This window comes from Mesorhizobium sp. B2-3-6 (genome assembly GCF_006442305.1).
Lineage (GTDB): Bacteria > Pseudomonadota > Alphaproteobacteria > Rhizobiales > Rhizobiaceae > Mesorhizobium.
In genome coordinates this window covers 1-57,201 of record NZ_VFVW01000016.1, presented here as the reverse complement: position 1 = coordinate 57,201, position 57,201 = coordinate 1, and the positions used below count along the sequence as shown (strand labels likewise).

At 63.9% G+C, this 57,201-nt stretch carries 50 protein-coding genes and 1 pseudogene (1 of these 51 only partly in view); 23 read left to right on the top strand and 28 right to left on the bottom strand.

Features of this window, described 5'->3' with window-relative positions:
• The 14 genes from FJ953_RS29765 to puuE form a co-directional block, all read right to left on the bottom strand.
• A protein-coding gene (locus FJ953_RS29765) for a S8 family serine peptidase (RefSeq protein WP_140512792.1) crosses the window boundary here: on the bottom strand, positions 1-839 show its 5' portion. It extends 583 nt beyond the left edge of the window; only the first 839 of its 1,422 coding nucleotides appear in the window; the start codon lies at positions 837-839; its stop codon lies beyond the left edge, outside the window.
• A complete protein-coding gene (locus tag FJ953_RS29760) occupies positions 829-1,497 on the bottom strand; it encodes an anti-sigma factor (RefSeq protein WP_140512794.1) in 669 nt (222 codons plus the stop codon). Before FJ953_RS29760 ends, FJ953_RS29765 begins: the two co-directional genes overlap by 11 nt.
• The gene (locus FJ953_RS29755; RefSeq protein WP_140512795.1) at positions 1,494-2,060 is read right to left on the bottom strand and encodes a sigma-70 family RNA polymerase sigma factor; all 567 of its coding nucleotides are present in this window, start codon (positions 2,058-2,060) and stop codon (positions 1,494-1,496) included. Before FJ953_RS29755 ends, FJ953_RS29760 begins: the two co-directional genes overlap by 4 nt.
• Before the next feature lie 126 nt (positions 2,061-2,186).
• Complete coding sequence (locus tag FJ953_RS29750) at positions 2,187-3,026, bottom strand: alkaline phosphatase family protein (protein WP_140625641.1); 840 nt, start codon at positions 3,024-3,026, stop codon at positions 2,187-2,189.
• 81 nt (positions 3,027-3,107) lie between these two features.
• Positions 3,108-4,691 (bottom strand): ABC transporter substrate-binding protein, encoded by a 1,584-nt coding sequence (locus FJ953_RS29745; protein WP_140558767.1) that lies wholly within the window; start codon positions 4,689-4,691, stop codon positions 3,108-3,110.
• Between the two features lie 114 nt (positions 4,692-4,805).
• Positions 4,806-6,461: an ABC transporter ATP-binding protein gene (locus FJ953_RS29740; RefSeq protein ID WP_140625640.1), complete on the bottom strand. Its 1,656-nt coding sequence runs from the start codon at positions 6,459-6,461 to the stop codon at positions 4,806-4,808.
• Entirely contained in the window at positions 6,461-7,285 is an 825-nt protein-coding gene (locus tag FJ953_RS29735) for an ABC transporter permease (protein ID WP_140501190.1), read from the bottom strand. Before FJ953_RS29735 ends, FJ953_RS29740 begins: the two co-directional genes overlap by 1 nt.
• Positions 7,286-7,296: 11 nt before the next feature.
• A complete protein-coding gene (locus tag FJ953_RS29730) occupies positions 7,297-8,256 on the bottom strand; it encodes an ABC transporter permease (RefSeq protein ID WP_140512803.1) in 960 nt (319 codons plus the stop codon).
• Between the two features lie 15 nt (positions 8,257-8,271).
• Entirely contained in the window at positions 8,272-9,858 is a 1,587-nt protein-coding gene (locus FJ953_RS29725) for an ABC transporter substrate-binding protein (RefSeq protein WP_140512805.1), read from the bottom strand.
• A 153-nt stretch (positions 9,859-10,011) separates the two neighbouring features.
• On the bottom strand, positions 10,012-11,997 hold the full coding sequence (locus FJ953_RS29720) for a CocE/NonD family hydrolase (protein WP_140625639.1): 1,986 nt from the start codon (positions 11,995-11,997) through the stop codon (positions 10,012-10,014).
• Between the two features lie 92 nt (positions 11,998-12,089).
• Positions 12,090-12,683, bottom strand: a complete 594-nt coding sequence (locus FJ953_RS29715) for a nucleoside deaminase (RefSeq protein WP_140501182.1) — start codon at positions 12,681-12,683, stop codon at positions 12,090-12,092.
• The gene (locus FJ953_RS29710) at positions 12,683-13,186 is read right to left on the bottom strand and encodes an ureidoglycolate lyase (RefSeq protein WP_140512809.1); all 504 of its coding nucleotides are present in this window, start codon (positions 13,184-13,186) and stop codon (positions 12,683-12,685) included. The genes FJ953_RS29715 and FJ953_RS29710 overlap by 1 nt, the downstream gene beginning before the upstream one ends.
• Positions 13,183-14,046, bottom strand: coding sequence for a bifunctional allantoicase/(S)-ureidoglycine aminohydrolase (locus FJ953_RS29705; RefSeq protein WP_140501178.1), 864 nt, complete (start codon positions 14,044-14,046; stop codon positions 13,183-13,185). Before FJ953_RS29705 ends, FJ953_RS29710 begins: the two co-directional genes overlap by 4 nt.
• Before the next feature lie 10 nt (positions 14,047-14,056).
• On the bottom strand, positions 14,057-15,481 hold the full coding sequence (gene puuE / locus FJ953_RS29700) for an allantoinase PuuE (RefSeq protein ID WP_140580621.1): 1,425 nt from the start codon (positions 15,479-15,481) through the stop codon (positions 14,057-14,059).
• Positions 15,482-15,681: 200 nt separating this feature from the next.
• Between puuE and uraH the strand changes: the two genes are divergently transcribed.
• From uraH to xdhC, 4 genes are all read left to right on the top strand, one after another.
• Positions 15,682-16,056, top strand: coding sequence for a hydroxyisourate hydrolase (gene uraH, locus FJ953_RS29695; protein ID WP_140501174.1), 375 nt, complete (start codon positions 15,682-15,684; stop codon positions 16,054-16,056).
• A gap of 3 nt (positions 16,057-16,059) precedes the next feature.
• Positions 16,060-17,541: a xanthine dehydrogenase small subunit gene (xdhA, locus tag FJ953_RS29690; protein WP_140625638.1), complete on the top strand. Its 1,482-nt coding sequence runs from the start codon at positions 16,060-16,062 to the stop codon at positions 17,539-17,541.
• Positions 17,541-19,886, top strand: coding sequence for a xanthine dehydrogenase molybdopterin binding subunit (xdhB, locus tag FJ953_RS29685; RefSeq protein ID WP_140567895.1), 2,346 nt, complete (start codon positions 17,541-17,543; stop codon positions 19,884-19,886). The genes xdhA and xdhB overlap by 1 nt, the downstream gene beginning before the upstream one ends.
• Positions 19,887-19,948: 62 nt before the next feature.
• Positions 19,949-20,956, top strand: coding sequence for a xanthine dehydrogenase accessory protein XdhC (gene xdhC, locus FJ953_RS29680; protein WP_140625637.1), 1,008 nt, complete (start codon positions 19,949-19,951; stop codon positions 20,954-20,956).
• Positions 20,957-20,969: 13 nt separating this feature from the next.
• On the opposite strand, the gene FJ953_RS29675 is transcribed toward xdhC, so the two are convergent.
• The 3 genes from FJ953_RS29675 to FJ953_RS29665 form a co-directional block, all read right to left on the bottom strand.
• Positions 20,970-22,226 (bottom strand): LLM class flavin-dependent oxidoreductase, encoded by a 1,257-nt coding sequence (locus FJ953_RS29675; protein WP_140625636.1) that lies wholly within the window; start codon positions 22,224-22,226, stop codon positions 20,970-20,972.
• The gene (locus FJ953_RS29670; protein ID WP_140558762.1) at positions 22,223-23,206 is read right to left on the bottom strand and encodes an LLM class flavin-dependent oxidoreductase; all 984 of its coding nucleotides are present in this window, start codon (positions 23,204-23,206) and stop codon (positions 22,223-22,225) included. The genes FJ953_RS29675 and FJ953_RS29670 overlap by 4 nt, the downstream gene beginning before the upstream one ends.
• A 108-nt stretch (positions 23,207-23,314) precedes the next feature.
• The gene (locus FJ953_RS29665) at positions 23,315-24,235 is read right to left on the bottom strand and encodes a LysR family transcriptional regulator (protein ID WP_140558761.1); all 921 of its coding nucleotides are present in this window, start codon (positions 24,233-24,235) and stop codon (positions 23,315-23,317) included.
• 138 nt (positions 24,236-24,373) lie between these two features.
• Between FJ953_RS29665 and FJ953_RS29660 the strand changes: the two genes are divergently transcribed.
• The 4 genes from FJ953_RS29660 (at position 24,374) to FJ953_RS29645 (ending at position 28,953) form a co-directional block, all read left to right on the top strand.
• A complete protein-coding gene (locus FJ953_RS29660) occupies positions 24,374-25,591 on the top strand; it encodes a urate hydroxylase PuuD (protein WP_140501161.1) in 1,218 nt (405 codons plus the stop codon).
• Positions 25,592-25,593: 2 nt separating this feature from the next.
• On the top strand, positions 25,594-26,907 hold the full coding sequence (guaD, locus tag FJ953_RS29655) for a guanine deaminase (RefSeq protein WP_140525601.1): 1,314 nt from the start codon (positions 25,594-25,596) through the stop codon (positions 26,905-26,907).
• A gap of 89 nt (positions 26,908-26,996) precedes the next feature.
• Entirely contained in the window at positions 26,997-27,503 is a 507-nt protein-coding gene (locus FJ953_RS29650; protein WP_140580611.1) for a heme-degrading domain-containing protein, read from the top strand.
• 184 nt (positions 27,504-27,687) lie between these two features.
• On the top strand, positions 27,688-28,953 hold the full coding sequence (locus FJ953_RS29645) for a glycerate kinase (RefSeq protein WP_140525599.1): 1,266 nt from the start codon (positions 27,688-27,690) through the stop codon (positions 28,951-28,953).
• 9 nt (positions 28,954-28,962) lie between these two features.
• Here FJ953_RS29645 and FJ953_RS29640 read toward each other — a convergent pair whose 3' ends face one another.
• The 5 genes from FJ953_RS29640 to FJ953_RS29620 all read right to left on the bottom strand — a co-directional run bounded on the left by FJ953_RS29640 (position 28,963) and on the right by FJ953_RS29620 (position 34,790).
• Positions 28,963-29,700, bottom strand: a complete 738-nt coding sequence (locus FJ953_RS29640; protein ID WP_224647248.1) for a UdgX family uracil-DNA binding protein — start codon at positions 29,698-29,700, stop codon at positions 28,963-28,965.
• Entirely contained in the window at positions 29,697-31,082 is a 1,386-nt protein-coding gene (locus FJ953_RS29635) for a glutamine synthetase family protein (RefSeq protein WP_140525625.1), read from the bottom strand. Before FJ953_RS29635 ends, FJ953_RS29640 begins: the two co-directional genes overlap by 4 nt.
• A gap of 47 nt (positions 31,083-31,129) precedes the next feature.
• On the bottom strand, positions 31,130-32,503 hold the full coding sequence (locus FJ953_RS29630) for an aspartate aminotransferase family protein (protein WP_140558757.1): 1,374 nt from the start codon (positions 32,501-32,503) through the stop codon (positions 31,130-31,132).
• A gap of 98 nt (positions 32,504-32,601) precedes the next feature.
• Positions 32,602-33,576, bottom strand: coding sequence for a WD40 repeat domain-containing protein (locus FJ953_RS29625; protein WP_140525596.1), 975 nt, complete (start codon positions 33,574-33,576; stop codon positions 32,602-32,604).
• A gap of 128 nt (positions 33,577-33,704) precedes the next feature.
• Entirely contained in the window at positions 33,705-34,790 is a 1,086-nt protein-coding gene (locus tag FJ953_RS29620; protein WP_140625635.1) for a GTP-binding protein, read from the bottom strand.
• A 414-nt stretch (positions 34,791-35,204) separates the two neighbouring features.
• Between FJ953_RS29620 and FJ953_RS29615 the strand changes: the two genes are divergently transcribed.
• Positions 35,205-35,675, top strand: a complete 471-nt coding sequence (locus FJ953_RS29615) for a MarR family transcriptional regulator (RefSeq protein ID WP_140525594.1) — start codon at positions 35,205-35,207, stop codon at positions 35,673-35,675.
• Between the two features lie 16 nt (positions 35,676-35,691).
• Here the strand turns inward: FJ953_RS29615 and FJ953_RS29610 are convergent, their stop codons facing one another.
• Complete coding sequence (locus FJ953_RS29610; RefSeq protein WP_140525593.1) at positions 35,692-36,561, bottom strand: AraC family transcriptional regulator; 870 nt, start codon at positions 36,559-36,561, stop codon at positions 35,692-35,694.
• 49 nt (positions 36,562-36,610) lie between these two features.
• On the opposite strand from FJ953_RS29610, the gene FJ953_RS29605 reads away from it, so the two are divergent.
• The 5 genes from FJ953_RS29605 to FJ953_RS29585 all read left to right on the top strand — a co-directional run bounded on the left by FJ953_RS29605 (position 36,611) and on the right by FJ953_RS29585 (position 40,637).
• A complete protein-coding gene (locus tag FJ953_RS29605; protein ID WP_140525592.1) occupies positions 36,611-37,018 on the top strand; it encodes a DUF2000 family protein in 408 nt (135 codons plus the stop codon).
• Between the two features lie 173 nt (positions 37,019-37,191).
• Positions 37,192-38,076, top strand: a complete 885-nt coding sequence (locus tag FJ953_RS29600) for a DMT family transporter (protein ID WP_181165295.1) — start codon at positions 37,192-37,194, stop codon at positions 38,074-38,076.
• Positions 38,077-38,143: 67 nt separating this feature from the next.
• A complete protein-coding gene (locus FJ953_RS29595; RefSeq protein WP_140501249.1) occupies positions 38,144-39,166 on the top strand; it encodes a LacI family DNA-binding transcriptional regulator in 1,023 nt (340 codons plus the stop codon).
• Positions 39,163-40,146, top strand: a complete 984-nt coding sequence (locus FJ953_RS29590; protein ID WP_140625634.1) for a 2-hydroxyacid dehydrogenase — start codon at positions 39,163-39,165, stop codon at positions 40,144-40,146. Before FJ953_RS29595 ends, FJ953_RS29590 begins: the two co-directional genes overlap by 4 nt.
• A gap of 86 nt (positions 40,147-40,232) precedes the next feature.
• On the top strand, positions 40,233-40,637 hold the full coding sequence (locus FJ953_RS29585) for a hypothetical protein (protein WP_140512842.1): 405 nt from the start codon (positions 40,233-40,235) through the stop codon (positions 40,635-40,637).
• Here the strand turns inward: FJ953_RS29585 and FJ953_RS29580 are convergent, their stop codons facing one another.
• Positions 40,638-41,411 (bottom strand): gamma-glutamyl-gamma-aminobutyrate hydrolase family protein, encoded by a 774-nt coding sequence (locus tag FJ953_RS29580; RefSeq protein ID WP_140513543.1) that lies wholly within the window; start codon positions 41,409-41,411, stop codon positions 40,638-40,640.
• Positions 41,412-41,673: 262 nt separating this feature from the next.
• Between FJ953_RS29580 and FJ953_RS29575 the strand changes: the two genes are divergently transcribed.
• A complete protein-coding gene (locus tag FJ953_RS29575; protein ID WP_140501135.1) occupies positions 41,674-42,783 on the top strand; it encodes a TRAP transporter substrate-binding protein in 1,110 nt (369 codons plus the stop codon).
• A gap of 147 nt (positions 42,784-42,930) precedes the next feature.
• Here the strand turns inward: FJ953_RS29575 and FJ953_RS29570 are convergent, their stop codons facing one another.
• The 4 genes from FJ953_RS29570 to FJ953_RS29555 form a co-directional block, all read right to left on the bottom strand.
• A complete protein-coding gene (locus tag FJ953_RS29570; protein ID WP_140512844.1) occupies positions 42,931-43,959 on the bottom strand; it encodes a zinc-dependent alcohol dehydrogenase family protein in 1,029 nt (342 codons plus the stop codon).
• Positions 43,960-43,978: 19 nt separating this feature from the next.
• On the bottom strand, positions 43,979-45,772 hold the full coding sequence (locus FJ953_RS29565) for a TRAP transporter large permease subunit (RefSeq protein ID WP_140625643.1): 1,794 nt from the start codon (positions 45,770-45,772) through the stop codon (positions 43,979-43,981).
• Positions 45,772-46,356, bottom strand: a complete 585-nt coding sequence (locus FJ953_RS29560) for a TRAP transporter small permease subunit (protein ID WP_140625633.1) — start codon at positions 46,354-46,356, stop codon at positions 45,772-45,774. Before FJ953_RS29560 ends, FJ953_RS29565 begins: the two co-directional genes overlap by 1 nt.
• Positions 46,357-46,647: 291 nt before the next feature.
• Positions 46,648-47,553 carry a branched-chain amino acid ABC transporter permease gene (locus FJ953_RS29555; protein WP_140501129.1) on the bottom strand — a complete coding sequence of 302 codons (906 nt, stop codon included), beginning with the start codon at positions 47,551-47,553 and terminating at the stop codon, positions 46,648-46,650.
• Between the two features lie 151 nt (positions 47,554-47,704).
• Here FJ953_RS29555 and FJ953_RS29550 point away from each other — a divergent pair, with 151 nt between their 5' ends.
• The 8 genes and pseudogenes from FJ953_RS29550 to FJ953_RS29515 form a co-directional block, all read left to right on the top strand.
• Positions 47,705-48,319, top strand: a complete 615-nt coding sequence (locus FJ953_RS29550) for a CGNR zinc finger domain-containing protein (protein ID WP_140567812.1) — start codon at positions 47,705-47,707, stop codon at positions 48,317-48,319.
• A complete protein-coding gene (locus FJ953_RS29545; RefSeq protein WP_140558751.1) occupies positions 48,294-48,845 on the top strand; it encodes a hypothetical protein in 552 nt (183 codons plus the stop codon). The genes FJ953_RS29550 and FJ953_RS29545 overlap by 26 nt, the downstream gene beginning before the upstream one ends.
• A gap of 220 nt (positions 48,846-49,065) precedes the next feature.
• Positions 49,066-52,542: an indolepyruvate ferredoxin oxidoreductase family protein gene (locus FJ953_RS29540; protein WP_140625632.1), complete on the top strand. Its 3,477-nt coding sequence runs from the start codon at positions 49,066-49,068 to the stop codon at positions 52,540-52,542.
• Positions 52,543-52,678: 136 nt separating this feature from the next.
• Complete coding sequence (locus FJ953_RS29535; RefSeq protein ID WP_140580591.1) at positions 52,679-54,994, top strand: EAL domain-containing protein; 2,316 nt, start codon at positions 52,679-52,681, stop codon at positions 54,992-54,994.
• A 339-nt stretch (positions 54,995-55,333) separates the two neighbouring features.
• Complete coding sequence (locus FJ953_RS29530) at positions 55,334-56,101, top strand: hypothetical protein (protein WP_140501119.1); 768 nt, start codon at positions 55,334-55,336, stop codon at positions 56,099-56,101.
• Positions 56,102-56,215: 114 nt separating this feature from the next.
• On the top strand, positions 56,216-56,365 hold the full coding sequence (locus tag FJ953_RS29525; RefSeq protein WP_140501117.1) for a DUF3096 domain-containing protein: 150 nt from the start codon (positions 56,216-56,218) through the stop codon (positions 56,363-56,365).
• Positions 56,366-56,578: 213 nt separating this feature from the next.
• Positions 56,579-56,803, top strand: a complete 225-nt coding sequence (locus FJ953_RS29520; protein ID WP_140501115.1) for an aa3-type cytochrome c oxidase subunit IV — start codon at positions 56,579-56,581, stop codon at positions 56,801-56,803.
• A gap of 87 nt (positions 56,804-56,890) precedes the next feature.
• Positions 56,891-57,201: pseudogene (locus FJ953_RS29515) on the top strand (NAD(P)(+) transhydrogenase (Re/Si-specific) subunit alpha); the annotation flags it as partial.

The window sequence follows — 57,201 nt, the reverse complement described above, 5'->3', positions numbered from 1 at the left end:
TTGAGCGCGCCGACGCCGGCGATCAGCCCATCGACCGAAGTGCCGTGGTCGCGCTTTTCGACCGGCACGTCGGGCATGGCGTCGAACTGGCCGGCGATGACCCCGGCCAGCGTCGGATTGGTGTCGTCGATGCCGGTATCGATTACCGCGACGCGGACGTTCTCGCCGCTCGCCTGGCTGGGTTCGAGCGCGATGCGCTCGAACGCATAGTTGACGATGCCCGCCGCCTGCTGAAGCGAATAGATATGGTTGGGCTCACGCCGCTGCGTGCGGCTGTCGGCGGCAAGCTGCGCCAGCACCACGCCGACGGGGCGGCGGTCGGGAATGCCGAAGCGCACAAGCGTGGTGCCGAGCAAAAATGATTGCCGCTGCGAGCGCACATCGAGGCCGAAGGAAGCGGCGATCTGCTGCACGGCGCCCGCATCGCCATCGACGGTCACCAGCACCTCGTCGGGCACGAAATCGCCGGCCACGGCGCGTGGCGGCTGAACGGCGATGAGATCGCTTGGCGAGACGATCGGCCCGCCCGAAGGCGGTCCGGCCTGCGTGCCGGCGGGCGGCGCCGCCGGGTCCGGCCGTGGCGTCGGCACCGGTGCCGCGGGAGCGGCCGCATTGGGGAACAGGTCGACGATCAGGGCGGGAAGAAACACGGCACCGGCCGCGCTGCCGCTGTCGCCGCCGTCCTTGCCACAGTCGGCGCCTGCCGCATCGGTGCCGTCGCGGCAGTCGATCTTTCGGTCGGCATTGGCGTCGTTGCCCTGCGCCGACGCAGGCCCGATGGCGATCATCATCGCCGCCGCAAGGATTGCCGCAAATCGAATGACCGCCTCAGCCGCCATCGGCCGGTTTCCTTCCCTCGATCACGGTGTCGGTGAAAGGCTGGGCGGCAACAAGGCCGAGTTGCCTGGTGTAGTCGGCCGCGTTGGCGGCCGGAATGCCGAGCCGGAACACGCCCTCGGCGGTCGGTCCGTCCAGGATCTTCAGTCCGCTGCTGCCGAGAAAGGCGGCGATGTCGGACATTTTCGCGTCGGGCCTGAACTTGACCAGGGCGAACGGCATCTTCGCCATCTCGTCCTGCGCGCCCGCGATCTCGAAATTGCCGCCCTTGCCGCCGGGCTGCACGAACGACTGCACCATGACCAGCGCCAGCAGAGCCGCGGCCGCCGCCCAGGCGACGCCGACCGGCAGCGCGATGAAGCGGCTCCAGGCCTGCGCCAGCCAGGACGAACCGGCGGCGGCGCGCGCCGGGCCGGCCTCGGCATCGAGCGTCCTGGAAAAGCGGCTCAGCGCATCGGCCGGCGGACGGATCGCCTCATTGGCGGCCGCGGTGCTGGAGAATTCAGCCTCCGCCTCGCCAAGAGCGGCCATCGCCGCTGGATCGCTGGCCAGCCATTCCTCGACGGCCTCCAGTTCCGAGCCTTCCAGCGAACCGTTCAGGTAGAACGGCAGCAACGTTTCCATTTCGTCGCGGCGCGACATCTTTTCAGCGGCGCTCATGGCCACCCCCTGTCGTAACCGGCGGCCTTGAGGGCTTCGCCGAGTTTCTTGCGGGCATAAAACATGCGGGTCTTGACGGTCGCGACCGGGATGTCGAGCACCTCGCCGATCTCGGTCACCGATTGCCCCTGATAATAGGCGAGATCGATGACCACGCGATGCTCGCGTGGCAAGGCATCGATGAAGCGGCGCAAGGCAGTGCTCTTGTCCTCCTTCATGGCAACGATCTCGGGCGTATCGGCGCCGTCGGGCACCGCGGCTGCGGCCTCGTCGTCGATCCAGTCTTCCTTTTTCTTGCGCAACAGGGACAGCGCCTTGAAGCGGGCGATGCCGAGCAGCCATGTCGAGACTTCGGAACGTCCCTCGAAACCCGGCGCCTGGCGCCACAGTTCGAGGAACACCTCGTTCGCGATGTCGTCAGCCATCATTTCCGATCCCGTCTGGCGCGCCACGAAGCGGTATATCCGCGCGTGGTGGCGCATGAACAGGAGCCGCACGGCGGCCCGGTCGCCCTTCGCGACCCGCTCGACAAGCGCGCGATCGGTCTCCATCGCGCCGGTCATGACCGATCGAGCCGCCTGGCTCCTGCCTGCTCTGTCGCTGATCGGCTCAAAAAGGTTCATCCTCCGCCAAGGAATTTGCGGAGGCTAACCGAAGAAGATGAGCCTTGCCAGTGGGTGAAGGGGAAGCTAGCTCAGGAAGGGCTTCGCCTTCATCGTCTCGGGTATCGCCACCCCCAGCCGGCTTAGAACCGTTGGCGCCAGCTGCAATTGGTCGAGCAGCGTGTCGGCATCTGGTCCGTTGCCGCCGCCGAAATAATACATCGCGAAATCCTGCATCTCGTCATCGCGGCCGCCATGGTGGCCGCGGTCGGTCTGGCCGTGATCGGCGGTGACGATCACTTCATAGCCGGCGTCGCGCCAGCGCGGCAGGAAAGCGGCCAGCATGCCGTCCATCGCGTAGCAGGCATGGTCCATCTCGTGACAGTCATGGCCGAAACGGTGGCCCATCGAGTCCAGCGTGCAAGTGTGCAGGATGCCGTAGTCGATGCCGTGGCGGCTGCTCAGCATGGTCAGCGTGGCGAACAGGTCGACGTCGCTCGGCGTCATCTGGTTGCGCGCGTTGTAGCCGGTCATGGTGTGGAAGCGGCCATGCGTGATCGGCCCGCCCGGCTCGTCATACTCCATGTCCTCGACGAGGTCGAACGGGTAGGAACGGAAGAACTCCGACCAGTAGGAGTGGGTGACCGCGCCGGTTATTCCCCCGGCCCTGGTGACCTCCGAGAAGATGTCGGGCTGGCTGACGCGGAAGCGGTTCTCGTTGGAAAGAATGCCATGCGCCTGCGGCGGCACCCCGGTGTGGATCGAAGCATAACAGCAGGCCGAGGTCGACGGCAGCACCGAGCGCATCCTCCATACCCGCGCTTCGCCCGACTGCACCCAGCCTTCGAGGTTGCCCATCAGCCGGCGCCAGTTCCGGTAAGGCACGCCGTCGAGGATGATCAGCAACAGTTTGGTCTTGAGCGCCACGAGCTGCTCCATGCGATTGTCGGGGGAACGAGCACGCCGCGTGTCGCACGGACACGCGGCGCTTTCGGCGGGAACTTGATGTCAGGCGTTCAGCCAGCATTCGGCGAGCGCGTAGCCGTCCATCATCTCGCCGATCGGGCTCTTGGCGAAGCCGCCGATCTTGTTGGTGGCGGCGTCGATGAACTGGTTGAAGAAAGGCACGATCAATCCGCCTTCGTCGCGCATCAGCACGGCCATGTCGTGATAGATCGCCTTGCGCTTGTCCTGGTCGAGCTCGCCGCGCGCTGCAAACAGCATCTTGTCGAACTCGGGCCGCTTGAAACGCGTGTCGTTCCAGTCGGCGTTCGACACATAGCCGGTGGAATACATCTGGTCCTGCGTGGCACGCCCGCCCCAGTAAGACAGCGAGAAAGGCTGCTTGTTCCAGACCTCCGACCAATAGCCGTCGCCAGGCTCGCGCTTGATCTCGATCTTGATGCCTGCCTTGGCGGCGCTCTGCTGATAGAGCTGTGCCGCATCGACGGCCCCGGGGAAGGCGACGTCGGAGGTGCGCAGCAGGATCGAGCCGCTGTGGCCCGACTTCTTGTAGAGCGCTGCAGCCTTTTCCGGGTCGAACTTGCGCTGTTCGATGGCCGAAAACAGCGGATAGGCCTCGTTGATCGGGAAGTCATTGCCGACCGAACCATAGCCGCGCAGGATCTTTTCCAGCATCTCGTCGCGGTCCATGGCGAGCTTGAGCGCCATCCTGAGATCGCCGTTGTCGAAGGGCGCGGTGTCGCAGAACATGTTGAACGGGTAATAGCCCTTGCCCGAAACGTTCTCGATGCTGACGCCGGGGATGCGCTTGACGAGATCGACCACCTTCGGCTCGACGCGATTGATCATGTGCACCTGGCCGCCTTGCAGGGCCGCCAGCCGCGCCGTCGCATCGTTGATGACGACGATCTCGACCTGGTCGGCATGGCCCGCCTTGTCGCCTTGCCAGTAATTGGCGAAGCGCTCGCCGCCATGGCGCACGCCGGGCTGGTTGACGGTCACCTTATAGGGGCCGGCGCTGATGCCCGCGTTCGGATCGTCCTTGCCGCCATTGGGCTGGATGACGAGATGATAGTCGGCCATCAGATAGGGGAAGTCGGCATCGGCGTCGGCAAGCGTGACGACGACCTCCTTGCCGTTGGCCTTGATGCCCTTGATGTTCTTGAGAATGCCGAGTGCGCCCGACTTCGATTTCTCGTCGGCGTGGCGCTCGATGGTGGCCGCGACATCCTCCGCGCCGACCGTCTTGCCATTGTGGAACTCGATGCCATCGCGGATCTTGATCGTCCAGGTCTTGGCATCCGGGGAAGCGCCGATGTCCTCGGCGATCAGGTTGACCAACCTGTTGTCGGGGGTGAGGCGGACCAGATATTCGCCCCACTGCTTGCCGAAGCTGAAGGTGACCTGGCTGAGGTTCAGCGCCGGATCGAGGCTGTTGGTCGATTCGCCGCCCTGCAAGCCGGCCTTGAGAATGCCGCCCTTGACCGGCGTCTGCGCGAAGGCTTTCCCGGCCAGCGTCGTTGCCAGCGCCGCCGACATGCCCAGCGCCGCGGTGCGCCCGAGAAAGTCACGCCGCGATATCCGGCCTTGGCCGGCGAGTTCAGCGAGATGGTCGAGTTCAGTCTTCATGTCCTACCCCTTTTTGAAACAACCGCACACAGGCGATGCCGTCCGAAGGACGTCTGGCCCTCCAGTGTTGCATCCGGATGACGTTCGTCATCTCCTTGACTGGCGAACCGCTGGCTAGTTCCCGGCGCTCGCCATGCGTCGCCCCTTGATCGCCTTTTCCAGCCAGCCGATCTCCATTTCCGGAACCGAGGACAGCAGGAGGTCGGTATAGGCATCGAAAGGCGGTGTGAGCACCTTGCTTTTGGAACCGTAACGGACCACCTCGCCGCGATACATCACCGCGATCGAATCGGCGATCGACCTTACCGTCGCAAGGTCGTGGGTAATGAAGAGATATGCGACCTTCTCGTGCTGCTGCAGGTTCAACAAAAGCTTGAGAATGCCGTTGGCCACCAGCGGGTCGAGCGCCGAGGTCACCTCGTCGCAGATGATCAGCTTCGGTTTGGCGGCGAGCGAGCGGGCGATGCAGACGCGCTGCTTCTGGCCGCCCGACAGCTCCGCCGGATAGCGGTCGAGGAAGCCTTTGCCCATCTCGATCTCGTCGAGCAATTCGGCGACGCGCCGGTCGCGCTCACGTCCCCGCATGCCGAAATAGAACTCCAGCGGCCGGCCGATGATGGTGCCGACGGTCTGGCGCGGGTTCATGGCCACGTCGGCCATCTGGTAAATCATCTGCAGCTGCCGCAGATCCTCCTTCGGCCGGTCGGCAAGCCGGTTGGCAAGCGGGCGCCCGTCGAAGGTCACCGTGCCCTGTTCGGGCGGCAGGAGCCCTGTGATGGCGCGCGCCAGCGTCGACTTGCCGGAGCCGGACTCGCCGACCACCGCCAGCGTCTGGCCGGGATAGATATCGACGGAGACGTTCTTCAGCACCTTGACATGACCGCCGCCATAAGCGGCGGTGACGTTCTTCACGGACAGGAATGGCGAGACGCCGGGTTTCTGCTCGGCGTGTTCGATCTCGTGCACTGACACCAAAGCGTTGGTGTACTCCTGGCGCGGTTCCTTGATGATCTGGCGGGTGCCGCCCCATTCGACCAGACGGCCGTGGCGCAGCACCATGATCTCGTCCGAAACCTGGGCGACGACGGCGAGGTCGTGGGTGATATAGAGCGCGGCCACATGCGTGTCGCGGATGGCGTCCTTGATCGCCGACAGCACGTCGATCTGCGTCGTCACGTCGAGCGCCGTCGTCGGCTCGTCGAAGACGATCAGGTCCGGTTCCGAGCACAGCGCCATCGCCGTCATCACACGCTGCAGCTGGCCTCCGGAGACCTGGTGCGGGAAACGCTCGCCGATGGTTTCGGGATTGGGCAGACTCAGCTTCCTGAACAGCGCGACGGCGCGTTTCTCGGCCTCCGCGCGCGTCGCCCTGCCGTGCAGGAGGGTGGCTTCGACAACCTGGTCCATCAGCCTGTGCGCCGGGTTGAACGCCGCTGCCGCCGACTGCGCGACATAGCAGACCTCGCGGCCGCGCAGCCTGCGGAAACCTTCCTTGCCGCCCTTGAGGATGTCGCGGCCGTTGAGGAGCACCTCGCCGCCGGTGATGCGCACGCCGCCGCGCCCATAACCCATCGAAGACAGGCCGATGGTCGACTTGCCGGCACCGGATTCGCCGATCAGGCCGAGCACCTTGCCCTTTTCCAGGGTCAGCGAGACGTCGTGGACGAGCGTGATGGTCTTTGGCGCTTCGCCCGGTGGGTAGACCATGGCCTCGATGCGCAGGTTGCGGATATCGAGGAGCGGGCTGGATTTCGCTTTGCTGTCGGCCATCATCCGCGTCCTCCTTTCAGGCTTGTCGTGCGGTTGAGCACCCAGTCGGCGACGAGATTGACCGAGATCGCAAGCGCCGCGATCGCGGCCGCCGGTATGAGCGCCGCGGCAATGCCGAAGACGATGCCGTCCTTGTTTTCCTTGACCATGCCGCCCCAGTCGGCATCCGGCGGCTGTACGCCGAGGCCAAGAAAGGAGAGCGTCGACAGGAACAGCACGGCATAGATGAAGCGCAGGCCGAGTTCCGAGACCAGCGGCGACAGCGCATTGGGCAGGATCTCGCGGAAGATGATCCAGGTGCTGCCTTCGCCGCGCAGCTTGGCGGCTTCGACATAATCCATGACGTTGATGTCGACGGCCACCGCGCGCGACAGGCGGTAGACGCGGGTCGAGTCAAGAATGCCCATCACCAGGATCAGCGTCACCAGGTTTGTCGGCAGCACCGAGAGCACAACAAGGCCCATGATCAGCGTCGGGATCGACATCAGGAGATCGACGAGGCGCGACAGCAGCGTGTCGAACCAGCCGCCGAACACCGCCGCCGAAAAGCCGAGAATGGCGCCAAGCGAGAAGGACAACGCCGTGGCGAGCACTGCGATGAACAGGGTGATGCGCGCACCATAGATCATGCGCGACAGCAGATCGCGGCCAAGGTTGTCGGTGCCCAGCCAATGCGCGGCCGACATCGGCTCCCAGACGTCGCCGACGATCTCGCCATTGCCGTGCGGCGCAAGCCACGGCGCGAAGATGGCCGCCAGCACGAACAGGGCCGTCAGCACCAGGCCGACCAGCGCGGGCACGGGGATGCGTTTGATGTCGAGCATGCCCGCCCTCTTCATTTGGGATGCCTCAGGCGCGGATTGGCGACGATTGCCGCTATGTCAGCGATGATGTTGAGGCCGATATAGACGGCGGCGAAGATCAGTCCGACCGCCTGCACCACCGGCACGTCGCGCTTGGTGACGTGATCGACCAGATACTGCCCCATGCCGGGATAGACGAAGATCACTTCGACCACGACCACGCCGACGATCAGATAGGCGAGGTTGAGCATGACGACGTTGATGATCGGCGCGATGGCGTTCGGGAAGGCATGTTTGCGGATGACCGCGAAAGCCGAGAGCCCCTTGAGCTCGGCGGTCTCCACATAGGCCGATTGCATGACGTTTAGGATCGCAGCGCGCGTCATGCGCATCATATGGGCAAGCACCACCAGCGTCAGCGCCGCCGCCGGCAGCGCGATCGCCTGCATGCGTTCACCGAAAGGCATGCCGTCATAGACGGTCGAGATGGCGGGGAACCACTGATGCTGAACCGCGAAGTAGAAGACCAGCAAGTAGCCGATGAAGAATTCCGGGAAGGAGGTCGAGGCGAGCGCCAGTCCCGAGATCAGCTTGTCGACCCAGCCGTTGCGGTAGCGCACCGCGATCAGGCCAAGCGTTATGGCCAGTGGAATGGCCACGATCGCCGCCCAGAAGGCGAGGAAAAGCGTGTTCCACAGCCGGCCCTTGATCGATGTTGCGATATCCTGTCCGCTCGACATGGCGGTCCCGAGATCGCCGGTCAAAACGCCGCCGAGCCAGCGGAAATACCTGATATAGGCCGGATCGTTGAGCCCAAGCTGCTCACGCAGATTGGCGAGCGATTCCGGTGTCGCCGACTGCCCTAGGATGGCTTGCGCGACGTCGCCGGGCAGGATCTGTGTGCCGGCGAAGATCAGGACCGAGACGGCCAACAAAAGGAGGATGCCCAGCGCGACGCGCTGGGCCACCAGTTTCACGATGGGTGAGGACATCTGGGCAAGGCCGGCTCAGGCTTCGAGCCAGCACTTTGCCAGGGCATAGCCATTCATCAACTCCTGGTGCGGATCGTCCACCCAGCCGCCCACCTTGGCGCCGGTGGCGTCGATGAACTGGTTGAACATCGGCAGGATCAGGCCGCCTTCGTCGCGCACCATGACGGCCATGTCGTGATACATCGCCTTGCGCTTGGCCTCGTCCAGCTCGGCGCGCGCCGCCAGCACCATCTTGTCGAAATCCGGGCGCTTGAAACGCGTGTCGTTCCAGTCGGCGGTCGACAGGTAGGCGGTCGAGTACATCTGGTCCTGGGTCGAGCGTCCGCCCCAATAGGAGGCGCAGAAGGGCTGCTTGTTCCAGACCTCGTTCCAGTAGCCGTCGCCCGGCTCGCGCTTGAGCTCGATCTGGATGCCGGCCTTGGCCGCGCTCTGCTGGAAAAGCTGGGACGCGTCGACGGCGCCGGGAAAGGCGACGTCGGAGGTCCTGAGCAGCACCGCGCCGTCATGCCCCGACTTCTTGTAGTGGAACTTGGCCTTGTCCGGATCGTATGTGCGCTGCTCGATCTCGGTGAACAGCGGGTAGGCGGCATTGATCGGGAAATCATTGCCGAGCGAACCGTAACCGCGCAGCACCTTCTTCAGCATTTCTTCGCGGTCGATCGCCAGCTTCAGCGCCATCCTGAGGTCGTTGTTGTCGAACGGCGCCGTATTGCAGTGCATGATGAAGACGTAGTGGCCCGGTCCCGCATGGTTGCGGATGGTGACGCCCGGCACGCGTTTGATCAGGTCGACGATCTTCGGCTCGACGCGGTTGACCATGTTGACCTGGCCGCCCTGCAGGGCGGCCGTACGGGCCGTAGCGTCGTTGATGACGATGATCTCGATCTGGTCGGCATGGCCCATCTTGTCGCCCTGCCAGTAATTGGCGAAGCGCTCGCCGCCATGGCGCACGCCGGGCTCGTTGGTGGTGACCTTGTAAGGGCCCGCCGAGATGCCGGCATCGGCCTTGTCCTTGCCGCCATTGGGCTGGACGATCAGGTGGTAGTCGCTGAGCAGGTAGGGCAGATCGGCATTGGCCTCCTTCAGCGTCAGCACCACTTCCTTGCCGCTGGCCTTGATGCTTTCGATGCCTTTCATGTAGCCGAGCGCGCCGGACTTCGACTTCTCGTCCGAATGACGCTCGAGCGTGGCGGCGACGTCTTCGGCGGTCACCGTCTTGCCATTGTGGAATTCGACGCCGTCGCGGATCTTCAGTGTCCAGACCTTGGCATCGTCGGACGAGCCGATCTCCTCGGCGATGCGGTTCTCGAGCTTGCCCTCTGGGGAAAGCTCGACGATCAGTTCGCCCCACATCTTGCCGAAGGCGAACGGCACCTGCGTCATGAACAGGGCTGGATCCAGGCTGTTGGTGGACTCGCCGCCAACCAGGCCTGCCTTGAGCGTGCCGCCCTTGACCGGGCCGGCTGCGCGCGCCGCGCTCGAAAGCAGTGAGTTGGCGAAGGTCGCGGTGACGCCGAGCGCTGCCGCCCGGCCGAGAAAATCCCGACGGCTGAGCTTGCCTGAGGCGACGCGTCGGCTAAGGAATTCCAGTTCGTTTGACATTTTGAGTTCCTCACTCTGTTGGTTCGACCTTAGTGGTCGTTTTCTTGTTTCTTGTGAGGGGAATAATGACCGCAAGGGAAAGCGGTAAGCAAGACCGAATGCGACATGCCGTGGCGTAAATGGCACGTCGCAATTGGACCAATGCCTTGCCGCTCAAACAAGCGAGCGCGGAACCGCCTGTTCAAAATCGCGTTCGAAGACGAGTTTTTCGCCTTCGTAAGCTTCAATTCGGGCGCTTACGATGAAGTTTTTGGCGTCCGAGCGTATTTCGGCCGATGTTTCGGTGCGCACCGACCATCCGCTTCGCGACAGGGTTTGCGTCCAATGCGTCCGTCCCCCAGCCGACAACGGATCGTCCGGATGGATCGTCCAGGTCTCGCGGGCGATGCTGCCGTTCGCCAGGCCATGTGCAAGATCGCGCACCTCGCCGAAATCGTCTTCTATGGAAAGCGTGACGATGCCGGTCTTCTCGTCGCGGTCGACGCGGCGTTCCGAATTGGCCGGGCGGATCGTCTCGGTTGCCCAGGGGGAAGCAGCCTCCGGCGCGGCGAACGTGACCTCGTCGCCCGTCGCCAGCGGGCGCAGCGGCAGCTTCAGCGTCGCCGCCGACAGGCTCAGGCGGACCGGCTCCGGCGAGGGCCAGATCATGGGCCAATAGGCGTTCGAGACGGCTATGCGCAAATGGTGGCCGGCCGGCACGCGATAGGCGCACTGGTCGAGCACGACGCGTGCCGAAACGCTCTCGCCGGGGACAAGCGCTTGCGGGAATTCGTGCGAGAGGCGATGCGTCAGGTTGAGCACGCCATAGGAGATCAGTTCGGAGGCGCCATCGGGATGCACGTCGCAAAGCCGCACCGCGATGTTGGCCTGCGGGCGGTCGCAGGATAACCGGACGTCGACTTCCGGTGCGCCGACGACGTCGATCGCCTCGGCGAGTTCCGGCTGGTCGAAACACACCGACAGCGCGTCGTCGGGACGCTGGTCGCCCGGCAATTCCGGGCCGAAGGTGAACGGGAAATACTCACCGCCGGCCAGCCCACAGCTTTGCGGCGAAGCGACGGTGGCGGATTTACCGCCCGCCGGGATCAGGTCGATCGTTTGCGTCTTGATGTCGGGCGAAGGCCACTGCCGCTCCGCCACCCAGCGGCCCGGCCGTTCCGGATGCCAGCGCGCCGGCCGCACGCTGTCCATCACATAGGCGCGGTAGGCCGGGTCGGCCTCGACGCCGGTCTCGACGCCCTTTAGCCAGCGGTCCCACCAGCGTAGCGCTTCCTGCAGGAAGCCGATTGCCGGCTGGGGCCCGGCATAATGCGGGTATTTGTGGATCCAGGGGCCGACGATGCCTTTGACCGGCGCCTCGATGTTGGCGACGAGATGCGAGATGGTGTTGCGGTAGCCGTCATGCCAGCCGCCGATCGACAGCACCGCGGCCTTGACGGCGGAGAAATCCTCGCAGATCGAGCCGCGTTTCCAGTAGGCGTCGCGGTGCTGGTGGCCAAGCCAGAGCGGCAAAAGGAACGACTGGTTCTCCAGTCGGCTGAGCCACAGGTCGCGCCATCTGTTGTCGCCCGCCAGCAGCGGGTCCGGCGGCCGTGACGAATAGGACAGCATTGTCGAGGCCCAGCCGAAATTTTCCAGCAGCAGGCAGCCGCCCTTGTAGTGGATGTCGTCGGCATAGCGATCAACGGTCGAGCACAGGCTGATGACCGCCTTGAGCGCCGGCGGCTGCATGGCTGCCACCTGCAGGCAGTTGAAGCCGCCCCAGGAAATACCCATCATGCCGACATTGCCGTTGCACCAGGGTTGAGCCGCCGCCCAGGCGATGACGTCGCAGGCGTCCTGCAACTCCTGCTCGGAATATTCGTCGTCCATCAGCCCTTCGGAATCGCCATTGCCGCGCATGTCGACACGGATCGAGGCATAGCCGTGGCCGGCGAAATAGGGATGCGTCAGCTGGTCGCGAAAGATGGTGCCGTCGCGCTTGCGGTAGGGCAGGTGCTCGAGGATGACAGGCACCGGATCGTCGCCGGCATCTTCCGGCATCCACACCCGCGCCGACAGCCGGCAGCCATCCGGCATAACGATGCCCATATCAGGGAATTCGACGACCTTGCGGGGAAACTCGGTGACGGTTTTCATGGCGCGCATAACGCCTCGCGGCGCGGCAAGTTTCAATCGCCATTCGCGACTGGAGCAGTGGAATATGCGACCTGTGCCGCTGCTTGGTGCCCTCAGTTCAGCGGAATGTCGTTCTCGGCCTTGTTGGCCTGGTAGTCGCCAGAGAGCGCTTCATAAAGTGCTGCAATCTTGCCGATGCGCGCCTCCAGCCGCCCGCGTTCCGCCTCGGGCAGCGCCCGCACCAGCCTGCGGATCGAAAAGCTCTTCCAATAGGCGTTCTCGGCATTGTAACCGCCGGGATCGAGGGTGAAGACCTCTTTCAGGATTTTCAGATCGTGCGGGATGGCAAAACTGTCGCGCGAATCCTCGTGGCTGAACAGATAGTAGAAATTGTCGAAACCGGTCCAGGTGATCGCCGACAGGCAGAGCGAACAGGGCTCGTGCGTGGCCAGGAAGATGGCCTCCTTGGTGTCGACACGTTCGGCTTTGGGCATTTCGTAGAAGCGTTTCAGGCAGTGCACTTCGCCATGCCAGAGCGGGTTTTCGATCTCGTTGTTGGTTTCGGCCAGCACCAGCGAGCGGTCGCCTTTCTTCAGGATCGCCGCGCCGAACAGCTTGTTGCCATGGGCGACGCCTTCCTGCGTCTTCGGCACGATGTCGTGCTCGATGACGTCGAGCAGGCGGTCGATCAGCGAAATGTCGGTCATCAAAGGATCTCGTCGGGGAGATGAATCTCGTAGGCGTGCGAAAAATGGAATTCTTCGAGATTGGAGCCGTCGCCGCCACGGTCGACGATCAGGAAATCCTGGGGCTCACCCAATGGCGTCAGTACGCCGTGCCATAGATTGCGTGAATAATTGATGCCTTGCCCTGGCTTGGTGATGAAGGCATGCGGCTCGGCCGGACCGTCCTTGCCGTCATGACAGACGACGACCAGGAACGGTCGTGGCGACAGCGGGATAAAGGCCTGGCTGCCGAGCGGGTGACGCTCGACCATGGTCAGCGCCAGCGGCAATTCGTAAGGCGTGCCGCGCACCATCGAGATCAGCACGCGCGCATTCGGCCCCACGGCCTCGGCGGTCGCCAGATCATGGTAGCGCTCGGCCTTGCCGCCATTGATCGGGTAGTGGTTGTCGCCGCCCATGTCGATGACATCGCCGAACGGGGCAAAGCCCTCGCGGGTCAGCGGCCGCGCGACGATGCGGGTCACGGCGCACGCCCTGCGATCCCGGCACTGCCGAGCTTGGCGTGCCGGTTGACGTCCTTGTAGAGCAGATAGCGGAATTTTCCCGGTCCGCCGGCATAGCAGGCCTGCGGACAGAAGGCGCGCAGCCACATATAGTCGCCGGCCTCCACCTCGACCCAGTCCTGGTTGAGCCGGTAGACGGCCTTGCCTTCCAGGACATAGAGCCCGTGCTCCATGACATGGGTCTCGGCAAAGGGAATGACCGCGCCCGGTTCGAGGGTGACGATGGTCATGTGCATGTCATGGCGCATGTCGGCCGGATCGACGAAGCGCGTCGTCGCCCAACGGCCGTCGGTACCGGGCATCGGCGTCGGCCCGATGTCCTGCTCGTTGGTGAAGAAGGCTTGCGGGACCTCGAGGCCGCTGACGGACTCATAAGCCTTGCGTATCCAGTGAAAGCGGACAGCCGCATTGCTTTCGTTGCGAACAGTCCAGCCGCTCGACGGCGGCAGGAAGGCGAAGCCGCCCGGCCGCAAGACATGTCTTTCGCCGGCAAGCAGGACGGTCAGTTCGCCTTCGACCACGAACAAGGCGCCCTCGGCGCCGGCATCGGGTTCCGGCCGGTCGCTGCCACCGCCGGGCGCGATCTCGACGATGTACTGCGAAAACGTCTCGGCAAAGCCCGACAGCGGCCTCGACAATATCCAGACGCGGGTCTTGTCCCAGAATGGCAGGGCGCTGGTGACGATGTCCTGCATCACGCCCTTGGGGATGACGGCATAGGCCTCGGTGAAGACGGCGCGGCCGGTCAGAAGCTCACTCTGGCCGGAATGGCCGCCATGTGGAGCATAATAGGTTCGCTCGGGCATCCTGATCGTATCCATGGGTTCAAACCTATTGCGGAAGCATGTCCTTGAGGCGGAAGAGCGCGATGCGCTCGACCTGTTTGCAGGCGGTCTCGAATTCGACGCCGCGGCTGTTGCCGATGCGCCTTTCGAACTCCGCCAGGATTTCTTGCCTGGTCTTGCCCTTCACCGCGACGATGAACGGGAAACCGAAGGTGGTAACGTAGGCGGCGTTAAGCTTGGAAAACAGCTCGCGCTCCTTGTCGGTCAGCTCATCGAGGCCGGCCGAAGCCTGTTCCCTGGCTGATTCCGCCGTCAGCCGCCTGGCCCTTGCCAGCTTGCCGGCAAGGTCTGGATGGGCGTTGAGCACGCCCAGCCGCTCCGTTTCGCTTGCGGCGCGGAAAACGCGGCAGAGCGCATTGTGCAGGCCGCCGGCGCTGTCGTGCGCCGGGCCAAGTTCCAGCTCGTAGGCGCGCTCGGCTATCCACGGCGAATGTTCGAAAACGCCGCCGAAAGCATGCACGAAGGCCTCGAATTCCATCCTCGAAGGGCGCAGCACCGGCTGCTTGTATGGATGGGTCTCGCGCCAATGCCTGGCGATGTCGATACGCCGCGCCAGCCAGACCTTGTCGTGCGACTTCACATAGTCGACGAAGCGCTTCAGCGCCGCCACCCGCCCCGGCCGCCCGACGAGGCGACAGTGCAGGCCGATATTCATCATGCGCGGCCGCCCAGCCTTGCCTTCGGCATAGAGCGTGTCGAAACTGTCCTTCAGGTAGGCGAAGAACTGGTCGCCCGAGTTGAAGCCCTGCGGCGTGGCGAAGCGCATGTCGTTGGCATCGAGCGTGTAGGGGATGATGAGCTGTGGCCTGTCGGTCCCGTCATCCGCGAACCAGTAGGGCAGCTCGTCGTCATAAGTGTCGGAGACGTAGTCGAAGCCGCCTTCCTCCGCCACCAGCCGCACGGTGTTGACCGACGTCCGGCCGGTGTACCAGCCCGTCGGGCGCGCGCCTGTCACTTCGTAGTGCAGCCGGATCGCCTCCTTGAGGTCGCGGCGCTCGTCCTCGGCGCTGTGGTCGCGGTAGTCGATCCATTTCAGTCCGTGCGAGGCGATCTCCCAGCCGGCATCCTGCATCGCCGTCACCTGATCGGGCGAGCGGGCGAGTGCCGTGGCGACGCCGTAACAGGTCACTGGCACCTCGGCCTCGGTGAACAGGCGAAGCAGCCGCCAGAAGCCTGCCCGCGCCCCATATTCGTAGATCGATTCCATGTTCCAATGGCGTTGGCCCGCCCAGGGAGCCGCGCCGACGATTTCCGACAGGAAGGCTTCCGAAGCCTTGTCGCCATGCAGGACGCAGTTCTCGCCGCCTTCTTCGTAATTGACGACAAATTGCACGGCCACATGCGCGCCACCGGGCCATTTGGGATCCGGCGGATTGGCTCCGTAGCCGCGCATGTCTCTGGTGTAACGCATCGTCCCTCCCACGGGGCATCGCCCGAAGTATGATCAGGATATCGAAAGGGTGCTTCTCGCATTCCCCCGAAAATTTTTGAAAGTGTTTTTGTCGCACTCCGCTCGACCGGGACTTATGCATCGCCTTTAATTGGCGCACAATTCATCAGCAATGTTTGGCTTACCGGCCGGTTTGTTCGTATTGGAATGGGAGGCGGACAATGGCAGAAACGTCGAAAATCGATGGCGGGCGTCTGACGACCCATGTCCTGGATACGGCAACCGGCAAGCCCGCGGCGGGATTGTCGATCGCGCTCTACCGGATCGATGGCCCGGCCAGGACGCATCTGAAGACGGTCGCCACCAACGCCGATGGCCGTTGCGACGCACCGCTTTTGGCCGACGCGGATTTCCAGACCGGCGAATACGAGCTGGTTTTCGCCGCTGGCGACTATCTGCGGCGCCAGGGAACGAAACTGCCCGAGCCGGCCTTCCTCGACACCGTGCCGATCCGCTTCGGCATGGCGGATGCCGTGCACTATCATGTGCCGCTGCTCGTCTCGCCCTACGGCTATTCGACTTACAGGGGGAGCTGAGACGTGGCCGAGGTCAAGATCCGTAACGATATTCGTTTTATCCTCAACGGCAGGGATGTCGTGCTGTCATCCGTGGCGCCTGACGCGACCTTGCTCGACTGGCTGCGGCTCGACCGATCGCTGCGCGGCACCAAGGAAGGCTGCGCAGAAGGCGATTGCGGCGCCTGTACCGTACTGGTCGGCAGGCTTTCCGCCGGCGAACTGGTCTATGAAAGTGTCAACGCCTGCATCCGCTTCCTGGGTTCGTTGGACGGCACCCATGTCGTGACGGTCGAGCATCTCCGTGGAACGCCGGGCCAGTTGCACCCGGTGCAGCAGGCGATGGTGGATTTCCACGGTTCGCAATGCGGCTTCTGCACGCCAGGCTTCGTCATGTCGCTTTACGGCTTGTGGATGAAATCACCGGAACCGTCGGACGCGGCCATCGAAAAGGCCTTGCAGGGCAATCTCTGCCGCTGCACCGGCTATGAGGCGATCATGCGCGCGGCTCGCGCCATCTCCAGCTACGGCAAAGCACAGAAGGATCCGCTGGCGCTGGAGCGTCAGTCGATCATGGCCAGACTCGAGGCGATGGCCGACGGCGCACGGATCGAGATCGGCGCCGGGAAGGCGCGGCTCGTCGTGCCGGCTGACGTTGACGATTTCGCCGCCGTGCTCGACAAGGAACCGGGCGCCACCATCGTCGCCGGCTCGACCGATGTCGGTCTCTGGGTGACCAAGCACATGCGCGATATTTCGCCTGTCATCTTCATCGGCAATCTCGACGGGCTGTGCGCCATTGCCGAGGACAAGGACGTGATCTCGATCGGCGCCGGCGTCACCTATTCCGATGCCTTCGCGATGCTGTCGAAACGCATCCCGGCGCTCGGGCCATTGTTCGATCGCATCGGCGGCGAACAGGTGCGCAACATGGGCACGATCGGCGGCAACATCGCCAATGGCTCGCCGATCGGCGACACACCGCCGCCATTCATCGCGCTCGGCGCGCGGCTGACGCTGCGCCGTGGAAGCAAGCGGCGCACGATCCCGCTCGAGGATTTCTTCATCGCCTATGGCAAGCAGGACCGGCAGGCCGGCGAGTTCGTCGAGGCCGTGCATGTGCCGGTTCCGGCAAACGAAACGAAGTTCGGCGTCTACAAGATCACCAAGCGCCGCGACGAGGATATCACCGCCGCCCTCGGCGCGTTTTTTCTGACCTTGGCCAGGGACGGCACCGTGGCCGATATCCGCATCGCCTATGGCGGCATGGCGGCGACGCCGAAGCGGGCTGCGGCGGTCGAGAAAGCTCTGCTCGGCAAACCCTGGACCGAAGAAACAGTCGAGGCGGCGATGACCGAATACCCAACGGATTTCACGCCGCTCACCGACATGCGGGCAAGCGCTGAATATCGGGCTTTGGCGGCGAAAAACTTGTTGCTGCGTTTCTTTGTCGAAACCACCGGCACCAGGGCACCGTTCCAGGTGTCGCGCAACGAGGCGGCATGATGAACAAGCACGCCAGCGCCAATTTAAAGGCCGAAAAGATCGTCGGCGGCGTCGCCACAGACCAGCGCCATGATTCCGCGCACAAGCATGTCAGCGGCAGCGCCGTTTACATCGATGATATGCCCGAACCGGCGGGCACGCTGCATGGCTGCCTCGGTTTGGCCACGGCCACGCATGCCACCATCGCCAAAATGGACCTGTCGGCGGCGCGCGCCGCCCCCGGCGTGATCGACGTGCTCACGGCAAAGGATGTGCCGGGCGAGAACGACATTTCGCCGACCGGGCGCCATGACGAGCCGGTACTCGCCGACGGCGAGGTACAGTTTTTCGGCCAGCCGATCTTTTGCGTGATTGCCGAGACGCGCGAGCAGGCGCGGCGCGCCACCAGGCTGGCAAGGGTCGAATACGAGGAATTGCCTTTCGTCACCGACATCGGCGCGCTCGATCCGACCAGGGACAAACTCGTCACGCCGCCTCTGACGCTGAAGCGCGGCGACGCGGCTGCTGCGATCCGTCAGGCCCCCCGCCGGCTGAAAGGAAAAATGCGCGTCGGCGGCCAGGAGCATTTCTACCTCGAAGGCCATATCGCGATGGCGGTTCCGGGCGAGGATCAGGATGTCACTATCTATTCCTCGACCCAGCATCCGAGCGAAGTCCAGCACATGGTTGGTCATGCACTCGGCGTGCCGAGCAACGCCATTACCGTGGAAATGCGTCGCATGGGGGGCGGCTTCGGCGGCAAGGAAACGCAGGGCAACCAGTTTGCAGCGCTGGCCGCGATCGCCGCCAAGAAGCATCATCGGGCAGTGAAAATCCGGCCCGATCGCGATGACGACATGATCGCCACCGGCAAGCGGCACGATTTCCTCATCGACTACGAGGCCGGCTTCGACGATGAGGGCAATATTCTCGGCGTCGACTTCATGTTCGCGGCGCGCTGCGGCTTTTCTGCGGACCTTTCCGGGCCGGTCACCGACCGCGCGCTGTTCCACTGCGACAACACCTATTTCTGGCCGGCTGTGCATGCACAGTCGGCGCCGCTCTACACCAACACGGTCTCGAACACCGCCTTTCGCGGCTTCGGCGGCCCTCAAGGCATGGTCGGCGCCGAGCGTATCATCGACGAGGTGGCGTTCGCCGTCGGCAAGGACCCGCTCGAGATCCGCAAGCGGAATTTCTACGGCACCGCCGACCGCAACGTCACGCCCTACCATCAGGTGGTCGAGGACAACATCATCCACCGCATCGTTGGGGAACTGGAAGAAAGCGCCAGCTATGCAAGGCGCCGGCGCGAGATCTCGGCCTTCAACAACAACAGCCGCTTCATCAAGCGGGGCTTGGCGCTGACGCCGGTCAAATTCGGCATCTCGTTTACCGCCACGCATTACAATCAGGCCGGCGCGCTGGTGCATGTCTACACCGACGGTTCGGTGCATCTGAACCATGGCGGCACCGAGATGGGGCAGGGCCTCAACGTCAAGGTGGCGCAAGTGGTGGCGCAAGAGTTCCAGATCGATCTCGACCAGGTGAAGATCACCGCGACGACCACCGGCAAGGTGCCGAACACCTCGGCCACCGCCGCGTCGTCCGGCACCGACCTCAATGGAATGGCGGCGCAGAACGGCGCCCGCCAGATCAAGGACCGGCTGACCGATTTCGCCGCCGAGAAATACCAGGTGCCACGCGACCAGGTGCTGTTCCTGCCCAACAGGGTGCGAATCGGCAACCAGGAGATACCTTTCGCCGACCTCGTCAAGCAGGCCTATATGGCCCGCATCCAGCTTTCGGCGGCCGGCTTTTACAAGACGCCGAAGATCCACTGGGACCGCGACAAGGGCGAGGGCCGTCCTTTCTATTATTTCGCCTATGGCGCCTCCTGCTCGGAAGTCTCGGTCGACACGCTGACCGGCGAATACATGGTCGAACGCACCGACATCCTGCACGAGACGGGCCGCTCGCTGAACCGCGCCATCGACCTCGGCCAGGTCGAGGGCGGCTTTATCCAGGGCATGGGCTGGCTGACGACCGAGGAACTGTGGTGGGATGACAAGGGCCGGCTGCGCACGCATGCGCCCTCGACCTATAAGATCCCGCTGGCGTCGGACCGGCCTAAGATCTTCAACGTGACACTGGCCGATTGGCCGGAGGCCGGTGAGCCGACGATCCATCGCTCCAAGGCGGTCGGCGAGCCGCCCTTCCCGCTCGGCATGTCGGTGCTGCATGCCCTGTCCGACGCGGTGGCAAGCGTCGCCGACCACAGGATCTGTCCACGTCTCGATGCGCCTGCGACACCGGAACGCGTGCTGATGGCGATCGAGCGGCTGAAGAAAGAGGCGAAGACCTGACTCCGGCAAAACGTGCAAAACAGGCCGAAAAGGCCTATATTTCCCGACAGGGAATGTAAAAAATGAACACGACTGTGCAAAGCCTGAAAGCCTTTCTTGGCCAAACCGGCCGGGTCGCGCTCGTCGAGGTCGCGGCGACGAAGGGCTCGACGCCGCGCGAGAAGGGCGCCTTCATGCTCGTCTCGCAAGCAGCGACATCGGGCACGATCGGCGGCGGCCAACTGGAATATATGGCCATCGACAAGGCACGGCAGATGCTGGGCTCTTTACCCTCCTCCTTGCGGGGAGGGTCGGCGAGCGGACGCCGCGAAGCGGCGTCAGCGAAACGGGGCGGGGGAGCGGCGTTCACAGATCCCTCGACGACGACGTCGTCCAACCCTATCCAGAAGGGGGAGGGTGAAGAGACCCGCCCCGACGCCCACGTGATCCTCGACGTGGCGCTCGGTCCGGAGATCGGCCAATGCTGCGGCGGGCGCGTCGAGGTGTCGATCCGCCTCGTCGATGCGACGTTGGCGCAGGAGCTGATTTCGGCCGCGGAAATCGAGCAGGCTGAACTGCCTTATGTCTACATCTTCGGCGGCGGCCACGTCGGGCAGGCGCTGGCCTCCGCGGTAGCGCTTCTCCCTGTGCGTGCCGTTGTCATCGAAACACGGGCCGACGCGCTAGACGGAATGCCGGAAGCCGTCGAGACGCGGCTGACCCCGATGCCTGAAGCCGAGGTGCGCAACGCGCCTGCAGGCAGCGCCTTCGCCATCCTCACCCATGATCATGCGCTGGACTTCCTGATTGTCGCCGAAGCCCTGAAGCGTGGCGACACCGCCTATGTCGGCATGATCGGCTCGAAGACCAAGAAAGCGACGTTCAGGAACTGGTTGCTGAAATCGGCGGAGGGTACGGAAGCGCAGTTTGCCCGCCTCGTTTCCCCAATTGGCGGTGACGCCGTGAAAGACAAGCGCCCATCCGTCATTGCCGCGCTAGCGGCCGCCGAGATCATGACGGCGCTGGTCAATCACGGCGCCGCGTCAAATGCCGGACGTCAGATGCCGCATGATAGGACGTTGGCCGGGTAAGGTCACGTCGCGGCTATACCGGTTGCTTCAAGCCCAGATGATCGCGCAGTGTGCGGCCCTCATACTCCCTGCGAAACAGGCCGCGCCGCTGCAGCTCCGGCACAACTAGGGTGGCGAAGGCATCGAGTTCGCCGGGGAAATATGACGGCATGACGTTGAAGCCGTCCGCCGCACCGCCCTCGAACCGGGCCTGGAGTTCGTCTGCGATCTGCACCGTGGTCCCGACGATGCGCCAATGGCCGCGTGCGCCGGCGAAATGGCGGGCAAGCTGGCGGATGGAAAGGCCGTCGCGGCGCGATTGCTCGATGACCAGGGCCTGCCGGCTTTTCATGCCTTCGCTCTCCGGCAATTCGGGCAGCGGCCCGTCGAGCGGATAGCGCCGAAGATCGGAGATGCTGAGATAGCTGGACAGCAGCGCTACGCCGACGTCATCGGGGATCAGCTCCTGCAGCTCCTCGTATTTCGCCCGCGCTTCCGCTTCGGTTTCCGCCACCACCGGGGCGACGCCGGGCATGATCTTGATGTCGTCCGGTTCGCGTCCATAGGCCGCCAGACGGCCCTTGAGATCGTCGTAGAAAGCCTTCGCTTCCGCGAAAGTCTGCGCGGCGGTGAACACCACATCGGCGGTGCGAGCGGCGAGATCGCGGCCGACATCCGAGGCGCCGGCCTGAACCATGACCGGGGCGCCCTGCGGCGAACGCGGCAAATCGAGTGGATCGCACACCGAAAAGCTCTGGCCGTCATGGCCGGAGGCGCCGAGCTTGCCGTGCCAAAGCCTGGTGACGACTTCGGCGAATTCTCGTGCCCGTTCATAACGATCGGCGTGGGGTCTGAGACCCGTTGCGCCGAAGTTGGCGGCCTCGATCGGGCTGGCCGACGTGACCAGGTTCCAGCCGGCGCGCCCGCCGCTCAGCTGGTCGAGCGAAAGGAAGGTTCGTGCCAGCCCGTAAGGCTCGTTGTAGCTGGTCGAAGCCGTGGAGACGAGGCCGATGCGGCTGGTCTGGACAGCGAGTGCGGAAAGCAGGCTGATCGGCTCGAAGCCGATCGAACGCGAGGTCTGGCTGGCGATGCTGACATCGGCTTCGCGCAGGCCGGCCGCATCCTCGCAGAACAACAGGTCGAATTTCGCCGCTTCCGCCGTGCGCGCCAGCGCGACGTAATGATCGATGTCGATCCCGGCCTTCACATGGGCCTGGGGATGCCGCCAGGCGGCGATATGGTGGCCCGTCGCCCACAGAAAGACGCCGAGCTTCATCTGGCGCGCGGTCATCGGTCGCCTCCGCCGCTGAGTCCCAGATGCGAGCGCAGCGTTGTGCCCCCATGGCTCTGTCGAATCACGCCGCGCCGCCGCAGCTCCGGCAGAACGCGATTGGTGAAATCGTCGAGCGCTGAAATGTGCGCGGACAGCCGGATGTTGAATCCGTCGCAATTGTTCGCCCGGAATTCTTCCTCCATCCTGTCGGCCAGCCCGGCGACGCCGTTGGCGGCGAGGGATATGTCAGCCAATATTCTCACGGCATCCGGTTCGCGCCCGGACGCGGAAACGCGGCGCCTGAATTCGTCATGGCGTGCCCTGCGCCGCGCTGCCTGCCTTTCGTCCAGCAGGATGACATCGGCTGTGCGCGCGGCAATGTCGAGGTCGCCTGCCGCCAGGCCGGACAGGACCAGAACCGGCGTATCCTGCGGCGAGCGCGCCACGTTCAGCGGTCCGCGCACGGCGAAGAATTCGCCCTTGTGGTCGAGTTGGTGCATTTTTCCGGGATCGTGAAAGCGGCCGCTGTCTTTGTCGAACAACAGCGCGTCCGCCTCCCAGCCATTCCACAAGCCCTGGACGATGCCGATGTATTCCTCGGAGCGGCGGCGAAACTCGTCGCTGGAAAATCCATCCGGCCGGCTGAAATTGGCCGCCTCGCTCGGCGCCTGCGCCATCGTTGCGTTCCATCCGGCGCGACCGTGGCTGATGATATCGAGCGAGGCGAACCGGCGCGCCAGATTGTAGGGCTGGTGGGCAACCATCGACGCGGTGGCGACCAGCCCGATCCTGCTCGTCACGGTCGCCAGTGCGGCAAGCAGGGTCGTCGCTTCGAACGGGTTGCCCGACCCGGCCCTGCCCGGCGGCGCATCGTCGAGAACAATCATGTCCAGCCCGGCCGCTTCCGCCCGCTGCGCGAAGCCGGCCAAGTCGCTGAAGGTGAGCGCGCCGGCCTGCCCGGCCGTGGAGGCAATGTTGAGCGAAACGGTGAGATGCATTGTGGCTAGCTCGTCAGTCGGCGCAAAGCCCATCGGCCATGAGGCGGCATCCGCGAACCTAAGTTCGCCTTCGCGCAAGGCAACCCTTGCGACTGGGCCAGGAGCCGCTCACTTGCCGACCAGTATGTCCTTGATCAGCCGCTGGCAGCGCTCGGCCATGAAATCCAGCAGCAGGCGCACCTTCGGGTCCTGCAGCTTCTTGTGCGGATAGACGGCGGCGAACTGCACCGGCGTCGGCGGCGTGCCGGCCAGGATGATCCTCAGCCGCCGGTCGCGGATGAACGGCTCGACCTCGAAGCGCGGCTTGTTGATGATGCCGCGCCCCGACAGCGCCCAGCCGGTCAGCACGTCGCCATCGTCCGTATCATAGGGCCCGTGCACCTCGAATTTCTGCGGTCCGTTCGGCGTCTGCAAGGTCCAGACATATTCGCGCGCGCCGGAATAGCGCAGCATCAGGCAATCGTGCTTCCTGCTGATCAGTTCCTGCGGCTCGGCCGGCTCTCCGCGCGCCTCCAGATATTTGGGTGCCGCCACCAGCACCCGCTCGCATTCCATGATGCCGCGCATCCTGAGGCTGGAATCTTCGATGATACCGAGTCGGAAGGCGACGTCGATGCCCTCTTTCATGATATCGACATTGTGATCCGAGAGCCTCAGCCGCACTTCGATATCAGGATATTTGTCGTGGAAATCGGGAATACCCGAGGCGACCAGGCGGCGGCCGAGGCCGAGCGGCGCGGTCACGCGGATGGTGCCGCGCGGCTGACCGGAAAGGGCCGAAACCGCGGCCTCCGCCTCGGTGATCGCTTCCAGCACCTGCTTGGCGCCGGTGTAGAACACCGTGCCATGCTCGGTCGGCATCAATTGTCGTGTCGTGCGGTTGAACAGCCGCACACCAAGGTGCTTCTCCAGCTCCTTGATTCGGTTGGAAGCAACCGCCGGCGAAATGCGCATGTCGCGCCCGGCCGCCGACAGATTGCCGAGCTCGACCACGCGGACGAAGACGGCGATGTTGTCGAGATAGGCCATGCGGTTCAGGGGCTTTCAATCAAGCTGTGTGCGAGCAACCTAGTATTTTCCAATTTTTTTTGAAAGTCATCGCACACCTCGCCTCTTTCCGTTTGCGCGCCACACCGTAAAGTCGCTTCATCGGCAGGGACGACTTCAATGATGGATTTCGCTATTTTCTGGGACTGGCTGAGCTTTGCCGTGCGCTGGCTGCACGTCATCACCGGCATCGCCTGGATCGGCTCGTCCTTCTATTTCGTCGCGCTTGATCTCGGTTTGCGCCAGCGACCGGGCATGCCTGTCGGCGCCTTCGGCGAGGAGTGGCAGGTGCATGGCGGCGGCTTCTATCACATCCAGAAATACCTGGTCGCGCCGGCCGAGATGCCGGAACACCTCACCTGGTTCAAATGGGAATCCTACGCCACCTGGCTGTCCGGCTTCGCCATGCTGTGCGTGGTCTACTATGCCGGGGCCGACCTGTTCCTGATCGATCCCAACGTGCTGCCGATGTCTGTGCCGGTCGGGATCGTCCTGTCGATGGCGACGATCGGCGTCGGCTGGGTGGTTTATGACCTGCTCTGCCGTTCGCCGCTGGGCAAAAGCGATACAGGCCTGATGCTGGTGCTCTACTGCGTGCTGGTGTTCATCGCCTGGGGACTGACCCATCTGTTCACCGGCCGCGCCGCTTTCCTGCATCTGGGCGCCATCACCGCCACGATCATGTCGGCCAATGTCTTCATGGTCATCATCCCCAACCAGAAGATCGTCGTTGCCGACCTCATCGCCGGCCGCAAGCCGGATCCGAAATACGGCAAGATCGCCAAGCAGCGCTCGCTCCACAACAATTACCTGACGCTGCCGGTGCTGTTTCTGATGCTGTCGAACCATTACCCGCTGGCGTTCGGCACTGAGTTCAACTGGATCATCGCCTCCCTGGTGTTCATCATCGGCGTGTTGATCCGCCACTACTTCAACACCGTGCACAAGCGCGCCGGCAACCCGCACTGGACCTGGCTGGGCGCCCTTGTCCTGTTCCTCATCATCGTCTGGTTGTCCACCGTGCCGAAGGTGTTGACCGGCGAACCGAAGGCGTCCGCCTCGGCGCAAGTCTATATCGCTTCGGCCCATTTCCCGGCCGTGCGCGACACCGTGCTCGGCCGCTGCTCGATGTGCCATTCACAGGAGCCGGTCTACGAGGGCATCTACCATGCGCCCAAGGGCGTGATGCTGGATACAGACGCCGGCATCGCCGAGCATGCCCGCGAGATCTATCTGCAGGCCGGCCGCAGCCATGCCATGCCGCCCGCCAATGTCAGCCAGATCACCGACAAGGAGCGGGCGCTGCTGGTGGCCTGGTTCGAAGGCGCGGGGAAATAAGCATGACATCGACACTTCTGCGTGGCCGCACGCTGTCCTTCGTGCGCTGGCCTGAAAGCATCGATGATCATTCCGCCTGGCGCTACGAGGAGGATGGCGGCCTGCTGATCCACGACGGCGGGATCGTCGCTGCGGGCGCTTACGTCGATGTTGAAAGGAAGGCAGGCGAGACAACGAGAAGGATTGATCACCGGCCGCATCTGCTGCTTCCGGGCTTCATCGATGCCCATGTGCATTTCCCGCAGATGCAGATCATCGCCTCCTACGGCGCGGAACTGCTCGATTGGCTGAACGCCTACACTTTCCCGGAGGAGACGAAGTTCGCCAATGCGCAGCATGGCCGGCGCGTCGCGCGGCTATTCCTCGACGAGATGGTGCGCCACGGCACCACGACGGTTGCCGCCTACTGTTCCGTGCACAAGGCCTCCGCAGAAGCTTTCTTCGCCGAGTCGCATGACCGCAACATGCTCAACATCGCCGGCAAGGTGATGATGGACCGCAACGCGCCCGATGGCGTGCTCGACACGCCGCAATCGGGCTATGACGACAGCAAGGCGCTGATCAAGGAGTGGCACGGCAAGGGCCGGCAGCTTTATGCCATCACCCCTCGCTTCGCGATCACCTCGTCGCCGGAGCAGATGGAGATGGCCGGCGCGCTATGCCGCGAATACCCCGACCTGCACATCCAGACGCATCTGTCGGAAAACCATGCCGAGATCGCCTTCACGCAGGAGCTTTATCCGTGGTCGCGCGATTACACCGACGTCTATGAGCATTACGGGCTGTTGGGTAGAAAGAGCCTGCTCGGCCATTGCATCCATCTGTCGGAGCGGGAAGCGGACGCGCTTTCGGACAGCGGCTCCGTAGCCGTGTTCTGCCCGACCTCGAACCTTTTCCTCGGCTCCGGCCTGTTCGATTATCAGCGCTACCGCACCCGCGATAAAGCCCTCCGCATCGCCGCCGCCACCGATGTCGGTGGCGGCACCAACTATTCCATGCTGCGCACCATGGACGAGGGCTACAAGGTGATCGCGCTGAACGGCGAGAAGCTGAACCCGTTCCAGTCCTTCTGGCAGGTCACGCGCGGCAACGCCGAGGCGCTGTCGGTGGCGCAAAGGATCGGCACGCTGGAGGAAGGCACCGATGCCGATATCGTCGTGCTGGACGCCAGGGCGACGTCGTCGATGCGGCTCAGGATGGAGACCGTCGAGACGCTGGCGCAGGAACTCTTTCTCTTGCAGACGCTGGGCGATGATCGCGCCGTGCGCGAGGTCTATGTGGCGGGTCGGCCGGCAAAAACCGATTTGGCAATTTAGAACGTGACGGCGCGTTCCTTGCTTGACCCGGGCTTGACCCAGCGGCAACCATCCGTCAAAGCGTGCGGCGACGTTGAGAGGGGAACGACATGGCCGTTGCCGAAGACATCGCTCTGATCAAGAGACAGGAGGAAGTCCTTGTCTTTCCCGCCTTCGACGAGGCAGTCGCGTTCAGTGTCGGGTCCGCGATCCGCGACAGGGCGCTCACCGAGAATCTCCCGGTCATAGTCGACATCAGGACCTTCGACCGGCCGCTGTTCTACGCCGCCATGCCGGGCTCGAACGCTTCCAATCCCGACTGGGCGCGGCGCAAGATCAACGTCGTCAAGCGGTTCCTGAAAAGCACTTACCGCATGGTGCTGGAACAGCAGCGCCCCGACCGCACTTTCAAGATCGGCGAGGGCCTGGATATTGCTGACTACGTGCTGGCCGGCGGCGGCTTTCCCGTCACGGTCAAGGGTGTCGGGGTCATCGGCGTCATCGCCGTCTCCGGGTTGCCGGAGCGCGAGGATCACGGCGTGGTGGTCGATGCGCTGTGTAATCATTTGGGCCTCGACAAGCGCGAACTGGTATTGCCGCCGGAAGAAAAATCGTGACATCGGCGCCGCCCCTCATCCGCCTGCCCGTCCTTCGCAGCAGCTGCGCTGTAGCTGCTGCGGGTGGAAGTGAAACGCTCCACCGCTGGCTATCCCCCTATGCCCGTTCTTCACGGGGAGAGGGTCGGGGTGAGGCGCAACGTCAGCTCTGCAAGAATGCGCGAAACGCTGCTGGCTGCCGGATATGACCATTCTCGATCCCAAATCCTTCCTCACCTCCATCTTCAACGCCGCCGTCGCCGCCGCCGATCCGGAAAAGACCATCCGCTATCATTTGCCGGTCAGGCCCAAGGGCCGCACCATCGTGATCGGCGCCGGCAAAGGCTCGGCGCAGATGGCGGCGGCCTTCGAGAAAGCATGGGACGGCCCGCTCGAAGGACTGGTCGTCACCCGCTACGGCTATGACGCGAAATGTGAGCGCATTGAGATCATCGAGGCGGCGCATCCGGTGCCGGACGCCGCCGGGCTCGAGGCTTCGCGGCGGCTGCTCGGGAAGGTGCAAGGGCTGACCGCCGACGATCTGGTGGTGGCGCTGATTTCCGGCGGCGGTTCGGCGCTGCTGCCGTCACCGGCAACCGGCCTGACATTGGCCGACGAGATCGCCGTCAACGAGGCGCTGCTGGCGTCGGGCGCGCCGATCGCGGCGATGAACACCATCCGCAAGCATCTTTCCACCATCAAGGGAGGCCGGCTGGCCGCCGCCGCCTGGCCGGCCAAAATGGTGTCGCTGGTTGTCTCCGATATTCCCGGTGACAATCCGGCGCTGGTCGCATCCGGCCCGACCGTTCCCGACACCGGCAGCCGGGCGGATGCGCTGGCGTCGATATCAGCCTACGGCATGAACCTGCCGGCCTCGGTCATGGCGCATATCAATTCACCGGCCGCCGATGCACCAATTCCCGGGGATGAGCGCTTTTCGCGCAACGAGGTGCATCTGATCGCCTCCGCCGGCGTGTCGCTCGAAGCAGCCGCAGCGGAAGCGAGCCGACAGGGCATGGAAGCTGTCATTCTCTCGGATGCCATCGAAGGCGAAGCCCGCGAGGTGGGCGGGGTTCACGCGGCCATCGCGCGCGAAGTAGCGACACGCAATCGGCCTTTCTCAAAGCCGGTGCTGATCCTGTCCGGCGGCGAGACCACGGTGACGCTGCGTGCCAAGGGGAAAGGCGGCCGCAACTCCGAATTCCTGCTCGCCTTCGCCATCGGCATCAATGATGTGAAGGGCATTCACGCCCTGGCCGCCGACACCGACGGCATCGACGGCTCGGAGGACAATGCCGGCGCCTTCGCCGATGGTTCCACGGTCGCGCGCATGCGCGCGGCCGGCATCGACGCCAAGGCGATGCTGGCAGGCAACAATGCCTGGACGGCTTTCAACGCGGTCGGCGATCTGTTCGTGCCCGGTCCGACCGGCACCAATGTCAACGATCTCAGGGCCATCCTGATTCGCTAATCGTTTGGATCAGGCAGCCATCAGCCGCTTCACCTGCTTCATGTCGTCAAGGAACCGTTCTCGCTCGGCCTCCTTGTCCGCACGGTCACGGATGCGCAGGATGAAGGATGGATGGATGGTGATGAACACACGCATGCCATCTTCCCGCTCGATCGCCTGGCCGCGCATCTTCGTCACCGGAACCGCCTTGCCGAGCAGCGACAATGCCGCCGTTGCGCCAAGCGCCACGGCAAGGTTCGGTTTGATCAGTCCGAATTCCTGGTCGAGCCACCAGCGGCACGCCTGAATCTCGCCGGCGTTCGGCTTGGAATGAATGCGACGCTTGCCGCGCGGCTCGAACTTGAAGTGCTTGACCGCATTGGTGACGTAGACTTTCTGGCGGTCGACCCCGGCGTCGTCCAGTATGGCGTCGAACACCCTGCCGGCCGGGCCAACGAAGGGAGCGCCGGCGAGATCTTCCTGATCGCCGGGCTGCTCGCCGACGAAAATCACCTTGGCGCCGTCAGGCCCTTCGCCGAACACGGTCTGCGTCGCATCGCGCCACAGCGGGCAGCGGTGGCAAGCCTTCGCTACCTCACGCAGCTCCGAGATCGAGGTGACATCTGGCAGTGGCTCGTCGGACGGCCCGGAAATGCGCCTGGCCGGCCTCTTCGCTTCATGCGTTTGGCCTGTGGTCGCCATCATCCTGTCCTGTCGGTTCTGACACTGAAATGGACGGGAAGGGCGATGGTTCCTCCGAGGGCTCAGACCTCGTGCAGATAGAGGTGATAGTCCAGCTCGCTGACCGTGCGCGCCACGCGCAGGTATTCGGACTGCTTGATCGCCACGAAGGTGCGGTGCAGGTCTTCGCCAAGCGCGCCTTTGAGGAAGCTGGACGCTCTGGCCCCCTCGATCGCCGCGCGCCAGTCGACCGGCATGGTCGTGCGCGTCACCGCCGCCTCATAGCCGTTTCCGGTCGTCTCGGGGCCGGGGTCGAGGCCTTCGTCGAGCCCTTTGACGATGCCGGCAAGCACGGTTGCCGCGATCAGATAGGGGTTGGCGTCGACGCCCGACGGCCGATGCTCGATGCGCCGGTTCCTGGCGTCGCCCGCCGGCACGCGCAGCGCCACCGACCGGTTGTTGACGCCCCAGGTCGGCGCCACCGGTGCATAGGATTGGGAGACGAAGCGCCGCCAGGAATTGGCGTGCGGCGCAAACACCAGCATCGATTCCGCCATGGTCTGGATCAGGCCGCCCAGCCCGCGCAGCAGTGGCAGCGACCAACTCTCGCCACCGGCCTCCGAAAAAACGTTTCGGCTAGCCTTGTCCTGCAGCGAGACGTGGAAATGCATGCCGGAGCCGGCATATTTCTCGATCGGTTTGGCCATGAAGCAAGCGGTGACGCCATGGCGGCGCGCCTGCGCCCGAACCAGCCGTTTCAGCATGACGAGGTCGTCGGCCGCCCGCATCACATCCTTGCGGTAGTTCAGCGTCAATTCGTACTGGCCGGGCGCATATTCGGAAATCACGGTCTCGGCCGGAATGCCCTGTGCCTTGGCCGCGGCATAGATGTCGGTAAACAGCGGCTCCATGCCGTGCAGATGGTCGACCGAGTAGACCTCGGTCTTGCCCGAGACGCGGCCATCCAGCACGGCGTGCGCCGGCTGCACCTTGCCGTCGCTGTCGCGCTCATTGGCGAGGAGAAAAAATTCGAGCTCGAAGGCGCCGGCCGGGTACAGCCCCTTGGACGCCAATATGTCGACCTGCCTTGCCAGCGCCAGCCGCGGGTCCGATGACATCGGCGCGCCGTCGAGATGATACATCGCCATCAGCACCTGGCCGCGCGGCGGGTTGGTCCCGTGGAGCGGCACCAGCGTGCCAGGAATCGGCCAGGCGCGCAGATCGCCGTCGCCGGTGGTCCAGATCAGCCCGGTCTCGTGCACGTCCTCGCCGGTGATGTCGAGGCCGAGGATCGAGATCGGCATGTGCCGGCCGCCTTCGAAGATGGCTTTCAGCTCGTGCCGGCGCACGATCTTGCCACGGCCGACGCCGTTGGCATCGGTCAGCACGATATCGAAGGCTTCGATCTCAGGATGGGCGTCGAGAAAGGCCTGCGCCTCGGTGGGCGTCGAGCCCGAAGGTGAAGTCATGATGGAGCCCGGCCTGGCTTGCGCGCCTGTCTGTTGGGTGGCTTGTCTCATGCCGCAAGCTCCGCCGCAACTGCGCCGAAGGCGGTGATCAGCCGGTTGACCTGGGCGCCAGTGGTCGCCGGAGAGATCAGCATCATATTGTGGAAGGGCGCGATAAGCACGCCGCGATTGACCAGCGCGACATGGATGGCGGCTTCGAGTTCCGGCGCGTGCGCGGCCTCCGCCTCCGCCCCATTGCGCAGCGGGCCCGGCGCGCAGATGAATTCGACGCGGGCGCCGACGCGGGCGACATGCCATGGCAGGCGGTAGCGGTCGATGACCGTGGTCAGCCCGGCATCGAGCCGCCGCGCCAGATGATCCATGCGGTCGTAGTTCTCGGCCGTCATCACTTCTTCGAGCGCGGCGCGCATCGCGGCAAACTGCAGAGGATTGGCCGAGAGCGTCGTGCCCATGCCGGAATAACCCGGCTCTTTCGTCCTGTTGTAGTCGGCGTAGCGCGAGGCGACCTCTTCGCTCATGCCCCATACGCTTGCCGGTACACCACCGGCGATCGGCTTGCCTAGCACGAACAGGTCCGGCTCCAGCCCGTATTTCGCGGAATAGCCGCCCGGTCCGGTCGAGATCGTATGCGTCTCGTCGATCAGAAGCAGCGTGCCGGCCGCGCGGGTCAGCTTTCGCAGCGCCTCGTGGAAACCGGGATCGGCCAGCACCATGCAGGAATTGGTCAGCACCGGTTCGGCGATGACGCAGGCGACATCCTTGTCCCTGAGCGCTGCCTCCAGCGCGGCAACGTCGTTGAACTCGATGACCTTGGCCGTGCGGGTCAGGTCGCGGAATTCTCCGGCCAATCCGGGCCGGTTGGCCGGCTTGCCGTCGATCAGCCGCACCATCGTCTCGTCGACAGAGCCGTGATAACAGCCGTTGAAAACCAATATCTTTTCTCGCCCGGTGACGGCGCGGGCAACGCGCAGCGCGAAGCGGTTGGCATCGGTCGCCGTCGTGGCGATCTGCCAGAACGGCAGGCCGAAGCGCTGTTGCAGCAGCGGTCCAATGGCGAGCGCATCTTCCGAAGGCAGCATGTATGTCAGGCCGCGTCCGGCCTGCCGGCGGATGGCGCGCGCTATCGCCGGCGGCGAATGGCCGAACATCGATCCGGTGTCGCCGAGGCAGAAATCGTCGAGCCTGTTGCCGTCGATGTCGGTGATCGTAGCGCCTTTGGCGCTCTCGACCAGGATCGGAAACGGCGTCGGCCAGTCGTTCATCCAGTGCATCGGCACGCCACCGAAGAAGCCGGGCAGGCCGTTGCCGGCCTTGGCCTGCGATTTCGGCCGCGCCTTGCGGAAGCTGGCGCCTTCGGTATCCCGCAATGCGGCAATGCGGTCGCGGCTGACGCCGCCAATGGACGTGTGGGCGCTGTGCATGAAACCCCTCTCTGGCGCAGTAGTGGAGTAGTGGGGTAGGCGCTCAACGGCCCGGATGCTCTAAACCCGCTCCCATATTGCCCTACTCCCCTACTCCCCTAACCCGTGATGTCGATAACGCCGCAGTCGCCGGCGGCACTGCCGAAGGCGATGCGGCGTTCTTCCCTGTCCCACATCATCGAGGTGATGGCGCCCTTGCCGGGGCGACGCAACAGCACTTCCTTGGCGTCGGAAAAACGCACCGCCATCACCATGCCGTCCTCATAGCCGATGGCGACGACATCCTGGCTCGGATGGCAGGCGACTGAGGTCACCATCGCATTGCCGCGCGTACCGAGTTCCAGCGGCGCCTTGCCCATTGGCCCGTCCTTGCCTGAAAACGGCCAGACGATCGCCGCCGGCGCGCCGGAACTCGCCAGCCACTTGCCTTTCACGCTCCATGACAGGCTTTTGACCTTGGCGGGATAGCCGCTCATGCGCATGTGCTTGCCGTCCGCCAGCTTCCAGCCGTGCAACGCGTTTTCCTGCATGGTGGTGACCAGGAAGGCGCCATCCGGCGAGAAGGTGATGCCGGTATGGGCGCCGGCCCATTCGAGCTCCACCGGCTTGCCCTCGGCGGCCGGGAAATGCAGCGTCGCGCCATTGTAGCGCGCGACGCCGAAGCGCATGCCCTTGGGCGAAAATGCCAGCCCCTCGACCGAACGCGGATGGGCGAACTCTTTTGTGTGGCCGTCGGCAAAGCGCACATAGGCGGTCTTGCCTGTAGCGTAGGCGATGGCGCCTTGCGGGCCAGCGGCGACGCTGGTGACCCACTTCTTGCCCGCGCTCGCCAATTCCTTGGCCTCGCCGCCCGCTTTCACCGCAAACACCTTGCCGTCTTCGCCGCCGGTGAGCAGCCGGTCATTGGCGGCATCGTGGAAGGCCGCGAGCAGCCCGTCATTGGCCTGCACCGTCTTGTGGCCATTGTCGAGCCGATGGACGGTGCCGTCGGCCAGCGCGAAATGCGGCACGTCGCGGAGGAAGGCGGCGGCAAGGCAATGGCCTTCGAGATCAAGCGGGGCGACGGTCGGCATGTAGGACAGGTCCATTCCAGATTGTTGCTGGTCGTCTCGGGAGCCGCCAGCGCGCCAGGCGCGGCCCCACCCTCTCCCGCAAGGGGAGAAGGAAGAGCGGGCAGCGCTACCGCCATAAAGTCCGGAAATCAAGCGGCCTGGCAGGCCTCGAAGCTCTTCCTCAGCCGTTCGGGGTCCAGTTCGCGACCGATGAACACCAGCCGGCTCTCATGCTTCTCGCCGTCTTTCCAGGCGCGCTGGTGGTCGCCCTCGATGATCATGTGCACGCCCTGGATGACGTAGCGCTCGTCGTCGCCCTTCAAGGCGATGATGCCTTTCAGGCGCAGGATGTTCGGCCCCTCCATCTGGGTGACCTTCTCGATCCAGGGGAAGAATTTCTTCGGATCCATCTCGCCTCCCCGCAGCGAAACCGACTGCACCGTCACGTCATGGATGTCGGATGGGTGCGCGTGATGGTCGTGTCCATCGTGGTCATGATCGTGCCCGTCATGATCGTGGTGGTGATGATCGTGGTCGTGGTCATGATCATGATCATGATCATGACCATGGTGGTCGTCATGCGCCTCGAGGAAATGCGGGTCGTTCTCCAGCGCCCTGGACAGGTCGAAGGCGCCGCGGTCGAGCACTTCCGACAGCGCCACGCCGGCGCGGGTGGTGCGATGGATCCTTGCGGCCGGGTTGATGGCGCGGATCGTCGCTTCCACCTTGGCCAGTTCTTCTGGTGTGACGAGGTCGGTCTTGTTGAGCACGACGACGTCGGCGAAGGCGATCTGGTCCTCGGCTTCCTTGGAATCCTTCAGCCTGAGCGGCAGGTGCTTGGCGTCGACCAGCGCCACCACGGCGTCGAGCTTCGTCTTGGAGCGCACGTCGTCGTCCATGAAGAAGGTCTGCGCCACCGGCACCGGATCGGCGAGACCCGTGGTCTCCACCACGATGGCGTCGAAGCGGCCGGGCCGGCGCATCAGGCCCTCAACGACGCGGATCAGGTCGCCGCGCACCGTGCAGCAAACGCAGCCATTGTTCATCTCGTAGATTTCCTCGTCGGACTCCACGATCAGGTCGTTGTCGATGCCGATCTCGCCGAATTCGTTGACGATGACGGCGTAGCGCCTGCCGTGGTTTTCCGACAGGATGCGGTTGAGCAGCGTCGTCTTGCCGGCGCCGAGATAGCCGGTCAGAACGGTTACGGGGATCTGCGTCTGTGCGTCGCTCATGGCTTGCCTCGAATGGATGGGCCTTGAAAGATTTCGGCGGCCTCGAAAGGGATTGTCGGCTCCATATAGGATGCGCGGCGGGCTTTTGCACGAGGTAAACCGCGAATGGCTGCGGTCCAATCCCTAGGTCAGCGTCTCGTCGAACTAGGCGGCTGGCGGCGCCCTGCAGGCCATGCGGTATCGGTGCGCAAAAAGAGCCTGTGGACGACCACGGCCGGCCGATCCACCGCAATCGCTTTCGCGAAAAGTCGTTTGTCATCTAACTGAAATAATCATCTGGCATTAGCCACGGCGGGTACCGCAATGCTTGCCGGCAAAGCTGTTTCAGGCGCCGGAATCTTTTTTGATCGTCGATTGCCAACCGGCCGGCTGCGTCTATGCTGCCCGCACCGGTATGGCCGAAGAGGGATGACCATGGCCAAGGCGGACAAGACTGCGACAATGAGCCGGCTGCATTCGGCGGCAAGGCTGGCAAGAACAGCGCTTGCGGCACGGCTGCTGGCGCATGGCTTCTATGCCGGCCAGGACCAGATCATGCTGGCGCTCGACCGCGAGGACGGCCAGACCCCGGGCAATCTGGCTGGCCGGCTCGGCGTGCGCCCGCCCACCATCACCAAGACCATCAATCGGCTGCAGGCACAGGGTTTTCTGCAAAAGCGCGCCTCCGACGCCGATGCCCGCCAGGCGCATATCTTTCTCACCGACACCGGTCGCGAGACCATCCGCGCCATCGAAAAGTCGGTGAAGAAGACCGAAAAGCAGGCGCTGAAGGGCCTCGACAAGAAGGACCAGAAGGCACTGTTCAAATTTCTTGCCCGCATCGAGGCCAATCTTTCGAACGAAGACCTGGCCTTGATCGACGACGACGCCGAGTCGGACGACTGACCGCCGGTTGCGGTGATCAGGCCACCGCGGCGGACCCACGGATCAGCGAAGACCAGCGTCCCGGCGTCATGCCGAATGCCTTCTTGAATTGCCTGTTGAAGTGGCTTTGGTCGCTGAAACCGGCTTCGGCCGCGATCTGTGCCAGCGGCTCGCCGGCGGCGATCATGCGCCGCGCGCGCTGAAGCCGGCGCATCAAAAGGAAACGATGCGGGCTGGTGGAGAAAGCGGCGCGGAAATGCCTGGACAAGGCATAGCGGTCGAACCCGGTAACCGCCTCCAACTCGTCGGATCGCACGGGCCGGGCAGAGTTTTCCGTGAGATAGTCGCGCGCCAGAGCGGCCGCCCGCCAGGCCGTTCCCGGCACCGCTCTCGCCGGCTGGCCGGCATGGCGGGCGAGCCCTTGCATAAGTTGCGCCAGGAAGTCGGCGACGAACAACTCGTCGAGTTCCTCCTCCAGTGGACCCAGCGCCGAAAGCAAGGTCGCGCGCAGGCGTTCGTCCGCCACCACGGCTTGCCTGACGAAAGGCAACGATGCGCCGCCGAGGCAGTCCAGCATCAGCGACGGTTCCAGATAGAGGATCCGGTAGCGCAGCCCGTCCTCGGTTCCCGCGCCGCCATCATGCAGTTCGTCGGGATGCAGGACGATGATCTGGCCAGGCAGGCTATGCCGCACCGCACCGCGATAGCGAAAGCTCTGCACGCCTTGCAGCGTCACTCCGATCGCATAGGTGTCGTGGCGATGCAGGTCGAAGGCGCTACCGTGGAATCGCGCCTCGATGCGCTCCATGCCGGCGGGGTCGCGGGCGGGAATGATGCAGTTTTCCGCAGCCTCCGCGCACAAACGTCCAAGACCCTGGAACGCCTGGCTGCCTAGATCGAGCGACATCGCTTCCTTTCGCCTTGAAAGGGGCATAACCACGAATGGTCACTGTCTCATGTTCGATACGAAATTTGCAATCGTGCTCAGGGATGATCTGCCGGTCTGGCAAAAACTCAACGTCACCGCATTCCTGACCAGCGGCGTCGTCGCGCAGTTCCCCGATATCATCGGCGAGCCCTATCGTGACCGCGCCGGCAATGTCTACAATCCGCTGTCGATCCAGCCCGTCATCGTGCTGTCCGCCGACCAGGTGACACTCGGCGCGATCCACAGCCGCGCCCTGGAGCGCGGAGTAACGAGCTCGCTCTATGTCGAGGAGATGTTCTCGACCGGGTTCGACGCCGCCAACCGCGCCGTCTTCGCCGAATTCGCGCCGGAAGACGCCAAGGTGGTCGGCATTGGATTGCGCGCCGACAAGAAGACGGTCGACAAGATCACCAAGGGCGCTCGCATGCATCCCTGACGGCGCCGGCCTGAGCCTGTCGGCGCGTCTTGTTGTGCCAGCCGCTTTTGGCTTGCCGCACGCCCGCAATTGCCGCAAAAGGTGGGCCTCAGCCCAGCTTTCCATCCGGCCTGCAAGTGAGTGCTCCCCAAACATCTTCAGAAAGCGCGACGCCGCCGGTGGCGATCCTGTGCATGCTTTCCACCTATGTCTTCTTCACCTTTCTCGACACCAGCAGCAAATACCTCGTCCTAGCCGGCGTCTCCGCGCTTGTCGTCGCCTGGGTGCGCTTTGCCGTGCATGTCGTGCTGGTCGGCGCGCTATTGCGCGGCTGGCGTGAACCGGCGCGGTTCCGTCCGGCCAACCTGCCGGCTCATGTCCTGCGCGGGCTGTTCCTGTTCGGCTCGACCATCTTCAACGTGCTGGCCCTGCGGTCCCTGCAACTGGCCGAGACGACATCGATCTATTTCTTCGGGCCGATGGTCATCACCGCACTTGCCGGCCCGCTGCTTGGCGAATGGGCGGGCTGGCGGCGGTGGCTGGCGATCCTGGCCGCGTTCGCCGGGGTTCTGATCATCACAAGGCCGGGAGTCGGCGTTTTCGGCATCGGCCACCTGTTCGCGCTCGGCTCGATGCTGTCGAACTGCTTCTATGTGATCATGACCCGGCGCATGTCGGCGACCGAGACATCGGAAAGCCTCATCCTGTTTTCGGCACTGGCCCCGGCGGTGGTGCTCCTGCCCATGCTGCCGTTCTCGTTTTCCCTGCCGCATGATGGCTGGCACTGGTTCATCCTGCTCATGCTCGGCGTCTTTGGCGGCGTCGGTCATTGGCTTCTGGTGCAGGCCTATCGCATGGCCACCACCACCGCGCTCGCCCCCTATCCCTATTCGCAGATGGTGTGGATGATCCTTTCCGGGCTCATCGTCTTCAAGCAGTTCCCCGACCGCTGGACGCTCGTCGGCGCCGCCGTCATCGTCGCCAGCGGTCTCTACATCGTCCATCGCGAGCACCGGCTGCGCCTGCGCAATCGTGCGGTGCTGGACGTCGAGGCGGAAGCGCTGGCAAAAAAACTTTGATTTAGCCTCGAAGGGTGGCATAAGGCCGCCTTTAAACAGTTTAAAAAAACGACGGGGGAGGGGAAGGCTGGCACAGAAGATCAAGCTGTCGACGATCGCGGATGCGCTCGGTGTGTCCACGGCCACGGTATCGCTGGCGCTGCGCGACAGCCCGCTGGTCGCAGGCGGCACCCGCGACCGCATCAAGGAACATGCCCGCGCCATCGGTTACATCTACAACCGCCGTGCCGCCAGCCTGCGCACCTCGCGTTCGGGCATTGTCGGTGTCGTCGTGCATGACATCATGAACCCGTTCTTCGCCGAGATCCTGCGCTCGATCGAAAGCGAGCTCGACCGCAGCCGCCAGACCTTCATCCTGTCCAATCACTACGACCAGCTCGAGAAGCAGCGCACTTTCATCGACACGCTGTTGCAGCTCGGTGCCGACGGCGTCATCATGTCGCCGGCCATCGGTACTCCGGCCTCGGATATTCTGATGGCCGAGGAAAACGGCCTGCCGGCGGTGCTGATCGCGCGCACCGTCGAGGGCGCCGACGTGCCGGTTTTTCGCGGCGACGATGCCTATGGCACGGGGCTTGCCACCAATCACCTGATCTCGCTCGGCCACAAGCGCATCGCCATGATCGGCGGCACCGACCAGACCTCGACCGGCCGCGATCGCTACCAGGGCTATGTCAACGCCATGGAGGCCGCCGGGCTGGAAGTGCGGCCGGCCTGGCGCATCCCCGGCCCGCGCACCAAGCAGGCTGGCTTCGAGGCCGCCGGACAGTTTCTGGCCCTGAAGGACAAGCCGACAGCCGCCTGCTGCTGGAACGACCTCGTCGCCATCGGCCTGATGAACGGCATCGCGCGCGCCGGCCTGGTGCCCGGCCTAGACATATCGGTCACCGGCTACGACGATCTCGAGGAGGCGGCAATCGCCACGCCGGCGCTGACCACCGTGTGGAACGGTCAGCGCGAGGTTGGCCGCCGCGCCGCCAGCGCCCTGCTCGACAAGCTGAACGGGCAGACGGTGCGGCCCTCTCAGGAACTGATCAAGCCGGAACTGCATGTGCGACAGTCGACCGGCAAGCCGGTGGAGCGTGCATGACGAGGCCCGAGCAACTGCAAACCGTCGCCATCCTGGTGCCGGGGCATTTCAACGACCACGCGGTCGAGCGCATCGACCGGACATTCAGGCGTGTCGGGATCGAGCGCGCCGAGCCGTCCCTGGTCACCGATGATATGCGCGACAACGTGCGCGCCATCGCCTCGTTCGGCGGCATCAGCGCGGCCTTCATGGATGCATTGCCGAAGCTTGAGATCGTCGCCAGTTTCGGCGTCGGCTATGATTCGGTCGATGCCCGCCACGCTGGCGATCACGGCATCATGGTCACCAACACGCCGGATGTGCTGACCGAGGAGGTCGCCGACACCGCCATCGGCCTGCTGATCAACACCGTGCGCGACCTGCCGCGCGCCGAAACCTGGCTGCGCGACGGCAGCTGGCAGCGCAAGGGCAACTATCCCTTGAGCCGGCTTACCTTGCGCGGCCGCAGCGCCGGCATTTTCGGCATGGGCCGCATCGGGCTCGCTATTGCCCGCCGGCTGGAGGCGTTCGGATTGCCCGTCGCCTATCACAACCGGCGCCGGGTCGAGGGCCTGTCCTATCCCTATCATCCGACGCTGAAGGGCCTCGCCGAAACAGTCGACACGCTGATTTCGGTGGTCCCGGGCGGCGCCTCGACGGAAAAGGCGGTCGATGCCGAGATACTGTCGGCGCTTGGCGCCAACGGCGTCTTCGTCAATATCGGGCGCGGCAGCACGGTCGACGAGGCGGCGCTTGCGACAGCCCTCGCCAAGGGCACTATCGCCGCCGCCGGGCTCGATGTCTTCGCCGACGAACCGAACGTGCCGCGGGCGCTGCTTGACGCGACCAATGCCAGTCTGTTGCCGCATGTCGGTTCGGCGTCGGAGCACACACGTCGCGCCATGGCGGATCTGTGCGTCGACAATCTGGTGTCCTGGTTCAGCGAGCGCCGGTCGATCACACCTGTGCCCGAGACGGTGCATGTGAAGGCGCGCGGCTGAGAGGTCGGGCTGCCATATTTATTAACGTCAGCTTAACCCTTTGAAATCATTCTTCATCCTGTCCGTACGCATGGATGAGGATCACCATGAAAACGCTTTCCGTACTGATCGGAGCCGCCGCCCTGTTTGGCGGCGTTCAGCTGTTTCATGGCGGCACTGGCGAAAGCGTCGCTGAAGAGGCCACGCCGCCCGACACCTACAGGCTGGTCGCCAATGGTGATGAGGGGGTTTGCGCAATCAAACGCGGCGCCACCGTCTCGGACGGCCTGTCGCTTTTGACGGTGGCTCCGAACTGTAGCCGACTCATGCCAGGCATCGAGCGGGCGAAATTCTGGCGCGAGCAGGAGGACGGCACGGTCGCCTTCAGCGTCAACGGCGTCGATCCGATCGTCACCTTCGCGGTCGCCGATGGCGACGGATTCGAATCCTACGCTCCTGCACTGCCGCTGCTGTCGCTGGCGGCCGCCGGGGACCCGAGCACCGACGACTGATTACTCCGCCGCCGCGCGGGCGCCGGCCTTGGCAGCCGCATGCAGGCGAACCGCGTCGCCGAAGGCCCGGAAGATCTTGGCCGAGTTACTATCCGACTTGACCCAGTATTCGGGATGCCACTGGACACCGACCGCGAAAGCGCGGGCATCCTTTACAGAGACCGCCTCGACGGTGCCGTCGTCGGCCACGGCTTCGATCTGCAGCTTCGAACCAAGCCGGCCGATTGCCTGGCGGTGCAAAGAGTTGACCTTCATGTCGCCGGCCCCAAACACACTGGCCAGGCAACTGCCCGCCTTGATCGAAACGGTCTGGTGAATCGCGAAACGTTCGTCCTGATTGTCGCTCACCGGCGCGCGGTGGTCGAGCGAGCCTTCACGCTCCTGGATTTCAGTGCCCAGCGTGCCGCCCAGCGCCACGTTCATCTCCTGGATGCCGCGGCAGATGGCAAGCAGCGGCACGCCACGCTCGATCGCTTTGCGAATCAGCGGCAAGGTGGTGGCGTCGCGTGCCGGGTCATAGGGGCCGTTCGCCTCGCTGGCATCGCCGCCATAGAGCGAGGGGTCGACATTGGATTTCGAGCCGGTCAGCATGACGCCGTCGACCGACGACAGCAGCTCATCGAAATCGAGCCGATCGCCGAACGAGGGCACCAGCACCGGAAACACGCCGGCGCCGGCGATCGCCGCCTCCAGATATTGCTGTGGGGCGGCATGCCAGGTGTAGTTGTCGAATTGACGGACGTCGGTCGATATGGCGACGAGCGGCTGCTGCATTTTGGCTTTGTTTTCCATCTGGGCCGGGGAATCCTGCCTTCAAAATAGGCGATCCCAGCACATTTTTCCATGACAAGTTTCGGTCCGTCGGATGGGCCACCAAACGGCCCGTTAGACTATAGTTGCAAGGCCCTGCGCACACGCCGTCAAATCAGGCCGCCACGCTGGACTCGACTCCTTGCCCGTGTATTGTTTCGCCCAGCCGTGCGGGACATCGAGCATGCGCCGCACGTCGGTTTGTTGATCCAAAAGGGAGGACTTCATGGATCGTCGTTCATTCATCCGCAAGGCCGGGACGACCGGCGTTGGCGCGGCTGCGGCCGCCGCCACGCTCGCCGCGCCGGCCATAGCCCAGTCCAATCCAAAGGTGACCTGGCGGCTGGCGTCGTCCTTTCCCAAATCGCTCGACACGATCTATGGCGGCGCCGAGGTCTTCTCAAAGATGCTTTCGGAAGCCACCGACGGCAATTTCCAGATCCAAGTCTTCGCCGCTGGCGAACTGGTGCCCGGCCTTCAGGCGGCCGACGCCACGACCGCCGGCACGGTCGAGGCCTGCCACACGGTGGCATATTATTACTGGGGCAAGGATCCGACCTGGGCGCTGGGCGCGGCGGTTCCGTTCTCGCTCAACGCGCGCGGCATGAATGCCTGGCACTATCATGGCGGCGGCATCGACCTGTTCAACGAATTTCTCGCCACGCAAGGCTTGTTCGGCCTGCCTGGCGGCAATACCGGCGTGCAGATGGGCGGCTGGTTCCGCAAGGAGATCAACACGGTGGCCGACCTTTCCGGCCTCAAGATGCGCATCGGCGGCTTCGCCGGCAAGGTTGTGCAGAAGCTCGGCGTCGTGCCGCAGCAGATCGCCGGCGGCGACATCTACCCGGCGCTCGAAAAGGGCACCATTGACGCAGCCGAATGGGTCGGCCCCTATGACGACGAGAAGCTCGGCTTCTATAAGGTTGCGCCCTACTACTACTATCCAGGCTGGTGGGAAGGCGGCCCGACCGTCCACCTGATGTTCAACAAGGCGAAATACGAAGAACTTTCGCCGACTTACAAGTCGCTGCTGCATACCGCCGCGCAAGCCGCCGATGCCAACATGCTGCAGAAATACGACTATCTCAATCCTGCGGCGGTGAAGCGGCTGGTGGCCGGCGGCGCCAAACTGCGTCCGTTCAGCCAGGAGATCATGTCCGCCTGCTTCGAGAAGGCCAATGAGGTCTACGCCGAAATGGAAGCCTCGAACGCGCCGTTTAAGAAGATCTGGGACTCGATCAAGGGATTCCGTAAGGAGCACTATCTCTGGGCGCAGGTGGCCGAGTACAATTACGACACCTTCATGATGGTCCAGCAGCGCAACGGCAAGCTGTAAGGTTTTTCTGCCTCCTTTCGAAGACCCCGGACTCGGTAGTCCGGGGTTTATTCGTTGGGCGTCGGTGCTGGAAACATCGATAGTCGAAGGCGTCGAAACTTGCGCCGCAGGGCCGGGGGTCGAACGGGTTCGAAGCGACAGCGGCACTCAGCCTCGGTCCGGCACCACCACCACCTTGACCTCGCCGGCGGCAGGCGGGTTGGCGATTACCGCGGCGGCCTCTTCCAGCGGCACCTGCCTGGAGATCAGCCGGTCGATCTCGATCGCGCCCGAAGCGATCAGCTCGGCGGCGCGGCGGTGCGTGTAGGGGTTGAGGAAGGAGCCGAGGACCTTCAACTCGCGAAACAGAAGATCGAAGGGCTCGAACGCCGCCTTCATGCCTTGCGGCACCACGCCGACAATGACGACCGTACCGCCGGCCCTCGCCAGCCGCAGCGACTGCTCGACCGTTTCCTGGACACCGGCACATTCGAGCACCACGTCGACACCGCCGGGCACCAGTCCCGCTGGCCCGGAGATGGCATCGATGACGTCGGCGGCGCTTGCGTCGACCGTTGCCGTCGCGCCGAGCTCCTCGGCCAGTGCGCGCCGTGATGCCTGTCGCGTCGACAGGATGATGGTCGTCGCCCCTGCAAGCCTTGCCAGTTGCACTGTGAGCAGGCCGATCACGCCGCCGCCAAGTATGGCGACCGAGGAGCCGGGCTTGATCTCGGCCAGATCCACGCCATGCAGGCAGCAGCCGAGCGGCTCGCAGAAGGCGCCGTGCGTCGGCTTCAAGTCCGCGGGCAGGATGAAGGCCTGTTTCTGCGGCAACACGACGTAGTCGGCGAAGCCGCCGTCGCGATGGATGCCGATGGCATTGAGATTGCTGCACAAATTGATGCGGCCGGCATGGCAATGGCGGCAGCGTCCGCAGGCGATGTTGGGATCGCCGGTGACGCGGTCGCCGATCGAGAAGCCGCTCACGGAATGTCCCATTGCCTCGACGATGCCGGAGAACTCATGTCCGGGCGTTACCGGCGGCCGGCAGGGAAACTCGCCGTGGAAGAGATGCCGGTCCGTGCCGCAGACGCCGCAGGCCTCGATGCGCACCAGCAGATCGTCAGGCCCGGGAACCGGCTCGGCGACCTCGCGCAGCGTGATGCTGCCAACCGCTTCCAGCCGTACCGCTTTCATGGTTTTGCGACCTCCGGCATCAGTTGAAATTCGGCGGCTGCGACAGATCCGGCTGTGGTGCCGCCGGTTTGGCGGGCGCCGTGTCGCCGAAGTTCGGCGGTTGCGACAGGTCGGGCGCGGCAGGCGCGGCGGGCGGCGGGGCGCCAGTGGCGGGTGCGGTTCCGCTCCCGGCCGGCGGCGTGCCGAGCGGCGTCAGTCCCGGCACCTCCGGCACCGTATAGTCGATCGTGCCGGAATCGACCGCTGTGCCCTTGTAGTGCATCACCATTTGCGGGAAGGCGATGGTGAGCCCGATCATGATCACCTGGATGCAGACGAACGGCACGGCGCCCCAATAGATCTGGCCCGTGGTCACCGGCGCGATCTGCTTGCCGGTCAAGCGGTCGAGATAGGGCACCCGGGCGGCGACCGAGCGCAGGTAGAACAGCGCGAAGCCGAAGGGTGGATGCATGAAGCTGGTCTGCATGTTGACGCCCAGAAGCACGCCGAACCAGATCAGGTCGATGCCGAGCTTGTCGGCGGCCGGTGCCAGCAACGGCACGATGATGAAGGCCAGTTCGAAGAAATCGAGGAAGAAGGCAAGCACGAAGACCAGGATGTTGACGCCGATCAGGAAGCCGACCTCGCCGCCCGGCAGCGAGGTCAGGAGATGCTCGACCCAGATGTGGCCGTTGACGCCGTAGAAGGTGAGGGAGAAGACGCGCGCGCCGATCAGGATGAACAGCACGAAGGACGACAGCCTTGTCGTCGAAGCGAGCGCCTGCCTGACCACGTCGAGCGACAGCCGGCCTTTGATCGCCGCCATCGCCAGCGCGCCGACAGCGCCCATGGCGCCGCCCTCGGTTGGAGTGGCGATGCCAAGGAAAATGGTGCCCAGCACCAGGAAGATCAACGCCAATGGCGGGATCAGCACGATCACGACCTGCTGCGCCAGCCGCGACATCATGTTGATTTTCAGGCGCTGATCGGCGATCGCAACGATATAGATCACGGCCACTCCGATGCTGGCGCCGAGGATGTCGGCATTGTCGCCATGGGTCGGTGCGAGATAGCGGTAGGCCGCGTAGGAGATCGCCACCGTCGCCAGCAACGCCACCAGCAGCGACACGACGCCATGGCCGAGCGTGCGTGCTTCCAGCGGCAGCGCCGGCATCGAATTCGGCCGGACGATCGTCATGATCAGGATGTAGAGCATGTAGAGGCTGGTCAGCACGATGCCGGGGATCAGCGCGCCCGCATACATGTCGCCGACCGAGCGGCCGAGCTGGTCGGCGAGCACGATCAGCACCAACGACGGCGGGATGATCTGGGCGAGCGTTCCGGACGCGGCGATGACGCCGGACGCCAGCCGGCGGTCATAGCCGTAGCGCAGCATGATCGGCAGCGAGATCAGCCCCATGGCGATGACCGATGCCGCCACCACGCCGGTCGTCGCGGCCAGCAGCGCGCCGACGAAGATCACGGCATAGGCAAGCCCGCCGCGGATCGGCCCGAACAGCTGGCCGATCGTATCGAGCAGGTCTTCCGCCATCCCCGATCGCTCGAGCACGATGCCCATGAAGGTGAAGAAAGGGATCGCCAGCAGCGTGTCGTTCGACATCACCCGGCTGCCGTAGAAATTATCCGGCAACGCATGCAGCAGCGGCCAGGCGAGATTGATCGAGCCGCCCGAATAGGGTGAGACCAGGACTCCGATGAAAAAGAACAAAAGTCCGTTGGCGGCGAGCGAGAAGGCGACGGGATAGCCGATCAGCAGGAAGAGGACCAGCGAGGCGAACATGATCGGCGCCATGTTCTGGGCGATGAACTCGATCACGAGCGCACCTCGTCGGCCAGTGCCTTGGCTTCGAGTTCCGCCTGCTCATGCGCCGATATGAACGGGGTCGGGTCGTCCATGTCGCCGCGCATGATGGCGATCTTCTTGATGATCTCGGAGATGCCCTGCAGCGCCAGCAGGAAGAAGCCGACCAGCAGGATCGCCTTTGCCGGCCAGATGATCAGCCCGCCGGAATTGTTCGACATTTCGCCGCTGCGGAACGACAGCGACACATACGGGACGAAATAGATCACCATCAGCATCACGAACGGCATCAGGAAAAAGACATGGCCGAAAAGGTCGATCCAGTGCTGCACGCGGCGCGGGAACAGGCCATAGACGATGTCGATGCGGATATGGTCGTTCTGCTTCAGCGTGTAGGCCGCCGCCAGCATGAAGGCGGCGCCGAACAGGTACCATTGCAGCTCCAGCCACGCATTCGACGAGGTGTCGAACACCTTGCGGATGGTCGCGTTAGCGGCGCTCACTAGGATTGCCAGCAGGATCAACCACGATATCCATTTGCCGATGAACTCGTTCACACGGTCGATCGTCCTGGATAGAGCGAGAAGCCCTGCCATGCATTCCTCCCTTTTGTCCGAGGCGCGACGGCTCCCCGTTGTTTTACGCCGCGCCGCTGTGGCCTAACCGTATGCCGTGCGTGGCAGGACGGGTCAACACAGGAGCGGCGCTGTCAACGCGGTTGTGAGACGAGGAAGCCGACGAAGCGCAGGGCTGCGGCGCAGGGCTCGGAAAACCGGAACCGGCTTCCGGCAGGGTTCGTGGGCAAAATCAAAGCGTTAAGGCGGTCGTTTCGTTGCCGAAACAGGCTTATCGGTGGCAGGCGTCATGCAACCAAAGTCTGATGCGGATCACGCGATCTTGGTCTGGTCGCGGCCAGCGCCGATCAGCACCAGCATGGCGACGAGGAACAGGTACATCCATGCGTCGCGCCATTCCACCGGGAAATAGCCGGCCCACAGCGACTCGGCCATGCCGAAGGCGGCAGCGCCCAGGGCCGCCCGCGGCGGTGAGAGATAGCCGCCGACCGCCGTCACGAACAGGATCTTCAGCCCGTAGACGAGGCCGGAACCGAAACTGACATTGCCGTAATAGAGGCCGGCCATGACGCCGGCCAGCGCGGCGCAGAAACCGCCGAACAGCACTGCGTGGCGGAACACGGCGCGCACATCGACGCCGCACATGGCGGCCGCCTTGGGATCGTCGGAGACGGCGCGCCAGCGCCGGCCGAAATTCGAATGGGCAAAGGCCCATGCCGCAAGCGCCACCGCCGCCAGCACCACGGCGCAATCGAGCAGCTGGATCAGCGTCAATGTCGCCTTGAAGCGGGCATCCTGCGCGAAAACGACAGGCTGCGCCAGCATAGGCGGCAGCCACAGATCATGCGTGTCGGCCGCGATGCGGCTTGCTTCCGACAAAACCAGCAGGATGCCAAGCGTGGTCACCACGATCGCATTGGGCGAGCGGTCGGCCAGCGGTTCGAAGACGCTGCGCGACAGGACGCGGCTGATGAGCGCGGCGTAGAGGAAAGCCGCTGCGACGCCGAGCACCACCGCCGCCGTCAGCGTCAGCCACAGCACCTGGTAGCCGAAGGCGGCGGTCAGGATCATCGTCTGTCCGCAAAAGGCGAACAGCGCGCCATAGGCCAGGTTGGTGCGGTGCAGGATGCCGTTGGTCAGCACATAGCCGAACGCCAGCAGCGCATAGAGTGCGCCTGAATGCAGCCCGTTCAGGACCTGCTGGAACAGATACAGCATGCGAAAATCCTCGGGGGCATGTCGCCCAAAGCGCATAGCGGTTTTGGGACGACGATACGCTCCAGACAGAGAGCGGCAATACCCGCTTCAGGGCAGACTTGCATCGTCGAATCTAACTTGTCAAATGCCATTTATCGGTTAGATTTCGGACATGACGGTATCCTGGACCCCGCACCGCTTCACCGGCGGCCTGCTCGCGCTCGACACGGCGAACACCGTCGTGCTGCGTGCCGATCCCGAGAGGACCTTCGACCGTTTTGACGATCCGCGCGAGATCGCCCGCTTCGCGGACGCGGCGAGCGGCTTTCGCGCCGCCGAGCTTGGCGGCAGGCGGCTGGCGGTCTCCGCGCCGACAGCAATCGCGCCTGTCGTGCTGGCGATCCGCGAGGCGACGGACCGGTTGTTTCGCCACGCCGTGTTGAGGGGCGCCGTCGCCACCGATCATCTCTCAGGCTTGCTGGGGGCCTGCGCCGACGGTCTTGCCGGCAGCCGGACCGAGATCGTAGCGCCCGGAAAGCCGTTCGGCGATCCGGCAACGCCGATCGCATTCGAAGCGGCACTGGCGGTTTCCGCCCTGTCGCTGCTGCGCAACGACACGGTCGCCAGGCTCAGGATCTGCCCCAACTGCACCTGGCTGTTCGTCGACCGCAGCCGCAATTCCAGCCGCCTGTGGTGCGACATGGCGGTCTGCGGCAACCGCCAGAAGGCAAGCCGCCACTATCGCCGCCGCAGGGCGGCCAATGAGGTCAACAATGTCCAGGATTAGCTCTCGTTCAGCCCTGCTCGGCATGGCGCTGATCGCGGCGATGGCGCTCGGCGCCTGCCGCGACACCGCCAAGGACGGTGAAGGCAAGTTGTTCGAGATTTCGGGCAAGATATTCGTCTTCAACTATCGTCTTGCCAGGGCGACCTATGTCGTGACGCTGCGGCCCCTGCGCCCGATGGGAGAGGGCCAGGTCGCGGTCGCCAGCTTCCAGGATCCGGCCGGCGGCGCGCCGTTGGTGGTCGAGCAGAAGGTCTGGCCCAAGCTCGACAAGGTGACGCTGGAGAGCCCGGCTTTGACCTGCGTCGTCAAGAACAAGCCTTATACGATCGCCATCGCCATCAAGGGCTCCGACGGCGCGGTCCTGCAGAAGATCGACACCACGCTGATGTCCACCGAAGACCAGTCCATCCTGCCCGATCGGCCGCTCGTCATTGACCAGCTCTACACCGCCAATCCCGATCTCGTCGGCCACCCCGACGGCAAGCTGCCGGGCGAGCCGAAGCCCGACTGCTCCAAGGGCACCTGACGCTCGCCGCCAAGCCGAAAGGCAAGCGAAATTTTCGTACGCCGGACATTGCTCGCGGGGCGATTTCATACCGGGCAAGGGATGACGGCGGATCGTTCGTTGCGCGTTGCCTGGCACGTCCGATTTCGTTTGACCTGTCTTGCAAGGGGAGAAAGGATGCGTCATCCGATCCCGACGCTGGCTGCCTGCCCCCGCGCGGCCTCCGCAGAGGAAATGCCTGATGACGCTGCACGACGTCGCGCTCGACGACAAGTTCGACCTGGGGAAGGAACGCATCTTCCTGTCCGGCGCCCAGGCGGTCATCCGCATGCTGCTGATGCAGCGCGAGCGCGACCGCCGCGCGGGCCTGGACACGGCCGGCTTCGTCTCCGGCTATCGCGGTTCGCCGCTGGGCGGCCTCGACATGCAGCTGTGGAAGGCAAAAAAACAGCTCGCCCAAGCCGACATCGTCTTCCAGCCCGGACTTAACGAGGAACTCGCCGCTACCGCCTGCTGGGGATCGCAGCAGACGGAACTGCTGGGCGAAGGCACCCGTGACGGCGTTTTTTCGGTTTGGTACGGCAAGGGTCCGGGGGTCGACCGCTCCGGCGACGTCTTCCGCCACGCCAATCTGGCCGGCTCGTCGAAACATGGCGGTGCGCTCGCTTTGATGGGCGACGACCACATGGCCGAATCCTCGACCAACGCGCATGCCACCGAATTCCTGTTCGTCGACGCCATGGTGCCGATCCTCAACCCGGCCGGTGTCCAGGAGATAATCGATTACGGGCTCTACGGTTTTGCCATGTCGCGCTTCGCCGGCACATGGGCGGCCATCAAATGCGTCAAGGACAACATCGAATCGACGGCCTCGGTCGATGCCTCGATCGAGCGTCTGAACATCGTTAATCCCGAGTTCGACATGCCGCCCGGCGGCCTCAACATCCGCCACGAGATCGACATGCTCGGCCAGGAGGAGCGGCTGCATGAGTACAAGCGCGCCGCCGCGTCGGCCTTCATCCATGCCAACGGGCTGAACCGCGTCGTCTATTCGGGCGGCCGCAATCCCAGGATCGGCATCATCACCATCGGCAAAAGCTATCTCGACGTCCGCCAGGCGCTCGAGGATATCGGCATCGACGAGGCCGCCGCCGGCCGCATCGGCGTGCGGCTGTTCAAAGTCGGTTGCCCCTGGCCGCTCGATTTCCAGCACATTGCCGAGTTCGCGCGCGGCCTCGACACCATCGTCGTCGTCGAGGAGAAGCGTTCGCTGATCGAGGTGCAGCTTCGCGAGAGCCTCTACGGCACCGCCACGCAGCCCGTCATCGTCGGCAAGAAGAACGAGCGCGGCGACTGGCTGTTTCCGGCCAAGGGCGCGCTCGACCCCAACGAAATCGCCATTGCCCTTGGCGAAAGGATCGTGAAAACCATCGGTCCGTCGGAAGAGATTTCAGCGCGGGTGGCGAAGCTGCGCCAGTTCCAGGCCATGCTCGCAGACGCGTCGGACATCGGCTCCCGCACGCCCTTCTTCTGCTCCGGCTGCCCACACAATTCCTCGACCAAGGTGCCGGATGGCTCGATCGCCGCGGCCGGCATCGGCTGCCATTTCATGGCACTGTGGATGGACAGGAATACTGTCGGCTTCACCGCCATGGGTGGCGAGGGCGCGCAGTGGGTCGGCCAGGCGCCCTTTTCCAAGCGCGACCACATTTTCCAGAATCTCGGCGACGGCACCTACAACCACTCCGGCACGCTGGCGATCCGCTTCGCGCTGTCGTCGGGCGCCAACATCACCTACAAGATACTCTATAACGACGCGGTGGCCATGACCGGCGGCCAGCCGCATGAAGGCGGCCTGACGGTGGACATGATCGCCAGGCAGGTGCGAGCCGAAGGGATCGAGCGCATCGCCGTCGTCACAGACGAACCCGACAAATATGCCGGCAAGGTCGAGTTCCCGGCCGGCGCCACCATCCATCACCGCGACGATCTCGATCTCGTCCAGCGCGAGCTGCGCGGCGTTAGCGGGGTTTCGATCCTGCTCTACGACCAGACCTGTGCCGCCGAAAAGCGCCGCCGTCGCAAGCGCGGAACCTTTCCCGATCCCGACAAGCGGGTCTTCATCAACGAACTGATCTGCGAGGGCTGCGGCGACTGCGGCGTCCAATCGAACTGCGTCTCCATCCAGCCGGTGGAGACCGAGTTCGGCCGCAAGCGCCGGATCGACCAGTCGAGCTGCAACAAGGATTTTTCCTGCGTCAATGGCTTCTGCCCGTCCTTCGTCACGGTGCATGGCGCCAAGATCCGCAAGGCCGAAGGCATCGCCGGCAAGACCGATCCGCTCGACGGCGTTCCAGCAGCCGCCGAATTCCCGCTCGGCGAACAGGGCTGGGCGGCGATCATCGACGGCGTCGGCGGCACCGGCGTCGTCACCGTCGGCGCCGTGCTCGGCATGGCGGCTCATCTCGAAGGCAAGGGCTGCGGCATGATCGACATGGCCGGGCTTGCCCAGAAGGGCGGTTCGGTGTTCACCCATGTCCGCATCGCCCGCACGCCCGATGACATCCATGCCATCCGTGTCTCGGCCGGCAAAGCCGATCTCGTGCTCGGCTGCGATCTCGTCGTGTCGGGCGCCAAGAAGGTGCTGGCCGCGGTGCGCGAGGGCCACACCATCTTCCTCGCCAACACTGCCGAGATCATGCCGGGCGAGTTTGCCCGCTCGGCCGATTTCTCGCTGCCCATCGAGCGCTTGAAGAAGGCGATCCGCACTGCTGCCGGCGACGACAAGGCGCATTTCTTCGACGCCACCCGCACAGCCACCGCCCTGTTCGGCAATTCGCTGGGCGCCAACATGTTCATGCTCGGCTTCGCCTTCCAGCATGGCGGTCTGCCGCTGTCGGCGCAAGCCGTCGAAAAGGCGATCGAATTGAACGGCGAGGCGGTGGGGATGAATATCGCCGCCTTCCGCTGGGGCCGCCGCGCCGCGCATCAGCCGGATTTCGTGCGTGGCCTCGTCCAGCCGGGCAAGGACGGCCAACCCGCCACGATTGCCCAGACGCTGGACGAAATCATTGCCCGCCGGATCGCTTTCCTTTCCGCCTATCAGAACGCCGCCTATGGCAAGCGCTACGCCGGCAGGATCGCTGCCCTGCGCGCGGCCGAAGCCAAGGCCGCGCCCGGTTCGAGCGCCGTGACGGAAGCGGCGGCCAGGAACCTGTTCAAGCTGATGGCGATCAAGGACGAATACGAGGTGGCGCGGCTCTATACCGACGGCTCCTTCGCCGCCGAACTCGGCAAGCAGTTCCAGAGTTACGAAAAACTCGAATTCCATCTGGCGCCGCCGATTCTGGGCCGTCGCGGCAATGACGGCAAACCGAGGAAATCGAGCTTCGGTCCCTGGATGATGAAAGGGTTCCGCATGCTGGCGGCGCTGAAGGGCCTGCGCGGGACAGCATTCGACCTGTTCGGCTACACCGCCGAGCGGCGCATGGAGCGGCAATTATTGGCGCAATATGAGGCCGACCTGCAACGCGTCGCCAACTCGCTGGCGCCGGACAACATCGAGGCCGCCACGGCCCTCGTCTCGGTCCCGGCACTCATCCGCGGTTACGGCCATGTTCGGCAAGCCAGCGCTCAAAAGGCGGCCGGCGAGCGCCAAAGGCTGCTCGAGCGCCTGTCCGGCACGTCAGCGAGGGCGGAACTCCAGGCCGCCGAGTGATGGCCTTGTTTACCTAAAGCCCAATTCTCCCAGTCTGTCCTGCTTTGCGCGCCTTCGGCAAGCCGCCCAAAACCGCTGTTCTAAGCCTTTCTTAAGGCGGATGTGAGATGACGAGGCCTAGCGTTGGGCCGACGACATGGGCAGAACAAAGACCGAAAACATCCCAGCGGATGTTTATATCCAGTTTGTGCGGTCGTTGTTCGACAACGCCCACATGCTGGTGATCGGTGGCGTGTGCTACTGGATCCTCGGACTAATGATCTACTTGCGCACGAACAATCCGTTGTTCCTGGCTTTCTCTTTTGTTCTGCTGTCCATCTGCCTTTACCGCTATTTCGGCATTCGCGCCTTCCGGAAGGCAGGCGGTGTAATAGCCGACGTCCAGGAGGCGCATCGGTGGGAGCGCAACTACATCCTCAAGGGCAGCGTGCAGGGCCTAACGTTGGGCGCACTGTGCTTCATATCGATCTATGTCTATCCCGATCCCTTTGCCGAACTGGCCGCGACGTCGCTGGCCATCGCGACCTTGGTGACGGTTGTTGGCCGGAACTACGGCTCTCCCATTATGGTGCGGGTTTTTTCCGTGACCTTCATTGGTCCGGCAGCACTTGCACTTTTGCTGCGCATGGATGTGCCTTCGGTCATTCTCGGTCTGATGATCATCCCGTTGACTTTCGTCACGATCAACAGCGCCGACCACGTCCGCGATGTGCTTTTCTCGGCTGTCATCGGCCACAAGGAAGCGAGGAAGCTCGCGCTCAGATTCGATCGCGCGCTCAATACCATGTCGCATGGCCTCGTCATGCTTGGCCCGGACGGTCGGGTGGCGGTCGCCAATGCCGAGGCCGCGCATCTGATGTCGCTCAAATCGGCCGATGCGCTGCTTGGGCGGTCAATCCATGGTCTCTTGATGCGCGGCGTCGTGGGCGGCATGCTGGCCCCAAAGGACTGCCGCTACATCGAAGCCCAGCTGACGCGTGCATTGCGCGAGGGCCGCGACCGTAAGGTCCTGGTTTCGCTCGCCAATGGCCAGCACTACGAATTCTCCGCCCGCGAAGGCAGCCAGGAACTCGGGGTCATCACCTTCGAGGACGTGACGGCGCGCGTCGAGGCGGAAGACAAGATCCGCTTCATGGCGCGCTATGACAATCTCACCGGCCTGCCCAATCGCGCCTATTTCCACGAACTGATCGGCGAGGCGATGGCGTCAGGCGACCGTGACCGCCTCTGCGGCCTTGCCGTGCTCGACCTCGACGATTTCAAGAGTGTCAACGACACGCTCGGGCATCCGATCGGCGATGGATTGATCTACGCGGTGGCCGAGCGTCTTGCCGCCATTGCGGGACAAGGCATCACCGTCAGCCGCTTCGGCGGCGACGAATTCATGGTTTTCTTCGACCGTATAGAGGATGAAAGCCATCTGACCCTTCAGATCGACGAGATCTTTGCAGCATTGCAAGGGGAGGTGGACGTCGCCGGCCACGGGCTGCGCATCCAGGCCAGCGCCGGCGCCGTGCTGTCGCGGGTCAGGGATACCGACGTCGACGCCATGATCGTCAAGGCGGACCTGGCGCTCTATAAGGCCAAGGAGCTCGGCAAGAACGGCTGGCGGCTGTTCGAGGCCGCCATGGACGCTGCGTTCCGCAACCGCCAGCTGATGAAGGCGGATCTGCGCAGCGCGGTGGAAGGCAAGGCCCTGCGCGTCGTCTACCAGCCGATCGTGGCGATGAGCACGATGCGCATCGCCAGCTGCGAGGCGCTGTGCCGCTGGGACCATCCCGACCTCGGGCCGATTTCGCCCGGCATCTTCATTCCGCTGGCGGAGGAAATGGGCATCATTTCCGAGATCAGCACCTTCGTGCTGCAGGCAGCCTGCACCGAATGCGCCAAATGGCCGGACCACACCAGCGTCTCGGTCAATCTCTCCGCCAAGGATTTCCGCAACCGGGACGTCATCCAGAAGGTTCGCGACGCTCTGGCCAGCTCCGGCCTTGCCGCCGGCCGGCTGGAGATCGAGGTCACCGAAACGGCGCTGCTCGATGACAAGTCGCTGACACGTCAATACATCGAGGAACTGAAGCAGATCGGTGTGCGCATCGCACTTGACGATTTCGGTACCGGCTATTCGAGCCTGAGCTATCTGCACAAGCTGCCGCTCGACAAGATCAAGATCGATCGCTCCTTCTTGATGGACGTCACCCAGAGCAAGCGTTCGCTGGAGCTGCTGAAGGGCATTGTCAATCTGTCGCGGCCGCTTGGACTTTCGGTGACTGTCGAAGGCGTCGAGACCTTTGAGCAGCTCAAGATCCTGGCCTTGCAAGTGAAACCGGATCTCGTGCAGGGCTTCCTGTTCGGTGCCGCGCTCAGTGCGTCGGGTATCGAGACGATGTCGAATGTCACCTGGCCATTCGCCGCTGACCTGCGTCGCACCGGTAAACGGACGGTCCGTTAGCGCCGTAATTTTCGACTTCGCTCGATTGGATTCCCCGCGCGTGCGAGTCGCACGATGCTCTTTGATGTCGAACTCAATCGTTCGATGACAGGATACGGTTCCGCCGTGATTTTGGCTTTGCGCAATGCTGCTGAAAGGTCTTCCTCACTACGCAGATGTATCGGAGGCATGATCCACATCCTCTCAGTGGCAATCGCTCGGACGATTGCTCAGTAAGATATTCTCAAGCGGCTCCCGGCCATTAAGGTTAACGGAATGTAAATCAACAAGATCTAAATTTCGGCTTGTGTCTCATTTCAACTCGAATAGCCTATCCTAGGTCGAATTCGAGGACAGACGATGGATGCTGCAACAGCTACAAGGAATGCGTCTGGCGGGGTAAGCACAGCCGGGGATTCGGTGCTGAATCGATCGATGATGCAACTGCTTGAGCATGTCGATTATCGCCTCATTACCGGGGGCGAGGATTTGGAAGCGATTTACCGGCTTCGCTATAAGTCCTATCTGCGCTCCGGCATGTGCGGCCCGCTCGCCAGCGGCATGTTCGAGGATCGCTGGGACAATCTACCCAATTCCTACCGATTCGGTGTCTATTGCTACGGCGAATTGGTGAGCACAATCCGCTTCCATTACATTTCCATCGAGCACCCGAATTCGCCCTCCGTTGATGCCTATCCGGAAATACTGATCGAGCGGCTTGCCCGCGGAGAAACCTTCATCGACGGAACCCGCTTCGCAACCGATCCTGATGCCGCGCCGGCACCCGGAGTGCTGCCGTTTCTGACACTCAGGCTTGCCATGGTGGCCTCGCTCTATTTTGGCCAGAACTCTGTGCTGACGCCGGTCAAGGTCGAGCATTCCAATTTTTATTCTCGTTACTTCAATGCCGTGCAGAGGACCGAGGCTAAGGAGTTTCCGGGCGTTCTTACCCGGATCGCCCTGTTCGAAATCCCCGCCGGCGAAAATATGCGCCTGACGCTCGAACGTTTCCCATTCTTCAGGTCGACGCCCATGGAACAGCGGTTGATGTTCGCCAATCCGGCCATCAATCGGCTGACGCCCTTGTCTATCGTGCCGACGGCGAAATATTATCGTGAGGCCGCCTGAGGCCCCTGATTTTGCAAAGCTCCGGAGCTTTCCGGCCAGATCCGCGTTTTGATGACGGCGGCGCGTTGACGCTCCGCGTCTTCATTTCGACGTATCTGCCAAAAGGACCCCGACATGCATATTTCCCAGCTCGCGCTCACGCCGCTTATCTCGCTGATCGCCGGGGTGCTGATCCTGGTCATGCCACGGCTGCTGAACTACATCGTCGCGCTCTACCTGATCATAGCCGGCCTGCTTGGATTGTTTCCGCACCTCGCCGGCTAAAGACGGACAGCGCGGTTGACGCGCCAGCCGGCTTCGTCCGGGATTGCGCGAAAACAAGCAGCCGGAGCGGTTCGGCGATTCTGCCGAACGCAGGGGCGCTTTGCTTCAAATTTCCCTGGAGGCAGTTGTCGGCTGCGATGCGGCAATAGCGCCATTGCTCTCGGCGCGGCTTTTCGCTATGTGCCTGAAAGATGTCTTCGAAGGGGTATTCCTATGGCTGAGCACACGCCGACCGGTCCTGTCGAACTGGGCGCGAAGATGGACTATGCCGAGCACGACCGCACCTATGCGGGCTTCCTCATGCTGGCCAAATACGGATCACTCTTCTGCGGCGCCATACTTCTGGCGATGGCTTTCGGTTTCTTCGCGGGCGGCTTCTTCTCGGCGACTATCCTGTTCGTCCTGATCATGGCCGTCGGCGCCTTCATTCTGCGATAGTCTTTCCAAAACCCCATTGCCTTTGACGTCGCCGGACGCCCCGGCCGACACTTTGCGCAAACAGGTTCCAGCCGAAAGGATCATGCGGTGGGACAGACGGTTTTCATCCCTCGTGAGCTCGATGCGAACGAGCCGCGCGTCGCGGCTTCGCCCGATACGGTGAAACGGCTGGCCGGCCTGGGTCTTGAAGTGGTTGTGGAGGCCGGTGCCGGCACGCGATCGCGCATTCCCGATGAGGAGTTCGCCAAGGCGGGCGCTTCGATCGGCGAGGCCGGCGATGTGGCCAAGGCCGACGTGGTGCTGAAGGTGCGCCGGCCGACTGATGCGGAGCTGAAAAGCTACAAGTCAGGCGCTGCGGTCATCGCCATCATGGATCCGTATGGCAACGATGCCGCCGT

Excerpts from the sequence above, each read along its gene's own strand:
- FJ953_RS29760 (WP_140512794.1), bottom strand. The coding sequence starts at position 1,497 with ATGAGCGCCGCTGAAAAGATGTCGCGCCGCGACGAAATGGAAACGTTG.
- FJ953_RS29755 (WP_140512795.1), bottom strand. The coding sequence starts at position 2,060 with ATGACCGGCGCGATGGAGACCGATCGCGCGCTTGTCGAGCGGGTCGCG.
- FJ953_RS29745 (WP_140558767.1), bottom strand. The coding sequence starts at position 4,691 with ATGAAGACTGAACTCGACCATCTCGCTGAACTCGCCGGCCAAGGCCGG.
- FJ953_RS29740 (WP_140625640.1), bottom strand. The coding sequence starts at position 6,461 with ATGGCCGACAGCAAAGCGAAATCCAGCCCGCTCCTCGATATCCGCAAC.
- FJ953_RS29735 (WP_140501190.1), bottom strand. The coding sequence starts at position 7,285 with ATGCTCGACATCAAACGCATCCCCGTGCCCGCGCTGGTCGGCCTGGTG.
- FJ953_RS29730 (WP_140512803.1), bottom strand. The coding sequence starts at position 8,256 with ATGTCCTCACCCATCGTGAAACTGGTGGCCCAGCGCGTCGCGCTGGGC.
- FJ953_RS29725 (WP_140512805.1), bottom strand. The coding sequence starts at position 9,858 with ATGTCAAACGAACTGGAATTCCTTAGCCGACGCGTCGCCTCAGGCAAG.
- FJ953_RS29720 (WP_140625639.1), bottom strand. The coding sequence starts at position 11,997 with ATGAAAACCGTCACCGAGTTTCCCCGCAAGGTCGTCGAATTCCCTGAT.
- FJ953_RS29715 (WP_140501182.1), bottom strand. The coding sequence starts at position 12,683 with ATGACCGACATTTCGCTGATCGACCGCCTGCTCGACGTCATCGAGCAC.
- FJ953_RS29705 (WP_140501178.1), bottom strand. The coding sequence starts at position 14,046 with ATGGATACGATCAGGATGCCCGAGCGAACCTATTATGCTCCACATGGC.
- puuE (WP_140580621.1), bottom strand. The coding sequence starts at position 15,481 with ATGCGTTACACCAGAGACATGCGCGGCTACGGAGCCAATCCGCCGGAT.
- uraH (WP_140501174.1), top strand. The coding sequence starts at position 15,682 with ATGGCAGAAACGTCGAAAATCGATGGCGGGCGTCTGACGACCCATGTC.
- xdhB (WP_140567895.1), top strand. The coding sequence starts at position 17,541 with ATGAACAAGCACGCCAGCGCCAATTTAAAGGCCGAAAAGATCGTCGGC.
- xdhC (WP_140625637.1), top strand. The coding sequence starts at position 19,949 with ATGAACACGACTGTGCAAAGCCTGAAAGCCTTTCTTGGCCAAACCGGC.
- FJ953_RS29675 (WP_140625636.1), bottom strand. The coding sequence starts at position 22,226 with ATGACCGCGCGCCAGATGAAGCTCGGCGTCTTTCTGTGGGCGACGGGC.
- FJ953_RS29670 (WP_140558762.1), bottom strand. The coding sequence starts at position 23,206 with ATGCATCTCACCGTTTCGCTCAACATTGCCTCCACGGCCGGGCAGGCC.
- FJ953_RS29665 (WP_140558761.1), bottom strand. The coding sequence starts at position 24,235 with ATGGCCTATCTCGACAACATCGCCGTCTTCGTCCGCGTGGTCGAGCTC.
- FJ953_RS29660 (WP_140501161.1), top strand. The coding sequence starts at position 24,374 with ATGATGGATTTCGCTATTTTCTGGGACTGGCTGAGCTTTGCCGTGCGC.
- guaD (WP_140525601.1), top strand. The coding sequence starts at position 25,594 with ATGACATCGACACTTCTGCGTGGCCGCACGCTGTCCTTCGTGCGCTGG.
- FJ953_RS29650 (WP_140580611.1), top strand. The coding sequence starts at position 26,997 with ATGGCCGTTGCCGAAGACATCGCTCTGATCAAGAGACAGGAGGAAGTC.
- FJ953_RS29645 (WP_140525599.1), top strand. The coding sequence starts at position 27,688 with ATGACCATTCTCGATCCCAAATCCTTCCTCACCTCCATCTTCAACGCC.
- FJ953_RS29635 (WP_140525625.1), bottom strand. The coding sequence starts at position 31,082 with ATGACTTCACCTTCGGGCTCGACGCCCACCGAGGCGCAGGCCTTTCTC.
- FJ953_RS29630 (WP_140558757.1), bottom strand. The coding sequence starts at position 32,503 with ATGCACAGCGCCCACACGTCCATTGGCGGCGTCAGCCGCGACCGCATT.
- FJ953_RS29625 (WP_140525596.1), bottom strand. The coding sequence starts at position 33,576 with ATGCCGACCGTCGCCCCGCTTGATCTCGAAGGCCATTGCCTTGCCGCC.
- FJ953_RS29620 (WP_140625635.1), bottom strand. The coding sequence starts at position 34,790 with ATGAGCGACGCACAGACGCAGATCCCCGTAACCGTTCTGACCGGCTAT.
- FJ953_RS29615 (WP_140525594.1), top strand. The coding sequence starts at position 35,205 with ATGGCCAAGGCGGACAAGACTGCGACAATGAGCCGGCTGCATTCGGCG.
- FJ953_RS29610 (WP_140525593.1), bottom strand. The coding sequence starts at position 36,561 with ATGTCGCTCGATCTAGGCAGCCAGGCGTTCCAGGGTCTTGGACGTTTG.
- FJ953_RS29605 (WP_140525592.1), top strand. The coding sequence starts at position 36,611 with ATGTTCGATACGAAATTTGCAATCGTGCTCAGGGATGATCTGCCGGTC.
- FJ953_RS29600 (WP_181165295.1), top strand. The coding sequence starts at position 37,192 with ATGCTTTCCACCTATGTCTTCTTCACCTTTCTCGACACCAGCAGCAAA.
- FJ953_RS29590 (WP_140625634.1), top strand. The coding sequence starts at position 39,163 with ATGACGAGGCCCGAGCAACTGCAAACCGTCGCCATCCTGGTGCCGGGG.
- FJ953_RS29585 (WP_140512842.1), top strand. The coding sequence starts at position 40,233 with ATGAAAACGCTTTCCGTACTGATCGGAGCCGCCGCCCTGTTTGGCGGC.
- FJ953_RS29580 (WP_140513543.1), bottom strand. The coding sequence starts at position 41,411 with ATGCAGCAGCCGCTCGTCGCCATATCGACCGACGTCCGTCAATTCGAC.
- FJ953_RS29575 (WP_140501135.1), top strand. The coding sequence starts at position 41,674 with ATGGATCGTCGTTCATTCATCCGCAAGGCCGGGACGACCGGCGTTGGC.
- FJ953_RS29570 (WP_140512844.1), bottom strand. The coding sequence starts at position 43,959 with ATGAAAGCGGTACGGCTGGAAGCGGTTGGCAGCATCACGCTGCGCGAG.
- FJ953_RS29560 (WP_140625633.1), bottom strand. The coding sequence starts at position 46,356 with ATGGCAGGGCTTCTCGCTCTATCCAGGACGATCGACCGTGTGAACGAG.
- FJ953_RS29555 (WP_140501129.1), bottom strand. The coding sequence starts at position 47,553 with ATGCTGTATCTGTTCCAGCAGGTCCTGAACGGGCTGCATTCAGGCGCA.
- FJ953_RS29550 (WP_140567812.1), top strand. The coding sequence starts at position 47,705 with ATGACGGTATCCTGGACCCCGCACCGCTTCACCGGCGGCCTGCTCGCG.
- FJ953_RS29545 (WP_140558751.1), top strand. The coding sequence starts at position 48,294 with ATGAGGTCAACAATGTCCAGGATTAGCTCTCGTTCAGCCCTGCTCGGC.
- FJ953_RS29540 (WP_140625632.1), top strand. The coding sequence starts at position 49,066 with ATGACGCTGCACGACGTCGCGCTCGACGACAAGTTCGACCTGGGGAAG.
- FJ953_RS29535 (WP_140580591.1), top strand. The coding sequence starts at position 52,679 with ATGGGCAGAACAAAGACCGAAAACATCCCAGCGGATGTTTATATCCAG.
- FJ953_RS29530 (WP_140501119.1), top strand. The coding sequence starts at position 55,334 with ATGGATGCTGCAACAGCTACAAGGAATGCGTCTGGCGGGGTAAGCACA.
- FJ953_RS29525 (WP_140501117.1), top strand. The coding sequence starts at position 56,216 with ATGCATATTTCCCAGCTCGCGCTCACGCCGCTTATCTCGCTGATCGCC.
- FJ953_RS29520 (WP_140501115.1), top strand. The coding sequence starts at position 56,579 with ATGGCTGAGCACACGCCGACCGGTCCTGTCGAACTGGGCGCGAAGATG.